Here is a 57,671-nt window from a genome sequence, read left to right on the forward strand (position 1 = left end):
CATAAAGTCTATTAAGTAAGGTCAATCTATTGATTAGAACCGCGCTAACATATTAAGTATTTTATAAAAACAAGAAGGTATTTAATGAATATACTAAAAGCAATATGGTCGTTTTTTGGGCTGTATCAAACTAAAATAATAAGAAGGCTTCATGTACTTATTCTAATTCTTGTACTCTCTCAAATTATAGTGAGTAATTGGATGGTTGGAACGAAATCAGTGGTACTTCCTTTTTTTGATAAAGCTTACTTATTTACATGGATTCATATCATTTCTGGATTTTTACTTTTGTTTTTAACGTTTTTTTTAGTTATATACTGTTTCAAAGAGAGAGGATTGAAGTACTTCTATCCATATCTATGGGGCGATTTTAAGCAATTAAAAAATGATATAAGAACATTATTAATGCGGAAGCTACCGAATAGCTCTCCTAGAGGACTGGCGGCAACGGTTCAAGGATTAGGGCTAGGAGCGTTATCAATTGTTATTTTATCTGGCGTTGCATGGTTTATTTTATGGGTACAACAATCACCACTTGCTCTAGAAGCTAGAAGTATTCATAAATCACTCACAATTTTAATTGAGATATATATTTACGGACATGGAGGCTTGGGTATTATTCATTTTGTTATTTGGTATAAAGGTAAGCAAAAGTAGTTTTATCTAAAGTTTAGACCCCCCTCTCAGAAAAACGATTTTCATAGTTAATAAAATTAACACATAGTCTGGATTTAGGTCGCGTAATTTTAAAAAATAGCACCGCATGGTTATTCACGGTGCTATTTTAGCGTTAAACACTTAGTTGAATACAACTGGTTTTCTATGATTGAGAAACAGCCTGTTGTGCATTTTTGTATTTACTACTGTGCTTTAGTTTGTTGTGCGTATGGGGTGTACACACCCGTCAAGCTATTAAGGAAAGAGACGATATCATCGACATCCCCTTGAGGTAGTTCAGTACCCACTTGATAACGCAGCATTAATTTAACGGCTTCATCGAGTGTTGTCACATCGCCACGGTGGAAATAAGGTGCAGTTAAGGCAACATTACGTAAAGTTGGTACTTTTTGGCGTAGTTTGTCACGCGCTTCTGAGGTGACATTCATTCGCCCTATGTCCGCTGGGCTTAATTCACCAAACTCATAATCTTTCTTCAAGCCTAATGGTTCGAAGGAACGACCACCGAGGATCACGCCGCCATGACAGGTTGCACATTTGTTTTCTTTAAATAATTGATAACCGTGTTTTTGTTGAGCCGTTAATGCCCCTTCATCGCCCCGTAACCAGTTATCAAATGGCGAGTCTGGTGTGATTAGTGTCTTTTCAAATTCAGCAATCGCATCCGTAATGGTATCACCGGTAAATCCTTCAGGATAAACTGCATTGAAATCTTGTTTTAAAACCGGGTCTTGATCCAGTTTTACAATAATTTCATCCCAAGATTTTGATGCCATTTCAATTGGATTAAGTGGTGGCCCACCGGCTTGAGCTTGTAAGGTCGGCGCTCTACCATCCCAAAATTGTTCTACGTTAAATACTGAGTTAAATACTGTTGGTGAGTTAATTGGGCCAACTGCGCCACCGACACCTATCGAGGTTTTTCGTCCATCAACCCCGCCTGCATTTAAAGCATGACAGTGGGCACATGAGATTGTGCTATCCCCTGACAAACGTGCGTCATGATATAAGCGGAAGCCTAAAGCTACTTTATTATCATCAACCTGAAGTGCTTTAGGAATTGGTTGAATGGGCTCATTTCGATGCTCTTTGGCGGTATCAGCAGTTGCATAATGCTGCTCTCGTTGATTAGCTATCCAGCCAAGTAATTGCGCTCGTTCTTCATCGCTGATACTACTTGCCCAGTGCAGTGCAACATAGCGAGTTGGTGGCATAGTCTGGTTTTGCATCACCCATTCTATTTTATTTAGCTCACTTTGTGGGACGGGCTCACCTGAAATAAGTGCAGCACGGGCAGCTTCAAGATTAAACGATTTATAACCGAGTTGAATATCGTAATCCATTAGCTGTTTAGCTATCGGGAATGAGGCATAAGCGGGTAAATCAGCAGATGGGGTATGGCAATAATCACATCCTTTTTCGTCAAAAAAACGAAGGACTTGATTATTCTCTGCAATTGTCGATGTCTGAATGTCACTATTTTTTCGTCGTTGATCATCATGATACCAAACATAACCAGATAATCCGAAATAACCGAGTAAAAGCAAAAATATGACAGCGACCGTAATGCGAGTAAGTTTTTTCATTACACTATCCTTGAGAATATTGCGGTCAAATATAGCCGTTATACTTCAAGTTGCATGATGATTGGTGGTATTCGGCTAATAGACTTACGTATGCTCACCGAACGGTTTTATTTTGCTATCTACATGCACCTTGAATTATTTTTGGTATATATTATAAATAATTATAATTAATTTAATTGCACAACTTATCTATGATGAATAAAACAAGGGGGGAGGGGCTTGATTTTTATCAAGTATAGTCATCGATAATAACGATTGCTGAAATAAGATTTACCTATCAATGGGGTGTTAAATATAAATACAGCCAAAATAATCGCTATTTTCTTGCCTTGAAAGAAGTTTATCTTATTGTTTTTGTTGACATTAAAAATAAAAACAGGTTGCGTTAAAATAAAAATAGTAAAGTTAACCTTAAATGATAAAAAATAAACGAAATAAATTTTTTAACAGTGTTATTTCAAATTGAAATAGCGTTATAAATAATTTTGTTTTTTTTGAAGTTGGATTTTAAATATATGTTTGATATTGCAACTCGCTAAGCGGGTAAATTAACTTATCGGTAAAGACAAACCGAGAAAATAAAATATCTCCTCGTTTTGTCTTTTTGATAATAATTAAGATTAATGATTTGCTGAAATTATCAGCCTTTAACTCCACCCGCAGTTAAGCCGTTTACCAGCCAACGTTGTGCTAGCAAGAATACAACCGTGATTGGAATTGCAGATAAAACAGCCGCAGCGGCAAAATCTCCCCACAGGTAATTTTGTGGATTCAGGTATTGTTGCATGCCAACAGCCAATGTGTAACTTTCAACATCCCGTAATAATAGAGAGGCAACGGGGACTTCAGTAATTGCGGCAATAAACGATAGAATAAATACCACCGCTAAAATAGGGACTGACAGTGGTAATAATACCAATCTAAATGCTTGCCATGGGGTAGCGCCATCTAAAGCGGCGGCCTCTTCCAATGAACCGTCGATAGTTTCGAAATACCCTTTAATCGTCCAAACGTGTAGAGCAATACCACCAAGGTAAGCAAAAATGACGCCACCATGGGTATTGAGACCGATCATCGGGACATATTGGCCTAATCGGTCAAATAATGCATAGAGAGCGACCAGTGACAGTACCGCAGGGAACATTTGAAAGATTAACATGCCCTTTAGCAAAGTCGATTTACCTTTGAATTTCATTCGGGCAAATGCATAAGCACAGGTAGTGGATAACGTCACAATACCAATTGCCGTCATACCGGCTACTTTTACTGAGTTCCAGAGCCAAAGTAAGACAGGAAATGGTGGGGGAGTGACACGACCATCTGCGTGTTCAATACTCATTCCAAGGGCGAGACGCCAATGATCCCATGAAATATGTTCAGGGATTAAACTGCCTGTTGCGAAGTTGCCGGGACGCAGTGAGATTGTTATCACCATTAATAGTGGAAACATAATTGCGGCGATAAAAGTTAAAAGCAGTAAATGGGTTAACACAATGCGCCATTTCTGTGATTTTGATTGAACCATCGACATAGTTTGGCTTCTCCGTTAATCAAATTTCATGCGTGTTGCTTTGAGGTTTACTATCGCCAATACGCCAACAATTAAGAAAATCAGCGTGGCAATGGCAGCCGCTAAACCAAATTCTTGACCCCCTCCGCCTTCAAAGGCAATACGGTAGGTATAGCTCACCAATAAATCGGTATAACCCGCAGGCGTTGTTGTCCCTATGCGATCAGGTCCTCCATTGGTCAATAATTGAATTAAAACAAAGTTATTAAAATTAAACGCAAAGCTGGCTATCATCAATGGCGTGAGCGGTTTGAGTAATAGCGGTAAAGTGATATAGAAAAAATTTTGGAAAGGACCGGCACCATCCATCGATGATGCCTCATACAAATCTTCGGGGATGGCTTTTAATAACCCCATGCATAAGATCATCATATAAGGGTAGCCCAGCCAGGTATTGACAATAATAATCATGAGTCGAGCCGTATTCGGGTCACTAAACCATGCGGGTTTGATACCAAATAGTGTGCTCAAAACCATGTTTATTTCACCAAAGCTTTGATTAAATAATCCTTTAAAGATAAGGATTGAGATAAAAGCGGGAACCGCATAAGGCAGGATCAACAATAAGCGATAGATGGCCTTTCCTTTTAATTGTTCCCATTGAACGACGCAGGCGAGTACCATGCCGACAGCGACAGTAAGAATAACGGTCAAAACCGAAAATACGACAGTCCAAATAAATATGGCAATAAAGGGTTTTTTGATACCTTCATCAGTAAATACTCGCGTGAAGTTATCCCAATTAACAGTAACGGTATAACCGGGGCTAAGGCGTTCACCGAGCCATTCATCTTGGTTGTTAATGGATTCATAGAAACCAATATCGTTATTCGGTTTGTAGATAATTCCAGATTGATTATTGGTTAATGTGCCGTCATTGGCTAAGGTATACAGTGGCTTTGTACTTGAAAATTGACGTAATGAGCTAATTACTAATTTATTACCATCAGGCATGATGGCGGTGATCCCACCAAGCTTCTGACGATTTTGAGTAATTAAGCGCAAGTTGGCTCGTTCACCGGCTGGAAGGTGCGTTGCCGCTTCCATTGGTAATTGTTGTTCACCTTCTAAACTAAATGGCGCAGAGATAAATGACTGTTCCCCATCATTTAGGGCAAGTTGCCATTGATTATTTTGTGAGTACAAGCTGAAATTAAGCGCTTTACCAGTTTGAAAAGAGCGATCTAAAAGGACTTCTTGTACGCGCTCAAAGGTTAATTGGTTGGTGCTACTGTAATTGGTAAAAGCGATAGCAATTGTTGCGACTAAGGGAAAGAGGACAAATAATGCCATTCCCGCTAGGCCTGGGTAAACATAGCGCCAAGCGTAAGTGCGGCGATTAGCATAAATATATAACCCCACGGAACATAATATCAGGGTTAATATGGCGAATAAATACTCTCCCTGAGCATACATTAAAACCACGAGATAGCAGGATAAAAGCCCCAATGCGGTTACAACCGTCCATTTTAATAAATTGCTCTGCCACCAATGGGTTTGCTTTACAACATCCATGAAGTTTTTCCTCGACAATGGGATGCATTACGACTCCCCGCTGATAATTAAGCGGGGTTTTTGGGCAGATTATTTCACGATACGTTTTTGTGCATCATTTAAGGCATCCGCAACACTTTGGCGTTCAGCGAGTGCATTTAATGTGGCGGTACGTACGGCATACCAAAAGGCGGACATTTGAGGAATATTTGGCATGATTTCACCGTTACGTGCATTTTGCATCGTTGCTGCGATCCGCGGGTCTTGTTCCAATTTTTCTTGGTAAGATTTCAATGCAACAGCCCCAAGCGGTTTATCTTTATTGACGGTATCAAGGCCGTCATCGGTCATTAAATAATTTTCGAGAAACTCTTTCGCTAGCTCTTTATTTGGACTTGCTGCGTTGATCCCTGCGCTTAGCACCCCAACAAAAGGTTTTGATGGCTGACCATTAAAAGAGGGGAGTACCGCTACGCCATAGTTGATTTTGCTTTTTTCGATATTGCCCCATGACCAAGGGCCATTGATGGTCATTGCGGTATCGCCTTTATTAAAAGCGGCTTCCGAGATGGAATAATCGGTATCAGGGCTAATCTGTTTATTTTTAACCATATCCACAAGGAAGGATAATCCTGAGATAGAGCCAGCATTATTGACGCCAACATCTTTGCTGTCATATTTGCCATTTGTTGATTTAAAGGCATAGCCACCATCAGCGGCAATCAGCGGCCAAGTGAAGTATGGCTCTTGTAGGTTAAACATCAGTGCGCTTTTTCCTTTCGCTCTGAGTTGTTTATCTAATGCGGGGATCTCTTCCCATGTTTTAGGTGGGTTAGGAACGAGGTCTTTATTATAAATTAATGCGAGTGATTCGACGGCAACAGGATAAGCGATTAATTTGCCATCAAAAATCGTCGCATCCCAGGCAAAATCAAACACTTTATCTTTAAACGCTTGGTCAGGTGTAATTTCGGCTAACAAACCGGATTGTGCATAACCCCCAAAGCGGTCGTGCGCCCAAAAAATAATATCGGGGCCATCACCGGTTGCAGCCACCATTGGAAATTTTTCTTCAAGCTTATCAGGGTGTTCTACACTGACTTTAATACCGGTACTTTCTTCAAATTGTTTGCCAATTTCGGCTAAACCGTTATAACCCTTGTCGCCATTAATCCAGATGACCAATTTGCCTTCTTCGATTTTAGCTAAGGTTGATGCTGAAAAAATTGCGGTGATTAATGTTGAAAGCACAAGTAGGCGAGTGCTAATTTTTATTTTCATATTCCCGTCCTGTAGTTGAGATAGAGACCAATACAGTCCCAAGTGTGCGCGGTCAAAGCTGTTTTCTCATCATCCCTTGTTCTACGCCTCCATGAGCATTGGTGTGATCTTGATAACATAAATTTTGTTTATGTAATCGGGATCACAGCAATATAGGGGAAATAGCGTGGCTTAGCTCGCAAAAATTGTCGAACCCTCCTGTTGTTTACCATTTTAACGCTGTTCTCATACTTCTCTCTCCTCCCACCATAAAAAAAATGAAATGGATGATTATTCGCTTTTGACAATCCGCTATAGTCCTGTCCATTGAAAGATACTTGTTTGCAAACAGTACGATGTAATGAGGATAAGCAGTATGGCGAATGTGCAGCTACGCAGTGTGACAAAAGCTTGGGGAGACGTAGTGGTATTGAAAAATATCGACCTCGATATCCAAGAAGGGGAGTTTGTGGTTTTTGTTGGGCCATCAGGTTGTGGAAAATCAACCTTATTGCGCATGATCGCAGGATTGGAAGATATCACCAGTGGTGAGCTATTTATCGGCGATACAAAAATGAACGATACACCGCCTGCAGAGCGCGGTGTTGGGATGGTATTTCAGTCCTACGCCCTTTACCCACACTTAAATGTTGCTGAAAACATGTCATTTGGTTTGAAGTTATCAGGTGTGAAAAAAGAGATAAGAAATAAGCGTGTTACGCAGGTGGCTGAGGTATTACAGCTCGCACATTTGCTTGACCGCCGCCCTAAAGCGTTGTCGGGTGGGCAGCGCCAACGTGTGGCTATCGGCCGTACCTTGGTTGCCGAACCAGAGGTTTTTTTACTGGATGAACCGTTATCGAATCTTGATGCTGCATTACGCGTTCAAATGCGTATCGAAATTTCACGACTGCATAAACGCCTAAAGCGCACGATGATTTATGTAACCCATGATCAAGTCGAAGCGATGACGTTGGCGAATAAAATTGTGGTTCTTGATGCAGGACGAGTGGCTCAAGTCGGGAAACCGTTAGAGCTATATCATTATCCTGCTGACCGTTTTGTTGCGGGTTTTATTGGCTCGCCAAAAATGAATTTTTTACCAGTTAAAGTGACTGCGGTTTCTGTTGAGCAGGTACAAATTGAATTGCCAAATAATCAAAAAATTTGGTTGCCTGTTGATAGTACCGGTGTTCTGCCGGGTACGAGAATGTCTCTGGGTATTCGCCCTGAACATCTACTCCCTAGCAATATTGCCAGCATCGTTTTAGAGGGTGTTGTGCAAGTGGTTGAACAGCTAGGTAATGAAACTCAAATTTATATTCAAATTCCCGCTATTTCTCAAAACCTTGTGTATCGGCAAAACGATATTGTCTTGATTGAGGAAGGCGCCGCATTCGCCATTGGCTTGCCGCCAGAGCGCTGCCATCTTTTTCGAGAGGATGGTACAGCGTGTCGTCGGTTGCATAAAGAACAGGGCGTTTAATCACATCGTCACATAATAAAAGCAACTTCAGGAGATTTCAGGATGGTAACTTTGCGTAAGCATTCGTTAGCTATGGCTATTATTGCAGCAACACTTCCGTTACAGGCATTGGCCGTTGATTTTCATGGCTATGCACGTTCAGGTATTGGTTGGACAGGAAGCGGTGGTGAACAAAAATGTTTTCAAGTCACGGGTGCACAAAGTAAGTACCGTTTAGGTAACGAATGTGAAACTTACGCGGAGTTAAAATTAGGTCAGGAAGTTTGGAAAGAGGGGGATAAAAGTTTCTATTTTGATACTAACGTCGCCTATTCAGTTTCTCAACAAAATGACTGGGAAAGTACTAATCCCGCATTTCGTGAAGTATTCGCTCAAGGAAATAACTTAATCGACAGTTTACCGGGGGCGGATATTTGGGCGGGTAAGCGTTTTTATAAACGTCATGATATCCATATGATTGATTTCTATTATTGGGATATTTCAGGACCCGGTACAGGGATTGATGACATTGACCTTGGTTTTGGAAAGTTATCGCTAGCGGCGACACGGGCTTCAGAAACCGGTGGTTCTTATAACTTTATCAGTAACCAGCAGCGTAAATATGCCGATCGTACCGCGAATGATACATACGATATTCGTTTATCAAACCTAGAAGTAAACCCTGGCGGAATGCTAGAGCTTGGTATTGATTATGGTCGTGCCAATCCTTCTGATGGCTATCATTTAGAAAACGATGCGTCAAAAAATGGTTGGATGTTTACTGCGGAGCATACGCAAAGCGTGCTCAATGGTTTTAATAAATTTGCAGTGCAATATGCCACCGATGCCATGACTTCCCAAGGAAAAGGGGTCGCCCAAGGTTCGAATATTAATAATGATGGTAAATTGTGGCGGGTTATCGATCACGGTGGAATTTCCCTCGGTGATAAGTGGGATCTCATGTATGTCGGGATGTACCAAAAGCTTGATTTAGATAATAACCAAGGTACGGACTGGTGGACGTTAGGGGTTAGGCCTATGTACAAATGGACCCCCATCATGAGTACGGTTTTTGAATTAGGTTATGACAACGTAAAGTCACAGGAAGTAGGGTCTCGTAATAGCCAATATAAAATGACGTTAGCACAGCAATGGCAAGCCGGTGATAGTATCTGGTCACGTCCAGCCATTCGCTTTTTTGTGACTTATGCTAAGTGGGATGAAAGCTGGGGCTATGAGAAAAATAGCAGTGGTGATATTACCAACTATGCATTTAAAGACAGTAGCGGCAGAGGCATTTTAACCAATAGCCGTGGTGATAATGACGAATTTACCTATGGCGCACAAATGGAAATTTGGTGGTAATCAGCAGGGGGGAAGATCTTTCTCCCCGTTTAATATTAATGGGGTTGCAGGTTAGGACTATCGCCTGTTCACCACGGAATCGAACCAACCAAATAAAGAATAAACATGAAAAAGAAAATTTTAGCATTATGTTTAAGTATGGGATTGTTTGCGGGACTGCCGGTGATGAGCATGGCGGAGGTCAACATTGTTCCTCAAGATTTATCCGCAGCCCCGAATATTGCCACAACCGCATTACAGCAACTTTCATGGACGCCGGTGAATCCATCGGAAAAGTCAGTGGTTGATTTGGCAAAAAATGGCCAGACGTTAAATTTTGCGAATATTAGTGGCCCTGTTGCCGCCTATAGCGTACCCGCGAATATGGGTGAATTAACGATAAGTTTAACCAGTGATATTAATCGTAATCAGGTTTATTCACCGAATGTTTTAGTCTTTGACCAAGATATGACGCCATTTGCCTATTTCCCCAGTCGCTATTTTACCTATCAAGAAGCCAGTGTGATGGCATCTGATAGTTTAAAAGGAACGATAAAATTGACGCCAGCGTTGGGTCAAAAGCAGCTTTATATCTTGGTATTTACCACGCCAGATGATTTAACTAAAACGACCACACAGCTTGACCCCGCAAAAGCGTATGCTAAAGGGGTGGGAAATGCCATCCCTGATATCCCTGACCCAATTGCAAAGCATGTGACTCAAGGCTCGGTTAAGTTGGAAGTAGCTTCAAACTCAAATTCGAGTGTGCTAATTGGTGCATTATTTGGTTCACCAAAAGTTGCCCCAGTCACGGTGGGAGAGACCCTTCCTAGTCAGGCTCTACAGCCAGTATCAAAGCCAGTAAAACAAGCACCAATCCTATCTGGAACCGAAGATTACTTTAATCAAGGGATTAAACAATCAATTGATAAAGGGGATATTGATGGTGCGTTGAAATTGTTAGATGAAGCGGAACGTTTAGGTTCAAAAACGGCACGTGATACCTTTATTCAGAATGTGAAAAAACAGTAAGTTTTAGATTTATTATTCCTCGTTATGCTATGTCTTTTAAGTGCGCCTCGTGCGCACTTTTTTGTTTGTTATTGGCATGAGTTGCGCTTATATCGCGTTATAACCCATAGTTTGTAATAATTGGCGTGCCAGTGCCACGGCTTCTTGACGATGCAGTACTCCCAGCTTTTGGTATAAATTGCGGATGTGCGTTTTGATGGTGGTTGCCGCAACGTTAAATTCGTTGGCAATTTGCACGTTACTGTAACCTGAATAAATTAAGCCTAGTACTTGCCATTCACGCTGGGTCAGTGGGCTGATACGAATAAGTTCTGGGACTTGAGGATGGCTAAGTAATCGGTTAACAAAATTTTCATCAAAGTGAGCAAACTTGTGGCGATGGTGCTGATTAATTTCGCGTAAAATATGCTGAGCGCGATGTTGGTCTAATTCTGACAGCACATTGAGTTGCAGCAGTAAGCGCAGTTGCTGAGCCATAGATTCACCTTCAATCACAAAATAACTCAAGAAACTGGTTCTGCCCGCTAAAGTTAATGCCTCGATCAACGTCTTTTGCGCTTCAATTTTATTGTCTTGCTGCCAGTATAGTTGATTGAGTAATAGAAGATTACGGTTTAAATCGCTCACTAATTCAAAGCGACGAGCCGTGTTATTAAGCTCCTCAAGAATAGAGTTAGCTTGCTCATAATTTTCTAATAATATTTGTGCTCGTGCAATATTACGCCATTGACGTTGTGAAAAATGGTTACTGGCTAAAGTGGGTTTGGTAGTTTGTTGTAACCAGCTTTCTGCAGATGTTTTATCATTGACGAGTTGCCAGTAGATTACCCTGACCTCATCCGCATTAGAGACCCAATCATCATGATAAACGCCGTTACTCAGTAAGTTTTCGATTAAATGCAAATTACTGCGGGCGTTATCAATATCACCCCGCACTAGTGCGTTGAGAACCACTAAAACTAAGCACTGCAATTGTTGTTGTGGCTGATAATTTGACAGTACTTGCATACCGAGGCGAGCTGCACTTTCGGATTCGTCGAGGCGACCCCATGTCCACATTAACTGTGAGCGAATACGCAGTAAAAATTCATGCATTGGTAGTTGTTCTAAATGCTGTTCATGGATCAATTCAGAGGCTTTTTGTTGAATATCATATGATGCTTGTAAAAATCCACGAGCAAATAGAATTTCACTTTGCTGGATCATGCTCCAGAGCACATAGTGCCAAGTTGAATGGCGATGTGCCATCACTTCAATTTCTTGCATTATACTCAGTGATTTTTGTAAATTGCCAGAGCAATGGTGTACTTCACCAAGCACTGAGGTCGCAATAATATGGCCATAATAATTGGCGATGGGCAGCGATTTTAACGCGGAATGTGCGAGTCTTTCGGCCTCAGACGGGTTACCTGTATTGATGGCAACTTGGGCTCGTAAAGCATCAAACTCACCGTGTAAGTCTGGCGCAAGGGTTTGAGTCATCTCTTGTTCTGCGCGGTCTAATAACGAGTTCACCTCACCATAGCGGTGCTGACTTTGCATTAACCATGCTTGTAATAGAATTAATTTTGGGTTTTTAAGCAGCATTTCCCATGGTAGGGCTTGCAAGGAATTTTCGAGCAATGATAATTCACTTTGATGGAAAAGCTCCCATGCATGTTGTAGCAAAATATCACATAGCATTACAGGGTTTTCTGCCGCCAGTGCATGGTGAATAGCTTCGCTTGGGAAACCTTGTGCCATCCACGCTTCAGCAGCGGCTCGGTGTAATTGGGGTAATTCAGTGGCGAGTTCCCATTGGCAACGTTGCCGTAAGAAACTGCTAAACAGCGGGTGATAACTAAACCAATCACCGCCGCTGTCCATACGTTGTAAAAATAGGCCTTGTCGCTCAATATCTTCTAAGCGCATTTGGCCATTATCGACACCTGAAACACGGGCAATTAAGGCGTCATTCATTGAGCGTAGCAGCGAGCTGGTTAATAGCAATCGACGCATACTTTCATCTACATTATCAAGAACTTCATCGACGAGATAATCACTTAAATGGCTGGAATTAATCCCCGATAGACGGCGAGCCGACTGTTTGGCTGCGAGAGCATTTTGCTTAGCGGATAACGCAATTAATTGCAGTGCGGTTACCCATCCTGCAACATCATCACACAGGCGTTGGCATTCAGCGGTATCGAGGGGGGTTTCTAATCGATTTTCAAAAAACCGTTTGGTTTCATCATAAGTAAAAGCCAGCTGTTGGCTATCTATTTCCAGAAGTTGTTCTTGAACGCGTAAATTGGCAACGCCTAATTGTGGAATATTACGCGAAGAGATAACCAGCGTTAGATTATCGGGCTGATGCTTTAAGAAAAAGCGCATCGCTTCCTGAATCGCGGGGTTTGTGATGAGGTGGAAGTCATCAATAATCAACCACAATGGTTTCTGCCATTGTGTTAATTCAATAAAGAGTAATGAAAATAGCGAGCTTAAATTAGCATACTGACGCTTTTGCGCCATGGTCTCACTGTTGGGGCAATTTCCCTGAGTCGCTTGCTGAATCGCCGTAATCAAATAGTTAGCAAAGCGCTCTGATTGGTTATCACCTTCATCAAGGGTATACCAGCCAATAGATTGCTTATCGCTAACCCATTGAGATAAAAGTGTTGTTTTGCCATAACCTGCGGGACTGGTGACTAAAACAAGACGACATTGTGTTGTGGTTTCTAACAATGTCAGTAAACGGTCGCGTAGCACCGTATTTTTATGACGGATAGGTCGACTTAACTTAGAAGGAATTAGCATACTCAGAGGGGTAACCATACAGAAGATGCGCTCGCTAGTAATATATCAATATTCTTTAATATAACTTCTATCAGATTCTCAAATTATGCAAGCACGTGATGTTTATTGTCCTGACAAAGGTGCGCTTTATCACAATTTGATAAGTTGGCTTTTAAATGACGAAAAGAGAACTCTTTTGTTAAAACAGGGTATTAGCATTCAAATAAAGGGAATACGCATAATTTAGGAATAATATTTGTGCCTCATTTATTTTGCTAATAAGAAATATTGAAATTACATCGATATTCAAATTATTTTTATGTTTATAAGTAAATAGATAAATAAGCAAAATGGTTTGAATAGCTGGGCGGCATCACGCTATTGACCCTGACATCTTGACAATAGAATCTCTAGTGGATTAGATGTAGTTAATTATTTGATTTTACTCTATTAAAAACCAATTTATATCCTATATTGTCTCATCCTCCTACCTCCTCCTCATATAATCTTTCATGGGATGAGGAACCTATTTAATCGGCTCGGCATACTAGAGCAAATCATTTTTATAACGAATAGGGTCCGATTATTTATGACAAATCTTACTTTTAATAAAGCAGAATTTCAGGCCGCGCTAAGTCGTCAATGGCAGTTTTTAGGGTTAGATTCTGCGCAAGAAATGACCTCTCATCAATGGTGGCATGCAGTGAGTGGGGCTGTCGCTGAACGGTTAGCCGCTCAGCCTAAGAAAACAACCCCTTCGACATTGCGCCATGTTAACTATATTTCGATGGAATTTTTGATTGGTCGCTTAACCGGTAACAACCTATTAAATCTGGGTTGGTACTCGGACGTAGCTGATTCATTACGTGAATATAATATTGAATTGAGTGATTTGCTTGAAGAAGAAACCGATCCTGCTTTGGGTAATGGTGGGTTGGGGCGGCTGGCAGCATGTTTTCTTGATTCTATGGTGACGGTTGGGCAGCCTGCCATAGGCTATGGGTTAAATTACCAATATGGTTTGTTTAAGCAATCATTTATAGATGGTCAACAAGTGGAATCCCCAGATAATTGGCATCGTGAAAACTACCCTTGGTTTCGCCATAATGCCGCATTGGATGTGCAAGTGGGTATTGGTGGAAAGGTAGTGAAAGAAGGTCAATCAAAACGCTGGGAACCTGCCTTTGTCGTCAAAGGTGAGGCGTGGGATCTCCCTGTGGTGGGTTATAAAAATAATGAAACACAACCATTACGCTTATGGCAGGCATCTCATGCACAACCGTTTGATTTTTCGCTATTTAATGAAGGGAAGTTTCTACAAGCGGAACAAACAGGTATTGACGCAGAAAAACTCACTAAAGTGCTTTATCCCAATGACAATCATTTGGCTGGAAAACAGCTACGTTTAATGCAGCAATATTTTCAATGTGCTTGTTCAATCGCTGATATTTTACGTCGTCATCATCGTGCAGGCCGAAAATTGATGGAGCTGCCTGATTATGAAGTTATTCAACTAAACGACACGCATCCTACTATTGCAATCCCTGAGATGATGCGAGTACTGTTAGATGAACATCAGCTTGATTGGGACAAAGCTTGGCATATTACCCGCCATACTTTTGCCTATACCAATCACACTTTACTGCAAGAAGGGCTAGAGTGCTGGGATGAGAGCATCATGCAGCCGCTATTGCCTCGCCATATGCAGATCATTAATGACATTAATCGACACTTTAAAAAAATCGTGGATAAAAAATGGCCGAAGGATAAGGCGATTTGGAAAAAAGTGGCGGTAGTGTATGAAGGTGAAGTGCGCATGGCAAATCTTTGCGTGGTGAGCTGTTTTGCCGTTAACGGTGTGGCGGCGTTGCACTCAAAACTCATCGTCACTGATTTATTCCCTGAATACAATCTGTTATGGCCAGAAAAATTCTTCAATGTGACTAACGGTGTGACCCCTCGTCGTTGGATTAAACAGTGTAATCCTGAATTGGCTGCACTATTAGACAGCGTGGTTAATCATGAATGGGCGAATGATTTAGAAGCTATTAATGTACTTGAAGATTATGTGGATGACGCAAAATTTTGCCAACAGTACCGTGCCATTAAACAAAATAATAAACAACGTTTAGCGGAGTTTGTAAAAGCGCGCACCGGTATCATCATAAACCCACAAGCGATGTTCGATATTCAAATTAAGCGCTTGCATGAATATAAACGTCAGCACCTTAATTTGTTACATATTATGGCGTTATACAAAGATATTCGTGAAAACCCAACCACAGCTCGGGTGCCGCGGGTTTTCTTATTTGGGGCTAAGGCAGCGCCGGGTTATCACTTAGCTAAAAATATTATTTATGCGATTAATCAAGTCGCTGAAGCGATTAATAATGACCCGAAAGTTGGCGACCAACTTAAAGTGGTATTCTTACCTGACTATTGCGTTTCGGTGGCTGAAAAATTAATTCCCGCAGCCGATATTTCTGAGCAAATTTCTACTGCCGGTAAAGAGGCTTCAGGTACGGGTAACATGAAGTTAGCGCTTAATGGCGCATTAACCGTAGGTACTTTAGATGGTGCAACGGTTGAAATAGCAGAAAAAGTGGGTTCAGAAAATATCTTTATTTTTGGCCTGACGGTTGATGAAGTCAAACGGATGAAAGCCGAAGGCTATGACCCTGTTGCATGGCGTAAAAAGAATTCAGTATTAGATGCCATTCTTAAAGAACTTGAAGATGGCACATATAGTCATGGTGATAAAAAAGCCTTTAAACAAATTTTGCAAAGTTTAGGAAAAGAAGGCGGCGACCCTTATATGCTAATGGCTGATTTTGACAGCTATGTCGCGGCGCACCAACAAGCGGCGGCACTTTACCAAGACCAAGATGCGTGGACACGAACGGCGATTTTAAATACAGCCCGTTGTGGTATGTTTAGTTCTGACCGAACCATTGCTGATTACCAAACGCGTATTTGGCAAGCGAAACGTGGATGATAGGGGACATTATGCAGTGTGAAAATAAGGATCTTGACAGAATTTCGCCGGATATCGCTGCAAACTATATCAATGCACGTGGAGAGTTACAGGCAATTCCACTGTCAATTCAGCAACGATTATTCGATGCAATGGGGGGGGAAACCCCCTTTTTGAAACGAAAGGCACTCCCTCTTCCTACCGTTAAAGTTGTTCCACAAAGTGAAACAATAGAACTCGCTATTCAAGGAACGGGCGAGTTTGAGTGGCTATTGGAAACGGAAAATAATTCATTACAGAAAAAAGGAAAGTTGCTTGCTGGGCAGACACTCGTATTACAATCCAATTTACCACTTGGGTATCATAATATTACGCTTAAACAGCAAGATAAGCAGTGGCATTGCCAGTTAATTATTACGCCAAAGCGTTGTTATATCCCATCAACTATTGAAGCAGGCAATAAGTTATGGGGGGCAAGTGTTCAGTTGTACACTTTACGTTCAGAGCATAACTGGGGAATTGGCGATTTTGGCGACTTAAAACGCATGGTGGGTGAAATTGGTGCTCGCGGAGGCAGCTTTATTGGCTTAAATCCGATTCATTCATTATTTCCGTCAAATCCAGAAAGTGCCAGTCCTTATAGCCCGTCGTCAAGGTACTGGCTTAACATCATCTATATAGATGTTAACGCAGTGATTGATTTTCAATTGAGTGAGCATGCCCGTCGCTGGTGGCAATCGAAGACAACTCAAGATAGCTTGCAAGCAGCACGGGATAGCGATTTAGTTGATTATTCTACGGTCACAAAACTCAAGATCACTGCATTAAAGTTTGCTTGGCAACAATTTTTGTTACGTGATAAGCAAGATGAACTGCGAGCAGAGTTTGACCGCTTTGTGGAAGCACGAGGGGAAAGTTTGCACTGGCAAGCGGCGTTTGATGCGTTACATGCTGACTTAATGGCGCAGAACAGCGCTTATTGGGGATGGCCTGTTTGGCCTGAAGAATACCGCCAAGCGCATTCCCCGGCAGTGACACAATTTTGCCAACAAAAACAGGATGAAGTGATATTTTGGAGTTGGCTGCAATGGTTGGCATGGCGACAATTTGCTGATTGCTGGCAGTATTGTGACAAATTCAATATGCTAGTGGGTTTATACCGAGACCTAGCGGTGGGTGTTACCCAAGGTGGTGTCGAAACCTGGTATGACCGTGAACTTTATTGTGTTGATGCTTCGATTGGTGCCCCCCCCGATATTCTTGGGCCATTGGGGCAAAATTGGGGTGTTGCACCGCTTAATCCGTATGTTTTAGCAGAACGAGCCTATGCGCCTTTTATCGAACTATTGCGTTCGAATATGGAAAACTGTGGTGCATTACGTATTGACCATGTGATGTCATTATTACGTTTATGGTGGGTTCCGCAAAATGAAACAGCCGCAAACGGTGCTTATGTCTATTACCCTGTCGACGATTTGTTGGCTATTTTGGCCCTTGAAAGCCAACGTATGCATTGCATGATAATCGGTGAAGATCTCGGTATCGTACCAGAAGAAATAATTAGTAAACTTCGTGATTACGGGGTTTTTTCTTATAAGGTTCTGTGGTTTGAACATGATGATCAACGAAAGGTTAGATCACCGGAACAATGGGCTTCCCAAGCGATGGCCGTGATATCAACCCATGATATGCCAACATTACGTGGGTATTGGCAAGGCCATGATTTTGTTCTAGGTAAAAAACTGGGGCTTTATCCTGATGCCGATATGTTAGAGGAATTAAAAAGTGACCGTGAAGGGGCTAAACAACAGTTACTTGATGCGCTTTGGGTCAGAAATAATGATAACAAGAGCAGTTGTCATCGGTTAAATAGACAGCGAGTCTCTCGGGACTTAAACCATCAATTGCACTATTTCGTTGCCGATTCTCATAGCGCGCTCTTAGGATTACAACCAGAGGATTGGTTAGATATGTTAACCCCTGTCAATATTCCTGGTACCAGTACGGAATATGCTAATTGGCGTCGTAAATTATCGAAAACATTAGAAGAAATTTTTTCGGATGTTGACGTGAATCATTTGCTGAGTGAAGTCGATAGGCTACGAAAAAAACAATAAAACCCACCAAATTATCAAATTTTTACTTGTGCTCTGTTATTAATACAGAGCACATTACTTATGTTAAATTTATTAACTATTCTTTTTCGTTCGAGCTGCTCAGCTAATAATAATTCATTTAAATGAAAGTTAATTAAATCGGATGGCATATAAATATCACGAATTTGGTGTATTTTTGAATTAATTTAAAATTAGTTACAAAAGTTAAGTTTAGGTTAGGGTCGGTAATGCTTATACTTGGTCAAACTTTATCATTACGGATGTAGCTAAGGGATATATGAAAAAAATAGGCGCGGTATTAATAGCCATATTATTTTTATCTGGTTGTCATGCCTCATATTCAGATCGTGCTTTCGATTGTCAAATAAATACGTCTTTCAATGACATTTCTCGTGAAAGAAATGGTTTATTTGTATTTTCAACTTCGGCAATTAAAACAAGGGTATACCTTATTGATAATACGTTATATATCATCGATTTTGAACGCGGCGAATATACCGGCTATAAAATGACAGAAAATAAGCAATTTCAGCAGGTTGATAGCGTTAAAGATTTCAAAGTCATGATCAATGAAGGGGATCTTTACTATGATGATGGAAGAGCGATTGAAATGCTGTCATCAGATCAAAAAACAATCGGATTCTATTATGTTGAACCGTCAACAGGTAAAATAGATTCAATACAGTTTTTAACGCAGTGCCAGAGGCTTGAAGGTGTATTGGAAGATGAGTTAAGCCATGCGGGCCATAATCATTAGGCTATTTCTTCGATAATAAAATAAATCCCCTGTTGTCTGTATTCCTTAGTGTCGATCTAGGGGTATCAATGATGGGGATTTAATTGTATTCCTAATTTCTTTCAATTTAATTTCTCCTTAGTTTATATCTTTTCGTCCTCACTTATTTACGAACTGTATTCCCTATCGTCATTAGTGTCGAACAGCATGACGATTCAGTTTTAAATTACCTTAATGTTTTGATATTTATACCAATAAATAATGGCATGGAAAATGCTTAAGTGGAGTTATCTATCTTATATGACTCGACTGGATTTATTGGAGGGTAAGGCGAATGAATCGCTTTGTTATTGCCGACCCACAATTATGTATCGGATGTAATACCTGTATGGCAGCGTGCTCTGAAACGCATAAAGTGCAGGGGCTACAAGTATATCCGCGACTAAAAGTGGTGAAAATTGGAGAGCTAACCGCACCGATGCTCTGCCATCAATGTGACGATGCCCCATGTGCTCGTGTGTGTCCGGTGAATGCCATCACACATGAAAACAACATGATCGTGCTGAACGAAAGTCTCTGCATAGGGTGTAAATTATGTGGCCTAGTCTGCCCATTTGGTGCGATTACGCCATCGGGCAGTAAGCCTGTCGATATGCCTGATTTCTTTGAACAATATGTACCCAAAGAAAGGCTATTAGACGTGCCTGATAGCCTGCCAACCATGAACCCATTCTTAGCGTGGAATGCGGGTATTCGTAATGTCGCAGTGAAATGTGACTTATGTGACTTTAGTGACGAAGGTCCTGCTTGCATCAACGTTTGTCCTACCGATGCCCTCCATCTTGTAGAAGAGAATCAATTAGAAAACGAAAGTGCGAAACGGCGTAATGCCTCTATTGATGTAATGCCGCCAGAGTTCGACATTTTCATTTCACGGCAGGAGAACACATAATATGACATCACTTCAGTTGCTTTTATGGTCAGTTTCCCTGTATTTCGTTGGTGGCTTTGTCTCTTTATTATTTAAGCGCCAAGAAAAAATCGCTATCTATGTGGCAGGAACGGCCGCAATCATTGGTGGTGTACTCGGATTATTTAGCGCCATTCCAGTCTTAATGAGTGGGGAAGTACTCACTTATTTTGCTCAAGGGCCATTCCCTTTTGCTCATTTTGTTGTCCGTTTTGATAGCCTTGCCGCTTTCATGGTGATGGTGATTTCATTATTAGTCACCGTCACGGGGTTGTATTCCTTCAATTATGTGCAGGAATATTGCGGCCGTGGAGCATGGAGCATGGGGTTCTTCCTCAATATTTTCATTGCTTCCATGGTGGCTTTGGTTGTGATGGATAACGCCTTCTATTTCATCATTTTATTTGAAATGATGTCATTAGCATCTTGGTTCTTAGTCATTGCCGATCAAGATGAAAAGTCAATTCGTGCGGGGCTGCTTTACTTCTTTATTGCTCACGCCGGTTCCATTCTTATCATGATTGCGTTCTTCTTGATGTGGCGTCAAAGCGGCAGTTTAGATTTTGATTCCTTCCGCCAGTTATCACTTTCACCCGCTATGGCCTCAGTGGTGTTTTTATTGGGATTTTTTGGCTTTGGTGCCAAAGCAGGGATGCTACCCCTTCACAGTTGGTTGCCTCAAGCTCACCCCGCCGCGCCATCTCATGCATCGGCATTAATGTCTGGCGTGATGGTGAAAATTGGTATTTTCGGCATTATCAAGGTGGGCATTGACCTACTGGGTGCAACGCAAAGTTGGTGGGGCATTGTGGTACTGGCATTTGGTGCGGTTTCTTCTGTCCTCGGGGTTATGTACGCCTTGGCAGAGCACGATATTAAGCGTCTACTCGCATGGCATACCGTCGAAAACATTGGAATTATCTTGATGGGGGTTGGCGTTGGCATGGTGGGTATGGCCAACGATATGCCAGTGCTGGCAACGATCGGCCTATTAGGGGCGATTTACCATTTGCTAAACCATGCCATATTCAAAGGCTTATTATTCCTGGGTGCTGGGGCAGTGATTTACCGAATTCATACCCGTGATATGGAAAAAATGGGTGGCTTAGCCAAGTTAATGCCGATTACCGCGACCACGTTTCTAATTGGTTGTATGGCAATTTCAGCATTACCGCCCCTCAATGGTTTTGTCAGTGAATGGTATACCTACCAATCACTATTCTCTATGAGCCACGATGGCACCTTTATTATGCGTCTCAGTGGCCCAATTGCGATTGTGATGCTGGCCATTACTGGGGCATTAGCCGCGATGTGTTTTGTCAAAGTGTATGGCGTAAGTTTCTGCGGCGGTGCTCGCAGTGAACAAGCGACTCATGCTCGAGAAGTGCCTTGGACCATGACTGCAGCAATGGTCATCTTAGCCGCAATCTGCGTTATTCTCGGTGTTGGCGCGAGTGTGATTGCCCCCGTGTTAGCCAACGTGGCGATGTCGTTGACAAATGCAACTGACGTCACGGTTGTACAAGGGGCGATGTTGGTACCCGATACTGCGGCTCAAGCCATGATATCTCCAGCGATGACTTTTGTTCTTCTACTCGCACTGCCATTGATCCCCTTCATTATCTACCTCGTCTTTAAAGGTAAGCAGATGGATTTCCGCCGTAAAGGGGATGCATGGGCTTGTGGTTATGCTTGGGAGCGAGACATGTCCGTGTCTGCAGGGGGATTCACTCAACCTTTACGTTCAATGTTTGCACCCCTTTATCGAATGCGTAAGCAGCTCGACCCCTCTGAGCGATTAGCGCGTACCTTAGAAATGACAAAAGCAGGGGCTGGGAAAGTTGAACCATTCTGGGATGAACGCATAATTTATCCGTTGGTACGCTGTGTTAATCGATTTGCTAAACGAATGCAATGCCTGCAAGGGGGCGACTTCCGACTTTACTGTCTGTATGTCGTTGCTGCGCTAGTGGTATTGCTTATCGTGATTGCGGCGTAAGGAGAGAAACCATGTCTATTCAAGAAACACCGACATTAATGACGGGGCTCTTCGCAGTCGTTCAAGCGGTATTCTTACTACTACTTACACCGCTATACACAGGTATTTCCCGTAAAATTCGCGCCAAAATGCACTCTCGTCAGGGGCCTGGCGTTTTACAAGATTACCGCGACCTCATTAAGTTATTTAAACGCCAATCAGTGGCACCTCGTGACTCAGGAATGGTGTTTCGCATCATGCCCTATGTGCTGCTTGGTAGCATGTTACTACTGGCAATGTCACTACCCGTTTTGACGCTCACATCAATGTTTAGCAGTGCTGCTGATTTAATTATCGTGCTGTATATTTTTGCCCTATTTCGTTTTTTCTTTTCATTATCGGGTTTAGATACTGGCAGCCCATTTGCTGGTATCGGCGCGAGTCGTGAATTAACGCTAGGGGTGCTAGTCGAGCCGATTTTATTTCTCGGTCTATTAGTGGTCGCGCTCATCGCAGGTTCAACCAATATTGGTACTATTAGTGCAGTGATGAGCGAAGGCTGGGTATCGCCAACGGCCACACTGCTTGCATTATTAGCCTGCGGTTTTGCCACCTTTATTGAAATGGGAAAAATTCCTTTCGACGTTGCAGAAGCTGAGCAAGAGCTACAAGAGGGGCCGTTAACTGAATATTCAGGTTCTGGCTTGGCATTGGTGAAATGGGGAATTGGCTTGAAACAGGTGGTTGTCGCCGTGCTGTTTTTATCTATTTTCTTCCCATTTGGTAACGCCAGCGTATTGACCTTCGGTAGTCTGCTGCTAGCCCTTGTGCTGTTATTAGTGAAATTACTGGTGATTTTTGTACTGGCTTCGCTGGTCGAAAATAGTCTGGCTCGTGGTCGTTTCTTACTGACGCACCATGTGACTTGGTTAGGATTCGGTGTTGCGGCACTCGGGTTCGTATTTTATCTCACCGGTCTATAAGGAGCGACGAGCATGTTAGAGAATATTGCACTAGCCACCTTAATAATACCGTTTATTGGGGCATTGCTGGTCAGTGTATTACCCACACGGATAGCACCATGGCTGAGTACGTTAGTGGCATTGCTTGCGTCACTGGGTACAGCCGCACTGGGTTGGCTTTATCTTGATGGTGGGAAAGTTGCCACAACGTTGGAATTAATCCAATCGGGTGATGTGGCACTCTTTGGTTTTACTATCGATGGCGTCAGCACATTAATTGCTTTCGCGGTTGTGTTCCTCGGATTTTTAATTTGCCTTTATTCCACAGGGTATTTAACCGAGGGGAATCGAGAGCACGCCCATGGCCCAACTCGCCGTTACTACGCCTTTCTGCTGATTTTTATCGGTGCAATGGCTGGGGTTGTGCTGTCATCTACCATTTTAGGGCAGTTAATTTTCTTTGAAATCACCGGGGGCTGTTCGTGGGCATTGATTGGTTATTATCAAACCGAAAAATCCCAGCGCAGTGCGATGAAAGCGTTGCTCATCACCCATGTTGGCTCTTTGGGACTGTATCTAGCGGCGGCAACGTTATTTATTAGTACAGGAACATTTGCGCTAAGTGCGATTAACCAACTCAATGAAACGCAAAGTTTAATTGTGTTTGGTGGAATATTATTCGCCGCATGGGGTAAATCAGCGCAATTACCCCTACAAGCTTGGCTACCTGATGCAATGGAAGCCCCTACACCTGTGAGCGCTTACTTACACGCCGCATCAATGGTGAAAGTCGGTGTGTATATTTTTGCTCGAAGCATTATGTCATCGACTCATATACCGGAGATTATCGGCTGGATTGGTGTGGTGATGGCGGTTATCACCCTAGTGTATGGCTTCATGATGTACTTGCCGCAAAAAGATATGAAACGACTATTAGCATGGTCAACGATTACGCAATTAGCCTATATCTTTTTAGCACTCTCATTATCTATTTTTGGTTCAAAAGAAGCCTTCGATGGCGGTATCGCTTACATCTTCAACCATGCATTTGCGAAAAGCTTATTTTTCTTAGTGGCGGGTGCGCTGAGCTACAGTTGTGGTACGCGGATGTTGCCGCGTTTACGCGGTTTGGCAAAACGTTACCCATTGCTGGGGGTGGGGTTTTGTGTGGCAGCATTAGCCATTGCAGGTGTGCCGCCACTGAACGGCTTTTTCAGTAAATTCCCGATCTTTGCCGCAGGCTTTGCGCTGTCTGAACAATTCTGGATTTTAACACCGATTATGGTGTTGGTGCTGATTGAGTCTGTTGCCAGCTTTGCTTGGCTACTTTATTGGTTCGGTAAAGTGGTACCGGGCGAGCCGAGCGAAGAAGTGGCAAACGGAAGTGCGGTTCCATGGGCGATGCAGTGGGTTATTGGCTTGCTGATCATCATGTCCTTCTGTTCTAGCGTTATTGCCGTCATCTGGCTCAATTAAGGGGAGAAGGTATGACTGGTTCAATGATTGTGAATAATTTAGCGGGGTTGATGATGATCACCTCGTTACTGGTTATCGGTGCGAAAAAGCCGGTAGCATCTTGTTGGTTCTATGCATTGCAGTCACTGGTGTTAGTGGCAATTTTTGGCACATTATCTCAAACCTTACATGCCCCTGAGTTGGCGATGTGGGCAGGTACGGCATTTGTCACTAAGGTAATTTTAGTGCCATTGATTATGGGGTATGCATTTGGCAAATTATCCGACCCATCAGCCAATGGCGGCGTGATAAGCCCTGTATGGCTGATGTTAGCCGCAGCGGTAATCGTGGTGTTGTGCTGGTTTGTGGTTGAGCCAATAAAATTACCGATCGCCACTGACTTAAAACCGGCGTTAGCCGTATCCCTTGGGCATTTTATGTTGGGATTACTCTGTATTGTGACGCAACGAAATATCCTCAAGCAGGCATTTGGTTATTGCTTGATGGAAAATGGCTCACATTTAACCTTGGCATTATTAGCCTACAAAGCCCCAGAGTTAGTTGAAATTGGTATCGCGACGGACGCTATTTTTGCCGTGATCATCATGGCGGTATTGGCACGTAAAATCTATCGCACGCTCAACACACTGAACGTGGATCAACTGACCGCGTTGAAGGGGTGATGAGATGACTCAAACTATGTTATTAACGTTATTAATGGCGACCCCACTGGTGATTTCCCTGTTGGCCTTTGCTTGTCGTTTACTGGGCAATGGCGCGAAAGGGGCAGTCACTTTAGTCCATACAATCGGTATTATTTTGTTGTTGGTGTTATCCCTGTGGATGGTGCATACCATAGGTGAAGTCGGTGATTTACTGATGGCAGGGCGTTGGATACATCTCGACAGCTTAGCCGGGCTATTTTTAGCCATCCTAGGGATTGTTGGTTTCCTCACTGGACTTTATTCGATTGGTTATATGAACCATGAGGTGGAAGAAGCGGAAATCAGTGTCGGTACATTGTGTAACTATTATGGTTTTTTCCATCTGTTTTTATTCACTATGTTATTGGTGATCACCAGTAACAACCTGATCTTGATGTGGGCTGCGGTTGAAGCCACCACATTCAGTTCCGCTTTCTTAGTGGGTATTTATGGTCAACGTTCTTCACTAGAAGCGGCGTGGAAGTACATCATTATTTGTAGTGTCGGCGTCGCGTTTGGTTTGTTTGGTACTATTTTGGTTTATGCCAATGCAGTCAATGTGATGCCTGATCCTGAGCTAGCCATTTTCTGGACGGAAGTGCTGAAATATACCGAACTTCTCGACCCAACCTTGATGCATTTAGCCTTTGTGTTTGTGCTCATTGGCTTTGGCACCAAAACAGGGTTATTCCCGATGCATGCATGGTTACCTGATGCGCACAGTGAAGCGCCAAGTCCGGTTTCAGCGTTGCTTTCTGCCGTATTACTTAATTGTGCGCTGCTGATTATTATTCGCTATTACATTATTGTCACTTCCGCGATTGGCGGTGAATTTACGCAAACCTTGTTGTTAGTCTTTGGCTTACTCTCTGTGGCAGTGGCAGCATTTTTTATTCTCGTTCAACGGGATATGAAACGGTTACTGGCTTACTCCAGCGTAGAAAATATGGGTTTGATCGCAGTTGCGTTAGGCATCGGCGGGCCATTGGGTGTTTTGGCTGCGCTGTTGCACACCTTAAACCACAGTTTAGCGAAAACACTGCTGTTTTGTGGTTCGGGTAATGTGTTGCTCAAATATGGTACCCGTGACATTACTGTGGTGAAAGGTCTGTTGCGCACAATGCCGTTTACCGCGGTGGTATTTGCCGGAGGGGCATTAGCGCTAGGTGGCATGCCGCCATTCAATATCTTCTTGAGTGAATTCATGCTAGTGGTCGCGGGGATTGCCGCTGATCATATCTGGCTAACCCTTCTTGTTCTTATCTTGATTACCCTTGTCCTTGGCGGATTAGTCAGAATGATTTCTAAAACGCTTTTTGGTGCGCAGCCTGACTGTGTATCCAAGGGAGAGCTAGGTATTTTGACCACATTACCGATGGCAATCTTAATTGTATTGATGCTGGTGATGGGAACTCACATTCCTCAATCGGTGAGTCATTTATTGGAAAATGCCGCCACCATCGTCTTAAAAGACAGCACATTACCTAACACAGAATTTACCACTTTACATTATCAATGGCCGTGGGGTGCTAACCCATCCACTACCTCGTTGCAGGAGAAATAACGTGAGCTATCAGAATTATACAGATACCCTTCAGGGCGTTCGCAAAGGTACCGGTTATCTGGCACAAGTCCGCGAAAAATTTCCTCATACGATATTGGATGAGGAGTGGCAAACCGCCAATCAAGTCACGATCACGATAAAAACTGAAATGCTGCCACAAGTGGTTGAGTTTCTGTATTACGGCTGCGGTGGCTGGTTACCCGTGTTATGGGGTAATGATGAGCGCCCATTAAATGGGCAGTTTGCCGTATACTATGCGTTATCGATGGAAGAAGGGGAAAAATGTTGGGTAACGGTGAAAGCCTTTGTTAGCCCAATCACGCAAGAATTTCCTTCTGTCACTCCACGTGTGCCAGCCGCAGTTTGGGGAGAGCGAGAAGTTCGTGATATGTACGGGTTACGTCCTGTTGGTTTGCCTGATGAGCGCCGCTTAGTGTTACCCGATGACTGGCCGGAAGATTTGTACCCATTGCGTAAAGACACTATGGATTATCGCCAACGTCCCGCGCCGACAACGGATACAGAAACCTACGAATTTATTAATGACAGTAAAACGCAAAGCCGTGTTGTGCCTATTGGCCCGTTACACATCACCTCAGATGAGCCGGGGCACTTCCGTTTATTTGTTGATGGCGAACGTATTGTCGATGCGGATTACCGCATGTTCTATGTTCACCGTGGCATGGAAAAATTGGCTGAAACCCGCATGGGCTACAATGAAGTGACATTTTTGTCAGACCGCGTTTGTGGTATTTGCGGCTTTACCCATAGTGTGGCGTACACCTCGTCGGTAGAGAATGCTTTAGGTATTTATGTGCCACAGCGAGCACACACTATTCGTAGCGTATTATTAGAAGTTGAACGTCTTCACAGCCATCTATTAAACATTGGTTTAGCCAGCCATTTCACTGGTTTCGATACTGGCTTTATGCAGTTTTTCCGCGTACGTGAAAAATCGATGACCATGGCAGAATTGCTGACAGGGGCGCGTAAAACTTACGGCACTAACCTAATTGGGGGTGTTCGTCGTGACTTCCTCAAAGATCAACGGATTAAAACCATCCAGTTAGTGCAAGAAATGCGCCGTGATGTAACGCAACTCGTCGATATGTTACTCAGCACGCCGAATATGGAGCAACGTACTGTAGGCGTCGGTCTATTAGATCCCAAAATTGCTCGTGATTATAGCCCAGTAGGCCCGATGATCCGCGCCAGTGGTTTTAAGCGAGATGTACGTTTTGATCACCCATTTGCCGACTACGGTAACTTACCGAAAACCCTATTCACCATGGATGGTTGTGATGTGTATTCCCGCGTTATGGTGCGTATCAAAGAGACACTCGATTCTTTATCGATGATTGAATATGCGCTAGATAATATGCCAGAAGGACCAATTTTAACTGAAGGCTTTACATATCAGCCGCATAAATTTGCATTGGGGTATACCGAGGCCCCTCGTGGAGAAGATATTCACTGGAGTATGTTAGGGGATAACCAAAAACTCTATCGCTGGCGCTGCCGTGCGGCCACCTATGCAAACTGGCCAGTGCTGCGTTATATGCTGCAAGGAAATACAGTTTCCGATGCCCCATTGATTATTGGTAGCCTTGACCCTTGCTATTCCTGCACAGACCGCGTGACGCTGGTGGATGTGAAAAAACGCAAAGCCAAAACGGTGGCTTACAAAGAACTTGAGCAACATAGCCTTGAACGCAAACACTCAATTATGAAATAAGGCGGAGGGACACCATGTTTAAACTATTTAAAACCCTCCGCGATGCGGGGACAGCAACGGTTAAATACCCGTTTAAGCCACTCGAGGTGGCGCATGGTTTTCGTGGAAAACCGGAATACGACCCGCAGCAATGTATTGCTTGTGGTGCCTGTATTTCTGCTTGCCCAGCGAATGCATTAACCATGGAAACGGACTTGGAAAGTGGTGAACGCCGTTGGCAACTATTTATTGGGCGCTGTATTTATTGCGCTCGCTGCGAGGAAGTTTGCCCGACTCGGGCTATTCATCTGACCGAAGATTTTGAAACAGCGGTAATGAATAAGGCTGATTTATATATAAAAGCGACATTTCGGCTGCAATATTGCCGTCAATGTGGTGAAGCCTTTGCACCCAAAAAATCAGTGGAATATGCCATGGCATTGATGGTGGCATCAGGAATTGAAGAAAGTGGCATCGAAGCATTGCGACCAATGTACGAGACCTGCCCATCCTGTAAACAGAAAAATAACCTACTAAACAATGAGCGTAAAAACTTCCGTTTACATATAGAGGGAGATAAATCATGAGTTTGCCGGACATTCCCGTTAACCATCATGTCAGCCAACCGATTATTGTTGATGAACAGGTAGCTAAATTAAAAAGTACGTTGTTAAAAGACATCAAACGTTCTGCTTATGTTTACCGCGTTGACTGTGGGGGCTGTAACGGCTGTGAAATTGAAATTTTCTCTGCCATCACCCCTGTATTTGATGCTGAACGTTTTGGCATCAAAGTGGTAGCATCACCGCGACATGCGGATATTTTACTGTTTACGGGGGCGGTAACTCGCGCCATGCGCATGCCCGCTTTGCGCGCTTATGAGTCAGCCCCTGATCCTAAAATTTGTATTTCATATGGCGCTTGTGGTTGTGGTGGTGGTATTTTCCAGGACCTGTATTGTGTTTGGGGGGGCAGTGAGCACATCGTGCCAATTGATGTTTGGATCCCAGGTTGCCCGCCAACACCTGCCGCGACCATTTATGGCTTTGCGGTTGCACTTGGATTATTAAACCAAAAACTGACAGCACAAGAGCACCATGAAGAAGAGGGTGAGCGAGTCGAGCTATTACTGCCTTCAATTCCACTGGCAACTCGGGTGATGATTGAGCGAGAAGCTCGTCGTCAGGCGGGTTATTTTCAAGGCCGAGAAATCAGCGACAAGTTTTTATCCTTACTCGATGGGGCAACGCCGAAGCAAGTTCAAAGTACCCTACAAAAATGGTTGAGCGAGGAACAAGACCCACGTTTACGCGATATTGTGAACCGCTTAGTCACGGTATTGCAGCAAGGGGGAACCCATGACTGAGCACCGGATAGAACAACCTGACGGTAAAGTGGTTTTTTGGTCGTTACGACAAAAATTTGTCGATAGTGACGACGACGTACCAGAAGAAGCTCAACAGGTGATGTATTACTCATTAGCGATTGGTCACCATGTTGGCATGATTGATTGCTTAAATACCGAATTAGAATGCCCTCTAAAGGGTTATCAGTCTTGGGTCGAGGCTTTACCAGAAGGAGAGGCTCGGCGAAAACTACAAGGGCTTCTCACCTTTGGCGAAATTAATATCGATTCGACCCACACCAATATGCTGGCATTAGCACTTGATGCATTTTCAAAAGACGTAAACTCCCCCTATTGTCAGTGGAGCTCAACGCTGATCCGTTTATTAGCGGAAATTGAGCGTGAACCGGCCATTTATCTGATCGTTAAGAGGCGCCCATGAGTGAGTTATCGACACCAAATTTGATGCTTGCAGTGGGTAATAGCATGATGGGCGACGATGGCGCAGGACCGATGCTATTTGATTTAATGCAGGAAAATCCAATTGAAAATTGGTTAGCTATCAATGGGGGAAGCAGTCCAGAAAGCGTCACACATCAGGTTAGAGCGCTACAACCGAAGCGCTTATTAATTGTGGATGCAGCAGATATCGGTTTAAATCCGGGTGAGATTCGAGTTATTGACCCTGATGATATCGCGGAAATGTTTATTATGAGCACTCACAATTTACCCTTGAATTTTTTAATCGACCAATTAAAAGACGATATTGATGAGATTATTTTTCTGGGGATCCAACCTGATTTAGTCGGTTTTTATATGCCAATGAATGAGCAGGTGATTACTGCTGTTCAGCAAGTTTATCAGGCACTACCTCATTGGGAAGGGTTGGGTGGATTTAAATTATTTGATGGGGAATAATGCACCAAAAACACTTCAAGTTGCAGCTAGTTTAATCGTCCTGCAACTTGAAGTATCGCGGGTATTGATTACGCATTTCCTCGCAAAAAATAGGCGACATCTTCCTCAACACTTTCCATTGCCATTAAAGCTTCTAACGTATCTTGTGCTTCTTGTTCATCGATAATACTCATGGCAAAACCGACGTGCACTAACACCCATTTTCCGAGCATATCGAGTGTTTTACCGTCGCAAACTAAGGCAATATTCACATCCCTTCTGACACCACAAACTTCGATTTGTGCTGTATCCATCGGAGAATCACCAACTGAAACTACTTTACCGGGAATACCTAAGCACATAACTTACTCCATACTGGAATAATACCTTTATCGGATTATTCAACTTCGATTTGTTTTACTTGCATCGTATCACTGCTATCTATTTGCAGATTTTGGCTGCCGCAGTGAGGGCATCCCGTCGCAAATTGGATAACTTGAGTGGTGCTTTGGCAGTCTCGACACCATGCGGTTGCCGGAATTGTATTGATATGCAATTTTGCACCTTCAGCCAGTGTGTTACGACAAATAATATCGAAACAAAAATGTACCGCGGACTCCTCTACACAGGACACGGCACTGAGCTCTAACCATACACCAGTAACTCGCCTCGCATGGTTCTGTTTGGCATGCTGCTCAATAATATCGAAGGCACTTTGGCACAAGGCAACTTCATGCATTACTCACCTCTTATGACATCAAATCAGCAGGGGTTTCAAAAGCGGCGCGACGACGGCGCTCTTTGACTATCTCATCCATCCGGTTTCTATCGACAACAATTAAAGCATCTGTTGGGCAGACTTCAACACAGGCAGGGCCATTTTCGCGAGTATGGCATAAGTCACATTTATGCGCTTCAGCGCGATATTGAGGAATGGTATTAAGTGCCGTTGTTTTTTGTGCCACTAAGCGGCTGACAACCTCCATCGTGCCATAAGGACAGGCGATAACGCAGGTTTTACAGCCAATACATTTGGATTGATCGACATAGACAAAATCGTCTTTTTTGCTGATAGCACCATTAGGGCATACATTCGCACAGGGAGCGTCTTCACATTGGCGGCAAACCACCGCAGTACTTACGGTATAGCCTTTTAGGACATGAATACGTGGAAAAAACTCATCTTTCACCACGGTTGCAATACCCGTTTCCTGTTCTTGATGAGAAACAACACAAGCGACTTCACAAGTGTGGCAGCCGATACACTTTTTGGGGTCTGCAATGATGAATCTGTTCATCATAGTCTCCTGAATGATATACCCGTCATTTCTCAAGTTGCGGGTTATTGACGGCTCTCTGCTATCCTTCCTTGTCACCGACCGACAACTTGAGTTATTTTTGGGCATATGTGGTGATGCTACATTTTCTATTTTGGGTGTAGCTGTCTTTTTATTTCAATACTCAGGTATAAGCATGTATCGTGCCAAATCAGCAAAATAATTTAATATAATAAAATCAATGTATTAATGATTTTTGGGTTTTATTGGTTGAACAAAATAAAGCGTCGTCACACAGTTCGACAATTATGACGATAATTATTCGAGGTATATATAATGTATTGAATCTCAAGCTGAGAGATAATGAAAATAGGGGATTGGATCAAGTTTAGATTAGACAGCGATATTATTTTTTCATAGACCTATTACAATATTAGTATTAAACAGAGAATAATAACATCTAAGAAAATTGTATTAATTACCACATTCAACTTTTTATTTTTTATATTATTTGTAGCTAAATTGTTTTATAGAAAATAATTCAAGTTACAAATTAGCCGTAAGTGAAAGCTTGAGCAATGGCGCGATTGGAGATTTTGTGAGTACATCGGATAACAGCGAAAAAATACGTCATGAACGTGACCAATATCGAATATTGGTTGATATCACAAACTCGGTACTATCACACCTAGAAATGGATGGGTTGGTGGCTGAAGTTTCACGCGAAATTTACCGTTTTTTCGGGATAAGCCAAATTAGTGTCGCCTTATGCGATAATGACAGCTCTGCCATATATCTTTGTTATTCAAGCTATTATCAGCGTTCAATACCCGTTGAGAAAACGCAGTATCATTTAACCGAGTTACATCCAGATTTAACTTGGGTGCTTGAGACCAACAAGCCATTGCGTCTGACCCTCGCACAAGAAACGCATGATCCCCTTTATCAACAAGTGACGGCTCAAGGGATGACGGAAACGCTATTATTGCCATTGGCGTTTAATCATAAACCGTTAGGTGTTTTGGTTTTATCTCATGAAAATAATACTATTTTTACTGATGACAACTGTAATTTGCTTAAGCAGATAGCGGCAAGGTTCGCAATTGCTGTTGATAATGCGGCCGCTTATGGCGAAATCACGCATTTAAAAGATAGTCTGAAAAATGAAAATTTATGGCTAAATGAACAAATCCATAACATGGATAGCTTCAGTGAAATTATTTTTCAAAGTGAAGCGATGCGCAACGTTTTGGAGCAGGTCGATTTAGTCGCACCAAGTGATAGCACTGTTTTAATATTAGGTGAAACAGGAACGGGTAAGGAGTTAATCGCACGGGCAATTCACCGGCTTAGCCAACGTCATCAGCGGGCTATCATCAAAATGAACTGTGCAGCTATTCCATCGGGTTTATTAGAAAGTGATTTATTTGGTCATGACAAAGGGGCGTTTACTGGGGCGACAACCACCCATATTGGTCGTTTTGAAATGGCGGATAAAAGTACCTTATTTTTGGATGAAATTGGCGATATGCCATTAGAACTTCAACCTAAACTTTTGCGTGTATTACAAGAACGAGAAATTGAGCGAATAGGGGGAAACAAAATTATTCCAGTGGATGTGAGACTGATTGCGGCGACAAATCGTGATTTAAAGGGAATGACGGAAGAGCGTGAATTTCGTGAAGACCTTTATTATCGTTTGAATGTCTTTCCGATTACTATCCCGCCATTACGCGAACGACCCGAAGATATTCCACTACTCGCAACCTATTTTACCAAAAAAATTGCCCAACGAATGAACCGTAAAATAGATTGTATTCCTCGTGATGCCTTAGCGCAGCTTTCCCTTTATCCATGGCCCGGTAATGTCCGAGAACTGGAAAATGTGATTGAACGAGCCGTTATTCTAACTCGCGGTAATACCCTGAATTTACAGTTACATGAGCTAAATATCCCAAAGCCTTCGCGCCTTAAAAATGCACTCAGTAAGCCTAGCTCACTGGAAAAACGAATGCAAACTGAGGCGCCTGAAAGTGACGATGAGGAGCGCAATAGAATTATTGAAGCCCTCAAAGCAACCAATGGTGTGGTCGCAGGGGCGAGAGGGGCGGCAACACGCCTCGGGCTGAAACGTACGACACTTTTATCGAGGATGCAGCGATTAGGAATTTCAGTCCAAGATCTCTTTTAATCCTAATTCCCGCCATACTTCGCGCTGTAGCGTTGTTGGCTATACTCGGCTACTCGGGTCACATACTTGTTCCCGTCATACTTCGAGCTGTAGCGTTGTTGGCTGCACTCGGCTACTCGGGTCACATACTTATGTATGCTCCCCGAGCTATCCTTGCTTGCCGCTTAACCACAACTCGAATTATTTAGGGAATGCCCGTCATACTTTGAGCTGTAGCGTTGTTGGCTGTACTCGGCTACTCGGGTCACATACTTATGTATGCTCCCCAAGCTATCCTCATTTGCCGCCTAGCCACAACTCAAATTATTTAGGGAATAAGTTAGAAAATAATTAATATTAATAATGATTATTATTGATATTAAAATTCAATATTCATAATTATTGAAAATTAAATAAATGGAATTGAAATTATTAACAGCGGTAGAGGTTAATTAATCATTAATCCATTTAGTTATTAAATGAAAATAAATAACTAAAATTTCTTGTTTTAATTATCCTGAGCTTATCTTCACCATAATTTGCATTGTAGGTAGGCGGCCAGTAAAGCTAATCCTTATTCGCATACCTAAGTATGGGATTAGAATTAGCTTTGTGTAGCCAACCTCCTACAACGCAAAGAATGAAGGGGATTTATTAACCTTCAGCGGCTTCTCGCAAACGCCGCTTAATACTCGTATATTCCTGCACCACATAATGCTCAGCCTTTTGCTGGTCATCAATAGGTTCTACACGTACAGCACAGTACTTATATTCTGGTGTTTTGGTGATTGGGCTGAGGTTCTCAGCGACTAACTCATTACAAGCGCCAATCCACCATTGATAAGTCATGTACACCGCGCCTTTATTTGGCCGTTCACTGATGTTGGCTCGCGTGATCACTTTTCCTTGTCGAGAAGCCACCCAAACCAGCTCTTGATCCTTAATACCAAGCGCTTTCGCATCCGCGGTATTAATTTGCACAAAGCCCGGTTCATCCGCTAATGCCGCAAGCGCTTTACAGTTCCCCGTCATAGAACGACATGAGTAGTGCCCAACTTCACGTACTGTCGCAAGGACCATCGGGTATTCTGTACTAACTTGGTCAATTGGTGGTCGCCAATCACAAGTGAAGAATTGCCCTTTACCATTCGGGGTATCAAATTGCCCCCCCTCGTATAGATACTCGGTTCCTTCGCTTTCTAATGTACGACATGGCCATTGAATATAAGCCAGACCCGCCATTTTTTCGTAAGTCGCACCATAATAGATAGGACAAAGCTCACGTAACTCATCCCAAATTTCTTGGGTGTTGTTATAGTGCATTGGGTAACCCATTGCAGTGGACATCAAACTGATAATTTCCCAGTCTGTTTTTACATCCCCGACAGGTTCGACTGCTTTATAGAAACGTTGGAAACCCCGGTCAGCCGCCGTATAGACGCCTTCATGTTCTCCCCAAGAGGTGGCAGGGAAAATCACGTCGGCAATCGATGCGGTTTTGGTCATAAAAATATCTTGTACGATAAGCAGTTCAAGCTTATCGAAAGTGCGACGAATAGTGGCTAAATCAGGCTCTGTTTGCAGTGGATCTTCACCCATCACATAGTGCGCTTTTAGTACACCTTCATCAATAAAATGAGGGACTTCGCTTAATGGTATGCCATTTTCATCTGGCATTTTTTCAATGCCCCAGAACTTAGCAAATTTCTCAAGCGCCGCTTTATCTTCGACGTATTGATAGCCGGGGAGGGTGTTTGGTAACGCCCCCATATCGCAAGCGCCTTGCACATTGTTTTGACCACGAACAGGGCCAACGCCAACATGTGGCTTACCTAAATTACCTGTCAGTAATGCAAGACTAGTCAGTGCTTGGACTGTTTCCACACCTTGGTAAAATTGCGTAACGCCCATTCCCCATAAGATGGTGGCACTTTCTGCCTTGGCATACATACGTGCTGTTCTGCGAATATCTTCGGCTTGGATGCCCGTGATTTCTTCAACAGATTCAGGTGTATAAGGTGCGACTAATCCACGATATTGTTCGAATTTTTCTGTATGAGCTTCAATAAAGGCGTTGTCATACAAATTCTCTTCGATGATCACGTGGGCAAAAGCATTGATTAATGCAATGTTGGAACCATTTTTTAACGCTAAATGAATATCTGCAATACGCGCAGTTTCAATATAACGCGGGTCGCAAACAATAATTTGTGCCCCTTTTTCTTTCGCTTTTAAAATACGACGAGCTACAATAGGGTGTGAGTCCGCAGCATTGTAGCCGAAGACAAAAATACATTTGGTATCCTCAATTTCAACAATTGAGTTGCTCATTGCGCCATTACCGACCGAACGCTGCAGACCTGCAACCGAAGGGCCGTGTCAGACACGCGCACAGCAGTCGATATTATTGCTACCGACAGCTGCACGAACAAATTTTTGCATCACAAAGTTAGCTTCATTACCCGGACCACGGGATGAACCTGTTGTCATGATGGCTTTTGGACCATATTTTTCTTTAATCGCTAATAAACGCGAGCTGGCAAATTCAATCGCTTCTTCCCACGAGACGACTTCTAACTTGCCACCGCGCTCACGGCGGATCATGGGGTTTTTTAAACGAGGCGTTAAAATTTTGGTGTCATGAATGAAGTCCCAGCCAAAATATCCTTTCAGGCAGAGTTCCCCTTCATTGGTGTGACCATTCGCACCTTCAGCGCCAATGATCTTCCCGTTCTCCACCTTCAGGTTGATTTTACAGCCTGAGGCGCAATACGGGCAGACGGTGATGACTTTTTCCATCTACATTGCTCCTATATTTTCATTTAGCGATAAAAGTTCGCCTTATCTTTAATAGATATGCAGGGTTTGTGCCAGTTTATGTGCTGAAGTGGATTTAATTTAACCTATTGAATTAAATTATTATTTGTATTCTTTAGTTGGTGAAATAAATCATGGTATGGGTGATGGTCGTCATAAGTGTCGAAGTCTATGTGTAATATCTAATATTTGTGACATTGTATTTTTAGCGCTTAAGTATGAAGAGAAAGTGCGCAAAAAAAAGCCAGATGTTTCCATCCGGCTTTATATGACATAGATGTGTGATAAATATAATAGTTACTGATTTTCTTATCGTGTTTGGCTCCTTATTAAATGTTGATTAATTGTGTATTGAATAGAAGGTGAGGTATTGTTTTCTGTAAAATTCATCGCAGTTGCGGCTTTTTCATGGCTATCCATTAATGAAAATGGTTTGGCGATACCATTAATTTCATTTGTGGATAATCCCGCGGCTTTAATATGGGATGTAATAGCGGTTTGATTTGCGTGAGACATATTGTTTTCAATAAAACTTAAGGCAATCGCTGCTTTTTCGTGAGTCCCCATTTGTGAAAAAGGCTTTGATGTGCCTTTTATTTCACTGACAGGAAGTTGCCCAGCTTTGATATGAGTTGCAATTGCAGCTTGATTTGCATAGGAAGTATTATTTTCAGTGAAGCTCAATGAGACAACGGCTTTTTTATGAGACATGTTATCTGCATAAGCGGTTGCATTAAGCGTCAGTAAAAATACAGCTGGAAATATTAATTTTTTCATTGTCATACCTTGTGAAAATAAAGAGTAATGTCCTCAAATGAGGCTTAAATATACCCATGACATTTCAAGTAATTAGAATATCGTTGACTCGTAACTTGAATGGTTCAGGGGATATAGGAATAACTGTTAAAGAATCTTATATAACCGAGCAATTAATGATGAATGAATATCCTGTTCGGTTTCAACTTCAACACTGGCAGTGAGTCCCGCAGTTAAATGAATATCGCTAGGTAATTGGTCAAAAACAATCCTTACAGGAACACGCTGTGCTAGCCTTATCCAACTAAAGCTTGGATTAACATGAGGAAGACCAAACTCATCTAATTGTTGGTTTTCATCTGTAATTCCGTAACCAATACTTTCTATGTGACCCGTTAATGGTGTCGAATAAGCCATTAAGCGAATATTAACAGGGGCATTTACGTGTATTTGGCTCAGTTTTGTTTCTTCGAAATAGCCCATAACAATAAAGCTATCAGTATTAACTAAACTCAAATTTGCTTTGCCTGCCGTTGCATAGTCACCTTTTTGGATACGTAAATGCGTGATATAGCCGGTAACAGGCGCTCTAATAATGGATTTTTCTAAATCTAATTTAGCGATAGATAATGCAATCGTGGCTTTTTGCACGGCGGATTGTGCGATTGAAGCATCTCGTGCAGATTGCTGAACTTCTTCCTGTGACAGCATATGCTTGATGCTAGCACGTCGTTTGGCATCAGCATTTTTTTGCTGCCATTGTTGTTGTGCAATGGCTAAATTAGCCTGTGCTTCATTAACCGCAAACTGGAAACGAGATTGTTCGAGACGATATAGCTCATCGCCTTGATTAACCAGTTGATTATCTGCCACTGTGATCGCTTCGATTGTGCCGGATACCTCGGGTGCAATACGAACAACTTGTGCAACAACCTTGGCATCGCGAGTCCATGGTGTATTTTCATAAGCCTGCCATAGCAGCCAAACGGCATACACAGCAGCAATTAGGCAGCCGACCGAAAAAAAAGATTTACCGAGCTGGCGAAGAGGTAATAAACGTTTAGACATACAGCACCCAAGCAGAAATAAAAATAAGAGATAATGCAAATTCAATTAGTGCAGGATGCCATTGCTGTTGAAGCCAATGCCAGCGTGCAAGTGTCATTTTAAAAACATATAAAAAAGGTAAACATAAAAAAATAGAAACAAAAATGGGGGGCAAGAGCACACCCGAAAATGCAATTTCATGAAACATATAAAACTCTCCAATCTAGGCGGTTTTTAATGCCTTAAGTTGTAATAGCAGGTTCTCCATATCATGGGAAAAGTGATAATGGTTAGTATATTCAGAAGGTGAATCTTTATATTCTTGCAGTAAATTCTGCTGTAATTTTCTAATATGCAGTAGCGCTTTTTTGGGATCGGTTAAGCGAAGAGCAATATTAGATAAATAATATTGAATATTATTTTGGTCATGCTGTGATAATTGTTTTTTCCATTGCATAACGACGACACCTAATTGTGTGTAAATAAGCGCAGGTGTTAATAACGGACCATTAGCTAATAGAATTAAGCGATGCTGTTGTTTTTGTTGCCAGACATTAGGTGAGGCAATTTTTTGATTAAAAGCAATGACAGTATTGTTTAAAATTCGTTGATATAACTTTAGTTTTTGCGCAACAATATTTTTAGGTAAAATAATTAAAAACCCCATCCAAGCAAAAAATGTTGCTACAGCCCATGCTAAAGACCAGTTTAAAAAACGTTCAAAGTCATACTGAATTGGATTATTAATGTCTGTTAGTATGGTAAAGGCAACAAGATAAGCAAGCCCAGTTAAACCATATTTAGGGACACTCGTAGCATAAATACCCGGTAGCCAAAATAGCATAAGAACAATCAGTAATAATGGGAAACCATTGATTAAAGGTAATATGGCAAAAGTACATAAACAGGCCGCTGGGATGGCGTAGAGTGTTCCTCTAAAAAACGCTTTAGAGCCGGGAACAGGATTTGGCACGGTCGCTAATAGTGAGCAATAAGGCGCAAGCACCAATAACATCATATCGCCATGTTGCCATCCAGTTATTAGCCATAAAGCACCGGCTAAAAATAGCGTAATAGCTGCACGAGAACCATTTTCCCAAGCAGCAGAAAAAGAACGAATAAATACCACGTTACGCGCAGCTTTATAGCCCGTTTTTTTATCGAGCATCGCAAAGTAATTTAACGCTTGGCGAATATCATCAACAAGCTTTAATAAGCCTAATGCCGGTTTCTGAGAGTTTTCTAAACAGATACTTTCAATTTCATCCAATATCTTTATTTGAGCAGATAATGATTTTTCTTGAGCTATTGCTGTCCAACATTGTGCAATCTTTAAATGCATTTGCTGTGATAAATTCATTGGTAGTGGTGTAATAGCCGCATTAGCAAGTAATGCCATTGCATGTCTTACCCAAATTGATTTATAGGCAACGGATGACGACTCCGATTTTGCTACAGCTAATAAATCATCTAATTGATAAATAGTGGGCAATAAAGTTTCAGTATTTTTTGAAGCTTGCTTTTCACCACTAGCAAAATTATTAAATTGGTCGGCAAGGTGTTCAAATAATTGCTGATTAACAGATGCTATTTGTGATTTTAATTTATTTTCTGTAGGACGTTTATTAAATAATATCGTCACTATGCTTAAACATAAAATACCAATAAATACAGTAGCACCACGACCAAATATATGGTCGAATGCAAATTCTGGATGTTGCATTGCACCATAAGTTGCTAAGCCAATGGTATAGCCAGCGACTACCGCACCAGAAGCGCGAAAATGGCGAAGTAATGACATTGCGGCTACGCAAAGTCCAATCCAAATGGCAAAACCCATAATAAAAAGCCATGGCTTTTGTGAGAATAAACTCACAAGTACAAAAGCGGCGACCATACCAAAGATTGTGCCTAGAAAGCGCCACATCCCCTTTGCTAAAACAACACCGTGTGTTGGGTTAATCACTAATAAAACAGTTGCTACAGCAGAGTAAGGCATCTGCAACTCAAGGTAATAGGCAAGAAATAAGGCAAGTCCTGCGGCAATAGAACAACGTAAAATATAATTTATTTGCCATTGGTGTAATGTTAGTGAAGGAAATATACGATGAAACCCACTAAAATTTTTACGCCAAAAGCGTGTCGACATTAAATAAGACATAACGAATAACCTATTATTAAACGCCCTCAATATAGGTTGTTGTCATTAAAGAGAAAATTGATATTTATGCAAATGATGAATGCGCTGGCTGCATTCATCATTTACTTTCTGTGGGTATTATTCATTTGATTCACTGAACGAGCGAATTTTTCTTCTGAGCCATTGATGGGGAACATCTTGTTGGAATTGAGGATGCCAAGCCTGAACAATTGAGATGTTATCTGTTGGTAATGGCAGCTGAAAATATTGAATATGAATATCATTCTGTATTGCATTCTCTGCTAAATGTACAGGTAAAACTAATATATAGTCCGATTTTAAAATCGCAAAAATGGCTGAAAAAGCCGTCGGCGCAATCATTGCAATTTTTCTCTCTAATCCAAATTGTGATAAATACTCATCCATTGGACCTTGGGTTTTTCCGCGTCGAGAAATCACAATATGTTTCCAATTCACAAATTGCTCGCAAGTTATTTCTGACTGTAATATAGGGTGGTCATCACGAACAACCCCCACAAAATGGGTGTCAAATAAAGGTTGAACACAGATTTCAGGCCCAAGTTGGCGCTCAGCACTAATGTATAAATCTATTTGTCCGCTGCGCAAGGCATCAACATCAATTGAATCTTCTTCAGGTGTAAAGCATAGAATCGCGTTAGGAAGCTCATTCGAGATAGCTTCCAATAATTGCTGGCCATATTTCGCCAGGAAAATATCATTGGCTCGAATGGTAAACCGGCGAGTTATGGCACTTAAATCAGTATGTCGCTCATTGGAAAGAAGCTCTGTGATTTGGTTAAGTGCTTGTTTTACTTCTTTTTGCATCGCTAATGCTTTCGGTGTTGGAACCATTTTTCGTCCCGCTTGGACTAAAATAGGATCATCTAATGTTTCTCTAATACGTGATAAGGTTCGACTCATTGCTGAGGGGCTTAAATTAAGCTTTTGTGCAGCACCATTAACACTGGATTTTTCAAGCAGAGCGTCGAGTGCAAATAACAAATTTAAATCAGGGAATGACATTACTTTTTCTCAAGTTAAAAATACGTTAACAAAGTAGCATAGCCTTATTTGATAAGTTATTTTTGGCATTAATTGTAATTGGCGGGTATTTAAAGCATTTTGGCTTTAAATCGATTGAAAAGATAAACTCTTTAGAGATTATCATGGGTTTTTTTATTGAGGGGAAATAAATGATCGCAGTTATTTTTGAATTACAGGCAAATGAAGGACAGCAAGATAACTATCTTGCTCTAGCTCAACAACTTAAAGAGTCACTGACCGACATTGAAGGCTTTATTTCTATCGAGCGATTTCAAAGTTTAAGTGATAATAATAAGTTATTGTCACTGTCTTTTTGGGAAGATAAAAATGCAGTAATGGCGTGGAGAAATACTGAGTTACATCGCTTAGCTCAAGCTAAAGGACGCCAATCAATTTTAAAACATTATCGGCTTCGTGTAGCATCTGTTATCAGAGATTATGGATTAACTGAACGTGAAATGGCGCCGATTGATAGTTTGAAATACCACCAATAAAAAAATCCCCTAATGATGCTACCTATTAGGGGATAATATAATGACTAAATATCAAAGAGATTAAATACGTTCAATAATTTGCTTTGCTTCTAAAGCCTGTTGCTCTTTATAAGTAAACCAACGTGTACGCAATACGTCGTAGGCCAGATTAAATGCATAAGTATAGAAAAAGAAGAATGCAAAGAAGCCAATTTCTAAAACGAGCGCGCTCCATAATGACATATTTAATAGTAAGGCTAGAGTTGGAACACCTAAAATAACAAAGCTTAATTCAAAACCTATGGCATGAGCGATACGTACTTTCACTGGCCTAGATCTTCCTGACAATGGCCAATAACGATCAAAAAGCATGTTGTAAAATATATTCAATACCATCGCGAGGGTGGATAATACAATCGCAACCGTCCCCATTTGAAAAATTGAGCGTCCTAAAAGCCATGCACTGACCGGCGCAGTTATCGCAATAGCGATCATTTCAAAAGAGACTGCGTGAAAAATACGCTCAGTTAATGTTTTTTTATTTTTGCTCATAACGACCTCAAGTTCACAATATAGTAAAAATCAGGTGCAATTATTGGTGATTTTTATTATATATACAAAATGGCAGCCATCGAAAAAACCGATACCACATGAACTATTCTATAGAAACATTGCGTACCTTTGTTGAAGCCGCATCATTAAAATCATTTTCTGCGGCAGCTAGAAAATTGAATAAAAGCCAATCGACAGTGAGTAGTACTATTAGTGGTTTTGAGGATGATTTAGGTTTTCCTCTGTTTGATAGGCAAGGACGAGAATCAACATTGACCTTTGCAGGTAAAAAAGTGTTAAGTCTCGTCGAGGATATTTTATCTGCAGATGAACGTCTACAAGCACTAAGAGTTGAACTGTCACCTGACATTGAGCCAAGGTTAAGTTGTGCTTTTTCCGATATTTATCAACCGCCACACGCCGATGATTTACTTAAAACATTAGATGGGCAATTTCCGCATATTGAGTTTGAATTTTTGATTGCTGAAAATGATGATGTGATTAATATGCTGCAAAACCAGCAAGCTCACATTGGAATGATGGAGTCTCGAATTGAGTATCCCGCAGATATCACTTTCTCCCGTCTACCAATTAAAGGTGAATTAGGATTATATGTATTGAAATCCCATCCTCTCGCTAAGCAAAAAAATATAGCCTATCAACATTTAACGATGACGCGGCAGCTGCGATTAAGCAGTAGTACACAAACAATTATAAATAGCGAAAAAAATTGGCTAGCCCCTAATTATTTATTGTTATTAGAGATGGCTGAGCAAGGAATGGGTTGGGCAATATTACCCACTTGGTTGGTAAAACAGTTCGGCCATGATTTATTGACGAGCCTTAATTATGACCAATGGCCTAGAAAAATAGATGTTGATTTAGTTTGGTCAAAAAACTACCCACCCGGAAAAGCGGGCTATTGGTTAATTGATAAGTTGTTAAGAGCCTAATTAATAAATCGCGAAATTAAGTATCTATTCTTTTATGTTTAATAGAGTTTTAGTAAAATAAACAACTATATATTGTATGTAACAAAATATTATCTTGTAAATAAACGTAATAACATTTTGCTTATTAATGTTAGCTAGCTAGTCTTAATGAAACATAGATGTTGTTTGGATTAATCAAGAGGGTAATATGAAAAAATTATTAGTACCTACACTGTTAGCCGTTGTATCTACTATGTCTTTTAATATTCAGGCAGCTTCTGCACCAACTGAAAGTCAAAAAGAAGCAGTAAAAAGCAACTTAAATACTTACGAACAAATTATGGTTGGTAAAGTATGGGAAACAACTGGAGCACAAGACCAAGATAAAAAAGCGGTGAGTGCTGATGATAAGCAAGTTGCTAACTTTTTTGGTTTAGCCGAATATTACCCAGATGGCACATTTAATATGACAACCTTTGATGGTAAGCCAAAAATGAAAGGTGATTGGTCATTTGGTGAAGATGGTAAAACACGTTCTTTGACTGCGAAAGATGATAAAGGCGATGTCTTATTTACCCGAGTGGTTGAAAATGTGACAGTAACGCCTGAAGAATATACTTATCGTATTTATCCAGAACAAGGTAATAAGAATAAGTATTTCGATATCGTTCATAAAGTTAAAGAATAATTATAAAAGATGCCGCATTAGCGGCATCTTTTATGTAATACAATCAAAAAAACTATTTTATATCCAACTTTGACATTACTTTTTAGCTATTTAATATTACGCGTTTTATTTAAAGCAAATTTCAGCCCATCGAGCTAAGCCTGCCGTGACAGAGCCAAAATCATCGCCTTTTACAATCGGAATATTAGGCAGTTGTTGTTGAATAGCTTCATGTAGGATTGGTGATCGTGCACTACCGCCAGTGACAAATATGGCATCAGGTTTCACGCCACCTTGCGTAACGGCCTCTTTAACCAGTTCAATCATTTTACTTTTTGGTGATTCAATTGCTTCCACTATTTGTTCACGTTGTATATCTATTTCTAAAGTTTCATTGATGAGTGCGATACGTGCTAAATAGTTCGCCTCATCAGATAAAGCAATTTTAGCTTCTTCTGCCTTTCTAACAATGCTGTAGCCTAATGTTTCATTATAGATTTCTAATAACCGCGCTATTTTTTCAGGTTCTTTTGCTTCCTGCTTTAATCGTGTTAATGCAGTAAGATTTTGCCGCGAGTAAAAATCTTTTTGTGCTTCTACGTTATTGATGGCGATAGGGTTCCAAAATTGCAGTAATGGCATTTTTATCCCCGATAAAGATTGGCTTTCCATACCAAACAAGTGCATTAATTGTTTGAGTGCAATAAAAATATCAAGGTCGTTTCCACCAACCCGCTGTCCACTATGTGCAAGTAATGAGTCAGAACGGTCGCTTGCATTTCGGTAGCTTGGCCCCATCTGAATTAATGAACAGTCGGTTGTACCACCGCCAATATCAACTACTAGGATTATTTGGTCTTTATTTAATGTTGCTTCATATTCAAGGCCGGCTGCAACAGGTTCAAACTGAAAATCAATATTTTTGAATCCAGCACGCTTTGCCGCTTTTATAAGAATAGATTCAGCTTGCTTATTAGCCAGCTCACCGCCACGACCGTGGAAGTTAATGGGTCTACCAATCACAGTGTCAGTGATAATTTCTTGCGTGTTTTCTTCTGCTTTATTTTTAATATTTGCCATCATGGCACAAACTAAATCTTCAAAAAAGCTGACTTGGACTTCATGAAGTCCCGATGCGCCAAGAAAGGATTTTGGCGATTTGACGTAATAGACATCACGAGGGTCACGTAAATATAACTCTAATGCTGCTTGGCCAAAAACAATATCTTCAGGCGCTAAGTCGATACCTTCATCTTGGTTATAAGCGAGAGAACGTCTCAGTATCTGTTTACCGATTTCATCTGAGGGGGAAATATTGCAGTGACGGAATAAGTGCTCAGAAACGGATTCTCTTGTTGGAGCGCAAAGGGTTGATGGGATATAAAAGCGATCACCTTCTAAAGGTAATAGTGTTGGGTTTCCATCTTTCATTATTGCGACAGAACAGTTGGATGTTCCATAGTCAAAACCAATAAACATCTTGCCTCCAATTAGCTTACCTTGAAAAAAAGGTTGGAAACTGTATACCAAGCTAAGAGGAATTACTACCGGATTAGTGATTTTATTTCTTGATTAAGAAAACGTGGGGCATAATTTTAATTATGCTTTACAGTATTTATTCCAAAGGATATTAAAGTCGTTATTTGGAAACTCTTCATCAGCGCTATCAATCAATGGAATTGATACGACATTTCGGCCATCTTTGTGTAGATAGGTTTTTACCACAAAGCGTTTGAATCCATCAGAATCATGGTTAGTGAAAATTAAAACATCACCACAAACGTAACCTAACATACCATGGTCTAGTGTTTCTCTTATCTCATGATATTTCACATTTTTATATTTGGCTGTTTCAGGAAATGCTAAAAAATCCTCAACGGCTTTTTGAGATTTAGCTACAATGTCTAAGTCAGGGGTGTAGTTAGTCAGAACGCCGCCGATAAAGGAGGTGCCAGCAATGAGCCCTACAACTAAAACTGAAAGTAATTTATTTTTCATGACATTAGATTCATTGATAAATATATTGTTGTGATTATTACTCTCAATTTATCATAGGCGTGGTCATAACTATATGGAGAGGAAACAATGTCAATCAATAAGCAACCAAAAATTACACATTAAAATATGTTGTCATAAAAAGAGGAAGATATTGTTTTTAGAGTGATAATCAAAACTGCATTAATACCTACAGTAATAATCCTTAATATAGCTTAGGTCAATAATATAAAAATATTATTACTTTAAGCTCTTATTCATAATTGTCGCCATTTGGATGGCTTCAATAAGCTGTACGCGGTTAACTCTCGGATTATTACTATCGAGTAGTTTTTGCCAAATTTGAATTGCACTATCATAGTTAGCATTCATAAATGCATCTGATGCGATAAGCATTAATGCGGTTACTTCATTTTCATCCAAGCTAAGCGCTTTATTGATAACAGCTTGTGTTTCCTCAGTGATATGTTGCCCTGCTTGATAATAAAACACAGTAGCTATCGCGGAATATAACTGCGCATTTTCACCGGTATATTTAATTGCTCTTTGATAAGCAATTAGCGCGTTATCAAAGCTGTTTTGATATAGGTAGTATTCACCAAGCGTTGCCCATAACTCTCCATTTTCAGGTGATTTTCGAATATCGTGTTGTAGTCGAAGGAGATCATTTTCTTCTTGCTGTAATGGCGTAAACGATAATAGGGGATCGGAAATACGCTGATATTCATTATAAGTAAGGTGGAAGCGAGGCAATAAAAAATAGCCAACAATCACGCTTAATAATATAAAAAACAATACAATATTAGTGTGTTTATTCCAGTGGAGTTGCTGATCTGTTTGTATTTCTGTTGGATCATCAAGTAATAGGTTTGAATGAATTGCTACAGATTCAATCGATGAGGAGTGAGAACATTGTAGCTTTCTATTTTTTATTTTTACCTGAAATAACCACCATAAGATCACTAATATAAATGCGGTAGGTGGGATCCCCCATAATAATAGTGTACCTGTACTAAGTGGTGGGTTATACAGAACAAAATCACCATAGCGATCGGTCATATAGGTCATGACTTGTGATTCTGTTTTACCTTCTTCAACCATCTTAAATACTTGATGGCGCATACTGACTGCCGTAGGTGCATTCGATTCCAATAAATTTTGGTTTTGACACTGTGGGCAACGTAGCTGTGAGGCAATCTGCAAAGAATATTCTTGCTGTTCAGGGGAGCTGAATTGCCATGTATCAACGATTTGTGCTTTAGCTGTAAATGTGACGAAAAGGAAGAGGAAGATATAAATAGATTTAAACATTTTTATTTCTCCCTCTGAACCAACCGACTAATCCGCCTAAGCACATTAAAAATGCACCGCCCCAAATCCATTGAATACCATCTTGTACATAGAAGCGAATCGCGTAACGATCGGTTCCCGTCTTTTCACCTAATACCGCATACCAATTACGTATCACTCCCCAATGAATACCAGGCTCAATCATTAATTGTTGTCGAGCAGTATAAAAACGGCGTTCAGTAACAACATCATGTAAAAATTGGTTATTTTGACTAATGCGAATAGTGGCTTTTTCTGTAGTGTAGTTTGATTGTGCAGCCAATTGGAGCGACTGAAAATTAAATTGATATCCCGCTAATGAAATAGTCTGGTCAATTGAGATATTCGCGCTAAGTTCTTGTTTGCTACCCACAGAAAGCGCAATGCCTGCTGCAAAAATAATCACGCCAGTATGCGCGATCAGTACGGGGATATGCGAATAAATGGATTTTAGGGGGCGTAACCAAAGTAGCAATAATATAGCGATTAACGTTATACAGGGTAGAACAATAATCAGCCCATATGACCACAGCATTAGCGCTGTAACAAGACAAGCTAGTGGGATAATAATAATGCGGAGTTTAACGATATTGTGACTTTTTTTATTGATAGAAAATGAGCTTAACGTGATGACAAGTAACATCACTAAGCCAAACGGTAGCAGCGTTTGGTTAAAGTAAGGGGCACCAACAGAGATTTTTCCCCAACCGAGTAAAGCGTAGATCATTGGATACAAAGTGCCGGTTAGCACAATAAATAAAACCACAGAAAATAAAATCAATGTGAGTAACAAATAAATCTCACGGCGACTATTGGTGTGGATTGAGGAATCATTGTTTTTTGCTCGCCAACCATAAATAAACAGTGCCAGAATACTGAGGAAACTAAACAATAAAAATAAAGGGACAGCTCGCACATTATCAAGGGCGAAGGCGTGCACCGAAACTAAGATACCTGAGCGTACGATTAGTGTGCCTAGGAGTGCCAAGATAAAGGTAATAATAGCGAGTAGCATCGACCAGTGGCGATATAAACCAACTTTTCGAGACGCAGATAAACTATGGAGTAGGGCAGTAGAAGAGAGCCAAGGCAGTAACGAGGCATTTTCAACGGGATCCCAAAACCACCATCCCCCCCATCCTAACTCAGTATAAGCCCACCAAGAGCCTAATGTGATCCCGACAGTGAGTATGCACCAACTTGGTACCGCAAATCGCCAACACACCCAAGCGATAGTTTGATTAAAATTGCCAGATATCAGCGCGGCTAGGACTAATGCAGCCACCACTATCAAGCCGCTATAGCCTAAATATAATAATGGCGGATGTAAAATAAGCCCCCAATGTTGCAACATTGGGTTAAGGTCACGACCTTCTATTGCAGGAGGAAATAAGCGTACAAAAGGGTCTGAGTAAAAAACAATAAAAATTAATAAGGCGGCGGTAATAAAGGCTAATACGGTTAAGGCTAGAGAGAAAAATTGATTGTTTTGCTGACGATAGCGCCAAGCCAATAGAGTATTCCATCCTGAAAGAAACATAACCCATAACAATAATGAGCCTTCGTGTCCTCCCCAGACAGCGGCAATTTTAATTATTAGCGGGGATAATCGATGACTATGTTGTGCGACATAGACAACGGAGAAGTCACTTTGTATAAAGCTGATAACTAAGCAAATAAAGGCGATTAATAAGAAAAAAAACTGTAGCGAAGTCCAGAGCACGTTCTGAGACATTTGCCTCGGAACGTGCCTGAAAATACCAACAAACCCAAATAATGAATGAAAAATAGTGATACATAGCGCCAATAGCAGGCTAATAAAACCAATTTCAGGGAGTATCAGTTCCAAATATCACCTTCATTATTCAATGCGTTAAGCAACGGTTAATTGGCCTGCGTAGAGGACAAAAAAGCGCAGTAAAAATACCCCGAGTAAACTGGCTCCACTGACCAAGATTACGCGAAACGCACTATGACCACGGTTTAACCATTTTTTTAAGGCTAAAGGTATTATAAAGCCAATACCAACCACGCCAATCCAAAACCACATTGTCCAAAAACCACCGCCTAAAGCAGCAATTAATGAACGTACCTTACCGTCATCGCCTAAAGCTAAGCCGACAAAGAAGGCGGCTAATAGGAATATTTCTAACCAAACCACAAAACTTTCTACACGATGAAGAAATACTGTTTCTTGGTTATGCACATTTTTACGATAGCGTATTGCGATAGCAATTAATGATACGGCGATACCCGATGATATTCCTGAGAATAAGAATAAAGCCGGTAATAATGGATTATTTAAAAATGGATAAGATTTTAAGGCTGACAATAAAAAGCCCGTATAAGCACCTAATAAAACAGCGAGTACTAACATAGTAATATCGAGCGCACGTACTGCTTTATTTAACCAAGTAAGTAAACGCGGGATAATGCTTAGTTTTGGTAACCATCTTTGTTGTAGTGCGACGATTTCTTTCTCATAAATTTTAGCCAGCCAAATAACCAGTACTGCCATATAGACTTGAAATAACATCACTCCCATCGACATCACTGAGGTTGGACTATAGTGAAACATCAGCTTCCAAAACGTCCAAGGACGCGTTAAATGGAGGATGAGGATCAGTAATCCAATCACGATAGTGCTAGGTGCAAGGATTAACGTCGTGCGCATTAAGGTACTTTCGCTCCCTGCTGCGCTTGGATAATATTGGCGTAGTAATACCGCAATAACCACTAAACCTGCGGAGATACCGATTAAAAATAGATATACCGCAATTGGCCAATCCCATACGAGAGATTCAAAATGGAAAGCAGAAGCAGTTGTCATTGGCTAACCTCCCCATATTTGAAGGGAACTCGATAAACTTTAGGCCGCGTACCGAGCGCAATTTTGAATCGATAGGTCGGCTTTTGTTTTAGCATCTGAGAAACGTCACTTTGTGGATCATCCAAATTACCAAATACCAGTGCTTTTGTTGGACATGACTCAACACAGGCGGGTTGCTTGCCATTTTTTAGGTTAGTTTTACGGCAGAAGTCACATTTATCTGCCGTTTTATTGATTGGGTGAATAAACCTAACACGATAAGGGCAAGCCGCAATACAGTATTGGCAACCAACACACAGATCAGGGTTAACATCCACAATCCCGGTTGTTTTATCAATAAAAGAGGCACCTGTTGGGCAAACATCGACACAGGGGGCGCTTTCGCAGTGTTGGCAAGAGTGACGAAAAAAGCGATATTTAACATCGGGAAATTCGCCAATGGGCTCGCTACGAATAATCGTGAGTCGCGAAACGCCTTCGGGAACGTGGTTGACTTCTCGACATGCATCCATGCATGCCGTACAGCCGATACACAAATCTTCATCGTGGATCATGCCGTAGCGAATACCGTCTATTTTCATTGTGTTAGCTAGAGTATGGCCAGCTATCCCTCCAACCGCCGCCAGTGCTCCTGAATAAATAATGAATTGACGACGAGAGCAACTCATGGCTGCTCCTTAAGCAATTCAACGGCTGCTGGGTTGAATAGGGGGTTGTCTCGTTGATCTGAGTGACAATCTACACAAATTTTTACTTTGCCTTTTTCAGTCAATACCTTCATGGTGTCTTGCTTTGGATGAAGGTCATGGCAGCTGGCACAAGTGACTTTAGTGACATGCACATCATGTGGCCAGAACGCTTTTTGTAATTGCTCTGGTAAGTGACATGATAGACAAACACTGTTTTGTTGTTCCACGGTGTACATTGGGTTGTTAAAGCGCATCACATCTTTGACGCCTTCACGGTGATCAGGTCCCGGGTTACCGTGGCAGTTAGTACAAGTCACGGGTAAGTTATTGTTGGGATTGACCACATCGGCGTGAGTACCGTGCATGCCCTCTTTGTCAGGTTTATGGCAATCAACGCAAGCACTATCTGCGCTGCGTTGTTGGCTTACAACCCAACGACCTTCTGCATTTTCCTCTGCAATTTGAGGTGTCGCAGATGCTGAAACTGCCCATAACAAGCCTGATGCCAGCACCCCGGCAGTTAATATCGAACGTAGTACGCTCATATTCACTCCATTGGTTGTATCGCCCCTGTCTCTTTATTTGCAGAGGCGAGTAGAGGTTATTTAGCTAACAGGTCATTTTTACGCGCTTGAGCATCCCACTCAGGCACGACAGTTTTTAAGAACTCGGCTTTTTCAGCATTGATTTTATTCATATCAAGGCCAATCGCTTGCTGAGCTTTCTCTTTTGTTGAGATATCAGGAATGGCGATTTCATGGGTAATGCCTTTCGAACCGAGTAAACGCGCCAGTTTAGTACGTGCATCAGCGGCTTTATCCATCGCACCACCTAACATACGTAACCCTTCATCTGGGGCATGCATATGAATGCCGTGTGAGGCAATAGATAAGTCCCAGCGCCATTGAGCATGACGAATATCAGCAAGGATAGGTTCCATTTCTTTGTCTGTTGCGCCCGCATCCCATGCAGCTTTGGCTTCAAAGTGAGCACGAACTAACTGATCTTCCACTTTGATTTTCATTTCTTGGATTGCTGTTTTACGCTCTGCAACGATATTTTGCAGGTCTTGTTTACTTTGCGTGTGGCAAGTACTACAAGTTTGTTCGAAATTATCGAATGGATTACCAATTTTATGGCTAGTGTAAAGCTCGCCTTTTTCATTCTGTAGCTTAGGCATATGGCAATCAATACAAGTCACGTTATTTTTACCATGAATACCTGCGCTCCATGTTTCATACTCAGGATGTTGAGCTTTCAGCATAGGGGCTTTTGATAAGGTATTGGTCCAGTCAGAGAAACCGATATTGTCGTAGTACACTTCCATGTCTTCGACTTTGGTTCCGTTATCCCAAGGGAATTTGACGGATTTATTTTCACCAGAGAAATAGTATTCAACGTGGCATTGCCCACAAACCATCGATTGCTGGTCGAAGCGACTCGCTTTATCAAATGGTTTTCCAATGGTTTCCATTGCACGCTCAGCGTAAGGGCGGGATAAAATTAATTCAGGCTTACCTTTTGCAAATTCAGGGGAGTCAGTTTTATGACAATCTGCACAACCTAATGCGTTGACTATTTCTGGGCCGCCTTTCGCCCATTTACCTTGGAAATAGCCATCTTCGCCATGCTCCTGGATCAATCTTGCGACATCAGGGCTTTTACAGCTCCAGCAAGCCATCGGCAAAGGGCCATCTTGTGCATCTTTTGGAGCACCAGTACGTAGCGTTTCACGAACATCAACAATGACGTAGGCATGACCACGTGGTTTATTGTAATCACGGGAGAACGGGTATCCAGCCCAAAGAATAACTAAGCGGGGATCTTCTGCTAGCGCATCTTCACGATTTGATTGCTCTGATGTTGCTCTCCATGAGTGGTACTGATCTGGGTGAGCGGCTTCAAATGTTTCGTTACGCGCATTAATTTTTGTTGAATCATTTGTATTTGGAGTTTGTGCATGAACTGAGGTAAATAGAAATATTCCTGCAATCAAACTCAATAAGCACAGAGCTCTATTTATTATCTTTGCCATAAGGGCCTCGAGTAAATTTTGCCAACCATTCCCGTGATTCTTCAAGCTGCATGACGTGTGTTGTAAATAATAAGTCTGCGTTCAACAACTCGAATTATTCTGGGTATATTTTTTGTTATTTATAATTGATAGCAACCGCACGCCTGCCATCATGACATTGCCAACTTATATGTTTAACAAAAAACCACACTAAGAATATTGTTTTTGATCAAAGGTAAATTTGTATTAGGTCATTTAATTCGAAAAATTAAATAAAAGTGAGCAAATACACAAATTGATATAGTCATTAATCGTGAAATTGGAAACTGTAATTAATACCCTGTAGTTAAGAATAATTCTTATTATTTTCATTAAATTGAAATTATTTAATTGATTGAATTTTAATGTATTTTTGTTTTATTTTTATTTTAATATTAATCATGGATTTCATCGCTAAAATTAAAGTGTGCGGAACATCAAAAAAAGTAAATATAATTTTTACTAAAATGACATCAAATATACCACTTTGGTGGTAGTTTTTGGTGTTAATTAAAAATGGCTCCATTAAAAGTTGGGCTTAAATGAAAATTTAATATTTATATATTGTTAATGGATAATTATAAAATAGCCTGAAACTGCTCTTTTTATAGCAAGTTAATAGAAAAGAGCGTAAATGGGTAAGTAATGACTTATTTTTATTTAAAATGATAGCGTAACCCCTATTACCTACTAGGTGGTATTTGTTTTTTGGGGCTCACTAGGTAGTATTCCTACCAATACACATATAAAAATTACGGTTTATACCCTTAGTTCATTAAACTGCTTTAGGTGTTTTGTGCACTCGGCTATCCGAATCATCGTGTTTATCGGGTTTCTCGGCACCGCCTACCTGCAACGTGAATTATTTTAGATATATCAGTAAATTATAAAATTTGTAGTACTTTTTGTTGGGCAATGTAAAGGAAAAAACATGGTTGATCTCACCCGTAGGGGAGTATTGACTGGTGCGTGGCGCAGCGCCGCTCCGGTAGTTAGACCGCCTTGGAGTGGTACTGAAAACAATTTTATTGCGCTATGTACTCGTTGTAATGCATGCGTAGAAAGTTGTGAAACAACTATTTTGCAGCCGGGTGCTGGTGGGTACCCGACTGTCGATTTTACGCGAGGTGAATGCACATTTTGTTATGCCTGTGCAGCATCTTGTCCTGAGCCCATTTACCTTCCTCAGCAAACCCAGCCTTGGGATATATCAATCTCTATTGGGTCTACTTGTCTCGCTTATCACTCAGTTGAGTGTCGTAGCTGTGAAGATAGTTGCGAGCCCCAAGTTATTTCTTTTCGTCCGTCACTGGCGGGCAAATATCTGCCAAAAATTGAAACGCAGGGCTGTACAGGTTGTGGCGCCTGTGTTGCAGGATGCCCCGTATCAGCGATTACCGTGGAGCGTGAACATGCACAATAACTGGCAAGTATGCAGTTTAATTGTACAAGTAAAAAGTGAGCGTATACCTGCTGTGACTGAAGAATTGAATCAATTACCTGATTGTGAGGTAGCTATGAGCTCTCCTGAAAATGGCAAATTGATCGTTGTAGTCGAAGGACAGCACAGCAAAACGTTATTAGATACTATTGATTTAGCACGCGATATAGAAGGTGTGCTGGATGTTTCGTTGGTGTATCACCAACAGGATGAGCAATGTGAGGAATATGATGAAACTCAGTCGTCGTAGCTTTATGAAAGCCAATGCGATAGCGGCCGCTGCTGCGGCGGCAGGTATTGGCGCGCCGAGCATCGCAAAAGCGGTCGTTGGGCAACAAGAAAGTATCAAATGGGACAAAGCGCCATGCCGTTTCTGTGGTACCGGTTGTGGGGTATTGGTTGGGACGCAAAATGGCCGTATCGTCGCGAGCCAAGGTGACCCTGAAGCACCAGTAAACCGTGGGTTGAACTGCATCAAAGGTTATTTCCTACCAAAAATAATGTACGGGAAAGACCGCTTAACTCAGCCACTTTTACGGATGAAAGATGGCGAATATGACAAAAATGGTGAGTTTACCCCAATTACTTGGGAACAAGCCTTTGATGTCATGGAAGAAAAAGTTAAGACAACCTTAAAAGAAAAAGGCCCAGAAGGTATCGGAATGTTCGGCTCAGGCCAATGGACAGTTTGGGAAGGCTATGCGGCTTCTAAACTTTTCAAAGGTGGCTTCCGTTCCAATAACCTCGATCCAAATGCACGCCATTGTATGGCATCTGCGGTAGTCGGTTTCATGCGTACTTTCGGTATGGATGAGCCAATGGGTTGTTATGATGATATTGAACATGCGGACGCCTTTGTACTTTGGGGCTCTAACATGGCCGAGATGCACCCAATTTTATGGTCTCGCATCACCAACCGTCGCTTATCTAATCCTGATGTGCATGTCGCGGTTATGTCGACTTATAAGCACCGCAGTTTTGAATTAGCAGATAATGGAATTGTATTTGCGCCGCAATCTGACTTAGTGATCTTGAACTACATTGCGAATTATATTATTCAAAATAATGCAGTGAATCAGGACTTCCTTGATAAACACGTTAATCTGCGTCGTGGTGCAACCGATATCGGTTATGGACTGCGTCCAACACATCCATTAGAAAAAAGCGCTAAAAACCCGGGTTCTGACGCATCAGAACCGATGACGTGGGATGAATATAAAGCCTTTGTTGCGGAATACACCTTAGATAAAACGGCTGAAATGAGCGGTGTTCCTAAAGACCAACTTGAAGAATTGGCGAAGCTATACGCGGATCCAAAAATAAAAGTGGTTTCTTATTGGACGATGGGCTTTAACCAGCACACCCGCGGCGTTTGGGCAAATAACCTCGCTTATAACCTGCATTTATTAACTGGTAAAATTTCTCAACCGGGTTGTGGGCCATTCTCTCTGACCGGCCAGCCATCGGCTTGCGGTACTGCCCGTGAAGTGGGGACGTTCTCACACCGTTTACCGGCAGATATGGTCGTTACCAACGAGAAACACCGTGAAAAAGTGGAAGGTGTTTGGCAGTTACCCGCAGGTACAATTCCTGAAAAAGTGGGGTTGCATGCAGTTGCCCAAGACCGTGCACTGAAAGATGGCAAACTCAATTTCTATTGGGTGATGTGTAACAACAACATGCAAGCGGGACCGAACATTAACGAAGATCGCCTTCCCGGCTGGCGTGACCCGCGCAACTTTATTGTTGTCTCAGACCCATACCCAACCGTCAGTGCATTAGCGGCAGATTTAATTTTACCAACAGCGATGTGGGTAGAAAAAGAAGGGGCTTATGGTAATGCCGAGCGCCGCACTCAGTTTTGGCGTCAACAAATTCAAGGCCCTGGCGAGTCAAAATCAGATTTAATGCAGATGGTTCTATTCGCCAAACGTTTCAAAACGGAAGAAGTTTGGCCGGAAGAGTTGTTAGCGAAGAAACCGGAATATCGCGGTAAGACACTGTATGACGTGTTATTTGCCAATAAAGCTGTGACGAAATTTCCGATTTCTGAATTAGCACAAGACCAATTAAACGATGAATCTCGTGAGCTTGGTTTCTACCTGCAAAAAGGTTTGTTTGAAGAATATGCTGGTTTTGGCCGCGGTCATGGTCATGACCTTGCGGATTTCGATGCCTATCACCAAGCTCGTGGTATTCGCTGGCCGGTAGTTGATGGCAAAGAAACTATGTGGCGTTATAGCGAAGGGAATGACCCTTATGTTAAAGCCGGCCAAGGTTATCAATTCTATGGCAAACCAGACGGTAAAGCGGTTATTTTTGCACTGCCATTTGAACCTGCCGCTGAAGCACCCGATAAAGAATATGATTTATGGCTGTCGACGGGGCGTGTTTTAGAGCACTGGCACACCGGCAGTATGACTCGCCGTGTTCCTGAACTGCACCGTGCATTTCCTGAATCCGTAGTCTTCATGCATCCATTAGATGCAAAAGACCGAGGATTACGTCGTGGTGACAAAGTCAAAGTCGTTTCTCGTCGTGGCGATGTGGTCACCATTGTGGAAACACGTGGACGCAATAAACCACCTAAAGGGCTGGTATATATGGCGTTCTTTGATGCAGCCCAGCTAGTCAATAACTTAACACTGGATGCGACGGATCCGCTTTCGAAAGAGACGGATTACAAAAAATGTGCCGTTAAACTGGAAAAGGTGTAATTGGCGATGTCCCAGAAACCTAAGTCACAGAATAGCCGTCGTCGTTTCCTGCGCGATATCGTTCGCACAGCGGGTGGACTGACGGCTGTTGGTGTGGTACT

The 57,671-nt window shown here is 41.7% G+C and carries 49 protein-coding genes (1 of these 49 running past the window's edge); 26 read left to right on the forward strand and 23 right to left on the reverse strand.

Annotated features, from left to right (window positions below; translation table 11 throughout):
* Window positions 1-84 precede the first annotated feature (84 nt).
* Complete coding sequence (locus M998_RS15920; RefSeq protein WP_068909773.1) at window positions 85-657, forward strand: cytochrome b/b6 domain-containing protein; 573 nt, start codon at window positions 85-87, stop codon at window positions 655-657.
* A gap of 203 nt (window positions 658-860) precedes the next feature.
* Here M998_RS15920 and M998_RS15925 read toward each other — a convergent pair whose 3' ends face one another.
* From M998_RS15925 to malE, 4 genes are all read right to left on the reverse strand, one after another.
* Window positions 861-2,264 carry a cytochrome c peroxidase gene (locus M998_RS15925; RefSeq protein WP_068909775.1) on the reverse strand — a complete coding sequence of 468 codons (1,404 nt, stop codon included), beginning with the start codon at window positions 2,262-2,264 and terminating at the stop codon, window positions 861-863.
* A 640-nt stretch (window positions 2,265-2,904) separates the two neighbouring features.
* Window positions 2,905-3,795, reverse strand: a complete 891-nt coding sequence (gene malG / locus M998_RS15930) for a maltose ABC transporter permease MalG (RefSeq protein ID WP_068445922.1) — start codon at window positions 3,793-3,795, stop codon at window positions 2,905-2,907.
* A 15-nt stretch (window positions 3,796-3,810) separates the two neighbouring features.
* A complete protein-coding gene (malF, locus tag M998_RS15935) occupies window positions 3,811-5,349 on the reverse strand; it encodes a maltose ABC transporter permease MalF (protein ID WP_068909777.1) in 1,539 nt (512 codons plus the stop codon).
* Between the two features lie 69 nt (window positions 5,350-5,418).
* Window positions 5,419-6,609 carry a maltose/maltodextrin ABC transporter substrate-binding protein MalE gene (malE, locus tag M998_RS15940; protein WP_068445917.1) on the reverse strand — a complete coding sequence of 397 codons (1,191 nt, stop codon included), beginning with the start codon at window positions 6,607-6,609 and terminating at the stop codon, window positions 5,419-5,421.
* 355 nt (window positions 6,610-6,964) lie between these two features.
* Between malE and malK the strand changes: the two genes are divergently transcribed.
* The 3 genes from malK (at window position 6,965) to malM (ending at window position 10,429) form a co-directional block, all read left to right on the forward strand.
* Window positions 6,965-8,074: a maltose/maltodextrin ABC transporter ATP-binding protein MalK gene (gene malK, locus M998_RS15945; protein ID WP_068445915.1), complete on the forward strand. Its 1,110-nt coding sequence runs from the start codon at window positions 6,965-6,967 to the stop codon at window positions 8,072-8,074.
* 42 nt (window positions 8,075-8,116) lie between these two features.
* Window positions 8,117-9,418 carry a maltoporin gene (locus M998_RS15950; protein ID WP_068909778.1) on the forward strand — a complete coding sequence of 434 codons (1,302 nt, stop codon included), beginning with the start codon at window positions 8,117-8,119 and terminating at the stop codon, window positions 9,416-9,418.
* Between the two features lie 99 nt (window positions 9,419-9,517).
* Window positions 9,518-10,429: a maltose operon protein MalM gene (malM, locus tag M998_RS15955; protein WP_068909780.1), complete on the forward strand. Its 912-nt coding sequence runs from the start codon at window positions 9,518-9,520 to the stop codon at window positions 10,427-10,429.
* Between the two features lie 87 nt (window positions 10,430-10,516).
* Here the strand turns inward: malM and malT are convergent, their stop codons facing one another.
* Window positions 10,517-13,225: an HTH-type transcriptional regulator MalT gene (gene malT, locus M998_RS15960; RefSeq protein ID WP_068909835.1), complete on the reverse strand. Its 2,709-nt coding sequence runs from the start codon at window positions 13,223-13,225 to the stop codon at window positions 10,517-10,519.
* Window positions 13,226-13,793: 568 nt separating this feature from the next.
* On the opposite strand from malT, the gene malP reads away from it, so the two are divergent.
* The 14 genes from malP to hycI all read left to right on the forward strand — a co-directional run bounded on the left by malP (window position 13,794) and on the right by hycI (window position 30,641).
* The gene (gene malP, locus M998_RS15965; protein WP_068445909.1) at window positions 13,794-16,199 is read left to right on the forward strand and encodes a maltodextrin phosphorylase; all 2,406 of its coding nucleotides are present in this window, start codon (window positions 13,794-13,796) and stop codon (window positions 16,197-16,199) included.
* A gap of 11 nt (window positions 16,200-16,210) precedes the next feature.
* Window positions 16,211-18,295: a 4-alpha-glucanotransferase gene (malQ, locus tag M998_RS15970; RefSeq protein ID WP_068909782.1), complete on the forward strand. Its 2,085-nt coding sequence runs from the start codon at window positions 16,211-16,213 to the stop codon at window positions 18,293-18,295.
* A gap of 277 nt (window positions 18,296-18,572) precedes the next feature.
* On the forward strand, window positions 18,573-19,052 hold the full coding sequence (locus M998_RS15975) for a hypothetical protein (RefSeq protein WP_068445904.1): 480 nt from the start codon (window positions 18,573-18,575) through the stop codon (window positions 19,050-19,052).
* A gap of 313 nt (window positions 19,053-19,365) precedes the next feature.
* A complete protein-coding gene (locus M998_RS15980) occupies window positions 19,366-19,983 on the forward strand; it encodes a 4Fe-4S dicluster domain-containing protein (RefSeq protein ID WP_068445903.1) in 618 nt (205 codons plus the stop codon).
* Between the two features lies 1 nt (window position 19,984).
* A complete protein-coding gene (gene hyfB, locus M998_RS15985) occupies window positions 19,985-22,000 on the forward strand; it encodes a hydrogenase 4 subunit B (protein ID WP_068909784.1) in 2,016 nt (671 codons plus the stop codon).
* A gap of 11 nt (window positions 22,001-22,011) precedes the next feature.
* Window positions 22,012-22,962, forward strand: coding sequence for a respiratory chain complex I subunit 1 family protein (locus M998_RS15990; RefSeq protein WP_068909785.1), 951 nt, complete (start codon window positions 22,012-22,014; stop codon window positions 22,960-22,962).
* Between the two features lie 12 nt (window positions 22,963-22,974).
* Entirely contained in the window at window positions 22,975-24,417 is a 1,443-nt protein-coding gene (locus M998_RS15995; protein WP_068909787.1) for a hydrogenase 4 subunit D, read from the forward strand.
* An 11-nt stretch (window positions 24,418-24,428) separates the two neighbouring features.
* Complete coding sequence (gene hyfE, locus M998_RS16000) at window positions 24,429-25,079, forward strand: hydrogenase 4 membrane subunit (protein ID WP_068909789.1); 651 nt, start codon at window positions 24,429-24,431, stop codon at window positions 25,077-25,079.
* A 4-nt stretch (window positions 25,080-25,083) separates the two neighbouring features.
* Complete coding sequence (locus tag M998_RS16005; RefSeq protein ID WP_068909791.1) at window positions 25,084-26,664, forward strand: hydrogenase 4 subunit F; 1,581 nt, start codon at window positions 25,084-25,086, stop codon at window positions 26,662-26,664.
* A 1-nt stretch (window position 26,665) separates the two neighbouring features.
* Window positions 26,666-28,399, forward strand: a complete 1,734-nt coding sequence (locus M998_RS16010) for a hydrogenase large subunit (protein WP_068445891.1) — start codon at window positions 26,666-26,668, stop codon at window positions 28,397-28,399.
* A gap of 14 nt (window positions 28,400-28,413) precedes the next feature.
* Window positions 28,414-28,965 carry a hydrogenase 4 subunit H gene (gene hyfH / locus M998_RS16015; RefSeq protein WP_068909793.1) on the forward strand — a complete coding sequence of 184 codons (552 nt, stop codon included), beginning with the start codon at window positions 28,414-28,416 and terminating at the stop codon, window positions 28,963-28,965.
* Entirely contained in the window at window positions 28,962-29,744 is a 783-nt protein-coding gene (locus M998_RS16020) for an NADH-quinone oxidoreductase subunit B family protein (protein ID WP_068909795.1), read from the forward strand. Before hyfH ends, M998_RS16020 begins: the two co-directional genes overlap by 4 nt.
* On the forward strand, window positions 29,737-30,165 hold the full coding sequence (locus M998_RS16025; protein WP_068445885.1) for a formate hydrogenlyase maturation HycH family protein: 429 nt from the start codon (window positions 29,737-29,739) through the stop codon (window positions 30,163-30,165). Before M998_RS16020 ends, M998_RS16025 begins: the two co-directional genes overlap by 8 nt.
* Window positions 30,162-30,641, forward strand: coding sequence for a hydrogenase maturation peptidase HycI (hycI, locus tag M998_RS16030; protein WP_068909797.1), 480 nt, complete (start codon window positions 30,162-30,164; stop codon window positions 30,639-30,641). The genes M998_RS16025 and hycI overlap by 4 nt, the downstream gene beginning before the upstream one ends.
* Window positions 30,642-30,709: 68 nt before the next feature.
* Here hycI and hybG read toward each other — a convergent pair whose 3' ends face one another.
* From hybG to hydN, 3 genes are read right to left on the reverse strand one after another with little or no spacing between them, the layout of a single operon-like run.
* Window positions 30,710-30,982, reverse strand: a complete 273-nt coding sequence (gene hybG, locus M998_RS16035) for a hydrogenase maturation factor HybG (RefSeq protein ID WP_068445881.1) — start codon at window positions 30,980-30,982, stop codon at window positions 30,710-30,712.
* A gap of 35 nt (window positions 30,983-31,017) precedes the next feature.
* Complete coding sequence (gene hypA, locus M998_RS16040) at window positions 31,018-31,359, reverse strand: hydrogenase maturation nickel metallochaperone HypA (RefSeq protein WP_068445879.1); 342 nt, start codon at window positions 31,357-31,359, stop codon at window positions 31,018-31,020.
* Between the two features lie 10 nt (window positions 31,360-31,369).
* A complete protein-coding gene (gene hydN, locus M998_RS16045) occupies window positions 31,370-31,918 on the reverse strand; it encodes an electron transport protein HydN (RefSeq protein WP_068445877.1) in 549 nt (182 codons plus the stop codon).
* Between the two features lie 577 nt (window positions 31,919-32,495).
* Between hydN and M998_RS16050 the strand changes: the two genes are divergently transcribed.
* Window positions 32,496-34,088: a sigma 54-interacting transcriptional regulator gene (locus tag M998_RS16050; protein ID WP_068909799.1), complete on the forward strand. Its 1,593-nt coding sequence runs from the start codon at window positions 32,496-32,498 to the stop codon at window positions 34,086-34,088.
* Between the two features lie 633 nt (window positions 34,089-34,721).
* Here M998_RS16050 and fdhF read toward each other — a convergent pair.
* The 6 genes from fdhF to M998_RS16085 all read right to left on the reverse strand — a co-directional run bounded on the left by fdhF (window position 34,722) and on the right by M998_RS16085 (window position 41,871).
* A complete protein-coding gene (gene fdhF / locus M998_RS16055; RefSeq protein ID WP_082913042.1) occupies window positions 34,722-36,866 on the reverse strand; it encodes a formate dehydrogenase subunit alpha in 2,145 nt (714 codons plus the stop codon).
* Between the two features lie 327 nt (window positions 36,867-37,193).
* A complete protein-coding gene (locus tag M998_RS16065; protein WP_068909803.1) occupies window positions 37,194-37,661 on the reverse strand; it encodes a PcoE/SilE family metal-binding protein in 468 nt (155 codons plus the stop codon).
* A gap of 126 nt (window positions 37,662-37,787) precedes the next feature.
* Window positions 37,788-38,708 (reverse strand): efflux RND transporter periplasmic adaptor subunit, encoded by a 921-nt coding sequence (locus tag M998_RS16070; protein WP_068445867.1) that lies wholly within the window; start codon window positions 38,706-38,708, stop codon window positions 37,788-37,790.
* A complete protein-coding gene (locus tag M998_RS16075; protein WP_068445865.1) occupies window positions 38,701-38,895 on the reverse strand; it encodes a DUF1656 domain-containing protein in 195 nt (64 codons plus the stop codon). The genes M998_RS16070 and M998_RS16075 overlap by 8 nt, the downstream gene beginning before the upstream one ends.
* 15 nt (window positions 38,896-38,910) lie before the next feature.
* Window positions 38,911-40,848 (reverse strand): FUSC family protein, encoded by a 1,938-nt coding sequence (locus M998_RS16080; RefSeq protein ID WP_068909805.1) that lies wholly within the window; start codon window positions 40,846-40,848, stop codon window positions 38,911-38,913.
* A gap of 117 nt (window positions 40,849-40,965) precedes the next feature.
* Window positions 40,966-41,871 carry a LysR family transcriptional regulator gene (locus M998_RS16085; RefSeq protein WP_068445861.1) on the reverse strand — a complete coding sequence of 302 codons (906 nt, stop codon included), beginning with the start codon at window positions 41,869-41,871 and terminating at the stop codon, window positions 40,966-40,968.
* A gap of 170 nt (window positions 41,872-42,041) precedes the next feature.
* Here M998_RS16085 and M998_RS16090 point away from each other — a divergent pair, with 170 nt between their 5' ends.
* Window positions 42,042-42,386 carry an antibiotic biosynthesis monooxygenase family protein gene (locus M998_RS16090; protein WP_068909807.1) on the forward strand — a complete coding sequence of 115 codons (345 nt, stop codon included), beginning with the start codon at window positions 42,042-42,044 and terminating at the stop codon, window positions 42,384-42,386.
* Window positions 42,387-42,446: 60 nt separating this feature from the next.
* On the opposite strand, the gene M998_RS16095 is transcribed toward M998_RS16090, so the two are convergent.
* Window positions 42,447-42,917, reverse strand: a complete 471-nt coding sequence (locus tag M998_RS16095) for a multidrug/biocide efflux PACE transporter (RefSeq protein ID WP_068445857.1) — start codon at window positions 42,915-42,917, stop codon at window positions 42,447-42,449.
* A 98-nt stretch (window positions 42,918-43,015) separates the two neighbouring features.
* Here M998_RS16095 and M998_RS16100 point away from each other — a divergent pair, with 98 nt between their 5' ends.
* Window positions 43,016-43,870 carry a LysR family transcriptional regulator gene (locus M998_RS16100; protein ID WP_068445855.1) on the forward strand — a complete coding sequence of 285 codons (855 nt, stop codon included), beginning with the start codon at window positions 43,016-43,018 and terminating at the stop codon, window positions 43,868-43,870.
* 187 nt (window positions 43,871-44,057) lie between these two features.
* On the forward strand, window positions 44,058-44,537 hold the full coding sequence (locus tag M998_RS16105) for a DUF4822 domain-containing protein (protein ID WP_068445853.1): 480 nt from the start codon (window positions 44,058-44,060) through the stop codon (window positions 44,535-44,537).
* Between the two features lie 105 nt (window positions 44,538-44,642).
* Here M998_RS16105 and yegD read toward each other — a convergent pair whose 3' ends face one another.
* The 8 genes from yegD to nrfA form a co-directional block, all read right to left on the reverse strand.
* Window positions 44,643-45,995, reverse strand: coding sequence for a molecular chaperone (yegD, locus tag M998_RS16110; RefSeq protein ID WP_068909809.1), 1,353 nt, complete (start codon window positions 45,993-45,995; stop codon window positions 44,643-44,645).
* A 120-nt stretch (window positions 45,996-46,115) separates the two neighbouring features.
* Window positions 46,116-46,514, reverse strand: a complete 399-nt coding sequence (locus M998_RS16115) for a hypothetical protein (protein ID WP_068909811.1) — start codon at window positions 46,512-46,514, stop codon at window positions 46,116-46,118.
* A gap of 237 nt (window positions 46,515-46,751) precedes the next feature.
* Window positions 46,752-47,822, reverse strand: a complete 1,071-nt coding sequence (nrfF, locus tag M998_RS16120; protein ID WP_068909812.1) for a heme lyase NrfEFG subunit NrfF — start codon at window positions 47,820-47,822, stop codon at window positions 46,752-46,754.
* On the reverse strand, window positions 47,815-49,689 hold the full coding sequence (locus M998_RS16125; RefSeq protein WP_068909814.1) for a heme lyase CcmF/NrfE family subunit: 1,875 nt from the start codon (window positions 49,687-49,689) through the stop codon (window positions 47,815-47,817). Before M998_RS16125 ends, nrfF begins: the two co-directional genes overlap by 8 nt.
* Window positions 49,690-49,713: 24 nt before the next feature.
* Complete coding sequence (gene nrfD / locus M998_RS16130; protein WP_068445842.1) at window positions 49,714-50,670, reverse strand: cytochrome c nitrite reductase subunit NrfD; 957 nt, start codon at window positions 50,668-50,670, stop codon at window positions 49,714-49,716.
* Window positions 50,667-51,338: a cytochrome c nitrite reductase Fe-S protein gene (gene nrfC, locus M998_RS16135; protein ID WP_068445840.1), complete on the reverse strand. Its 672-nt coding sequence runs from the start codon at window positions 51,336-51,338 to the stop codon at window positions 50,667-50,669. The genes nrfD and nrfC overlap by 4 nt, the downstream gene beginning before the upstream one ends.
* On the reverse strand, window positions 51,335-51,904 hold the full coding sequence (nrfB, locus tag M998_RS16140) for a cytochrome c nitrite reductase pentaheme subunit (RefSeq protein WP_068909816.1): 570 nt from the start codon (window positions 51,902-51,904) through the stop codon (window positions 51,335-51,337). The genes nrfC and nrfB overlap by 4 nt, the downstream gene beginning before the upstream one ends.
* 56 nt (window positions 51,905-51,960) lie before the next feature.
* Window positions 51,961-53,394 (reverse strand): ammonia-forming nitrite reductase cytochrome c552 subunit, encoded by a 1,434-nt coding sequence (nrfA, locus tag M998_RS16145; protein WP_068445835.1) that lies wholly within the window; start codon window positions 53,392-53,394, stop codon window positions 51,961-51,963.
* Window positions 53,395-54,343: 949 nt separating this feature from the next.
* Here nrfA and napF point away from each other — a divergent pair.
* The 4 genes in view from napF to napG are tightly spaced (at most 6 nt apart) and all read left to right on the forward strand, a layout consistent with a single transcriptional unit that may run on beyond the window.
* The gene (napF, locus tag M998_RS16155; protein WP_068445834.1) at window positions 54,344-54,835 is read left to right on the forward strand and encodes a ferredoxin-type protein NapF; all 492 of its coding nucleotides are present in this window, start codon (window positions 54,344-54,346) and stop codon (window positions 54,833-54,835) included.
* On the forward strand, window positions 54,825-55,103 hold the full coding sequence (gene napD / locus M998_RS16160; RefSeq protein ID WP_068909819.1) for a chaperone NapD: 279 nt from the start codon (window positions 54,825-54,827) through the stop codon (window positions 55,101-55,103). The genes napF and napD overlap by 11 nt, the downstream gene beginning before the upstream one ends.
* A complete protein-coding gene (gene napA / locus M998_RS16165; protein ID WP_068909821.1) occupies window positions 55,084-57,570 on the forward strand; it encodes a nitrate reductase catalytic subunit NapA in 2,487 nt (828 codons plus the stop codon). The genes napD and napA overlap by 20 nt, the downstream gene beginning before the upstream one ends.
* 6 nt (window positions 57,571-57,576) lie before the next feature.
* Window positions 57,577-57,671: the start of a ferredoxin-type protein NapG gene (gene napG / locus M998_RS16170; RefSeq protein ID WP_068909823.1), read on the forward strand. It continues 601 nt past the right edge of the window; 95 of the gene's 696 nt are visible here — the first part of the coding sequence; it begins with the start codon at window positions 57,577-57,579; the stop codon falls past the right edge of the window.

Origin of the sequence: Providencia heimbachae ATCC 35613 (assembly GCF_001655055.1) — a bacterium.
GTDB classification, from domain to species: domain Bacteria; phylum Pseudomonadota; class Gammaproteobacteria; order Enterobacterales; family Enterobacteriaceae; genus Providencia; species Providencia heimbachae.

Coding starts and splice junctions, on each gene's coding strand:
- M998_RS15920 (WP_068909773.1), top strand. CDS start 85: ATGAATATACTAAAAGCAATATGGTCGTTTTTTGGGCTGTATCAAACT.
- M998_RS15925 (WP_068909775.1), bottom strand. CDS start 2,264: ATGAAAAAACTTACTCGCATTACGGTCGCTGTCATATTTTTGCTTTTA.
- malG (WP_068445922.1), bottom strand. CDS start 3,795: ATGTCGATGGTTCAATCAAAATCACAGAAATGGCGCATTGTGTTAACC.
- malF (WP_068909777.1), bottom strand. CDS start 5,349: ATGGATGTTGTAAAGCAAACCCATTGGTGGCAGAGCAATTTATTAAAA.
- malE (WP_068445917.1), bottom strand. CDS start 6,609: ATGAAAATAAAAATTAGCACTCGCCTACTTGTGCTTTCAACATTAATC.
- malK (WP_068445915.1), top strand. CDS start 6,965: ATGGCGAATGTGCAGCTACGCAGTGTGACAAAAGCTTGGGGAGACGTA.
- M998_RS15950 (WP_068909778.1), top strand. CDS start 8,117: ATGGTAACTTTGCGTAAGCATTCGTTAGCTATGGCTATTATTGCAGCA.
- malT (WP_068909835.1), bottom strand. CDS start 13,225: ATGCTAATTCCTTCTAAGTTAAGTCGACCTATCCGTCATAAAAATACG.
- malP (WP_068445909.1), top strand. CDS start 13,794: ATGACAAATCTTACTTTTAATAAAGCAGAATTTCAGGCCGCGCTAAGT.
- malQ (WP_068909782.1), top strand. CDS start 16,211: ATGCAGTGTGAAAATAAGGATCTTGACAGAATTTCGCCGGATATCGCT.
- M998_RS15975 (WP_068445904.1), top strand. CDS start 18,573: ATGAAAAAAATAGGCGCGGTATTAATAGCCATATTATTTTTATCTGGT.
- M998_RS15980 (WP_068445903.1), top strand. CDS start 19,366: ATGAATCGCTTTGTTATTGCCGACCCACAATTATGTATCGGATGTAAT.
- hyfB (WP_068909784.1), top strand. CDS start 19,985: ATGACATCACTTCAGTTGCTTTTATGGTCAGTTTCCCTGTATTTCGTT.
- M998_RS15990 (WP_068909785.1), top strand. CDS start 22,012: ATGTCTATTCAAGAAACACCGACATTAATGACGGGGCTCTTCGCAGTC.
- M998_RS15995 (WP_068909787.1), top strand. CDS start 22,975: ATGTTAGAGAATATTGCACTAGCCACCTTAATAATACCGTTTATTGGG.
- hyfE (WP_068909789.1), top strand. CDS start 24,429: ATGACTGGTTCAATGATTGTGAATAATTTAGCGGGGTTGATGATGATC.
- M998_RS16005 (WP_068909791.1), top strand. CDS start 25,084: ATGACTCAAACTATGTTATTAACGTTATTAATGGCGACCCCACTGGTG.
- hyfH (WP_068909793.1), top strand. CDS start 28,414: ATGTTTAAACTATTTAAAACCCTCCGCGATGCGGGGACAGCAACGGTT.
- M998_RS16020 (WP_068909795.1), top strand. CDS start 28,962: ATGAGTTTGCCGGACATTCCCGTTAACCATCATGTCAGCCAACCGATT.
- M998_RS16025 (WP_068445885.1), top strand. CDS start 29,737: ATGACTGAGCACCGGATAGAACAACCTGACGGTAAAGTGGTTTTTTGG.
- hycI (WP_068909797.1), top strand. CDS start 30,162: ATGAGTGAGTTATCGACACCAAATTTGATGCTTGCAGTGGGTAATAGC.
- hybG (WP_068445881.1), bottom strand. CDS start 30,982: ATGTGCTTAGGTATTCCCGGTAAAGTAGTTTCAGTTGGTGATTCTCCG.
- hypA (WP_068445879.1), bottom strand. CDS start 31,359: ATGCATGAAGTTGCCTTGTGCCAAAGTGCCTTCGATATTATTGAGCAG.
- hydN (WP_068445877.1), bottom strand. CDS start 31,918: ATGAACAGATTCATCATTGCAGACCCCAAAAAGTGTATCGGCTGCCAC.
- M998_RS16065 (WP_068909803.1), bottom strand. CDS start 37,661: ATGAAAAAATTAATATTTCCAGCTGTATTTTTACTGACGCTTAATGCA.
- M998_RS16070 (WP_068445867.1), bottom strand. CDS start 38,708: ATGTCTAAACGTTTATTACCTCTTCGCCAGCTCGGTAAATCTTTTTTT.
- M998_RS16075 (WP_068445865.1), bottom strand. CDS start 38,895: ATGTTTCATGAAATTGCATTTTCGGGTGTGCTCTTGCCCCCCATTTTT.
- M998_RS16080 (WP_068909805.1), bottom strand. CDS start 40,848: ATGTCTTATTTAATGTCGACACGCTTTTGGCGTAAAAATTTTAGTGGG.
- M998_RS16085 (WP_068445861.1), bottom strand. CDS start 41,871: ATGTCATTCCCTGATTTAAATTTGTTATTTGCACTCGACGCTCTGCTT.
- M998_RS16090 (WP_068909807.1), top strand. CDS start 42,042: ATGATCGCAGTTATTTTTGAATTACAGGCAAATGAAGGACAGCAAGAT.
- M998_RS16095 (WP_068445857.1), bottom strand. CDS start 42,917: ATGAGCAAAAATAAAAAAACATTAACTGAGCGTATTTTTCACGCAGTC.
- M998_RS16100 (WP_068445855.1), top strand. CDS start 43,016: ATGAACTATTCTATAGAAACATTGCGTACCTTTGTTGAAGCCGCATCA.
- M998_RS16105 (WP_068445853.1), top strand. CDS start 44,058: ATGAAAAAATTATTAGTACCTACACTGTTAGCCGTTGTATCTACTATG.
- yegD (WP_068909809.1), bottom strand. CDS start 45,995: ATGTTTATTGGTTTTGACTATGGAACATCCAACTGTTCTGTCGCAATA.
- M998_RS16115 (WP_068909811.1), bottom strand. CDS start 46,514: ATGAAAAATAAATTACTTTCAGTTTTAGTTGTAGGGCTCATTGCTGGC.
- nrfF (WP_068909812.1), bottom strand. CDS start 47,822: ATGTTTAAATCTATTTATATCTTCCTCTTCCTTTTCGTCACATTTACA.
- nrfD (WP_068445842.1), bottom strand. CDS start 50,670: ATGACAACTGCTTCTGCTTTCCATTTTGAATCTCTCGTATGGGATTGG.
- nrfC (WP_068445840.1), bottom strand. CDS start 51,338: ATGAGTTGCTCTCGTCGTCAATTCATTATTTATTCAGGAGCACTGGCG.
- nrfB (WP_068909816.1), bottom strand. CDS start 51,904: ATGAGCGTACTACGTTCGATATTAACTGCCGGGGTGCTGGCATCAGGC.
- nrfA (WP_068445835.1), bottom strand. CDS start 53,394: ATGGCAAAGATAATAAATAGAGCTCTGTGCTTATTGAGTTTGATTGCA.
- napF (WP_068445834.1), top strand. CDS start 54,344: ATGGTTGATCTCACCCGTAGGGGAGTATTGACTGGTGCGTGGCGCAGC.
- napD (WP_068909819.1), top strand. CDS start 54,825: ATGCACAATAACTGGCAAGTATGCAGTTTAATTGTACAAGTAAAAAGT.
- napA (WP_068909821.1), top strand. CDS start 55,084: ATGAAACTCAGTCGTCGTAGCTTTATGAAAGCCAATGCGATAGCGGCC.